Source organism: Nocardia sp. NBC_01377 (assembly GCF_045040005.1).
Taxonomy (GTDB): Bacteria; Actinomycetota; Actinomycetes; order Mycobacteriales; family Mycobacteriaceae; genus Nocardia; species Nocardia noduli.
In genome coordinates this window covers 4,491,752-4,549,422 of the sequence record NZ_CP109566.1, presented here as the reverse complement: position 1 = coordinate 4,549,422, position 57,671 = coordinate 4,491,752, and the positions used below count along the sequence as shown (strand labels likewise).

Here is a 57,671-nt window from a genome sequence, read left to right as displayed (position 1 = left end):
TCGCCGCGCCCACCGCCGTCGCCAGCCGCGACGCCGCCTGATCCCTGGCCTGCGCGTCGTGTTCGGCGGTCACGTCGCGAATGGTGCCGACGAAGATCCGCTGGTTGTTGGCGGGCTCGATCAGGACGCTCGTACTGACCGCCAGCCACAGATCCCGACCGTCGCGATGCCGGATGGGAATGACGAATCGCGAAGCCTCGGTGCCGAGATCGGGATAGCGCGGGCCCGACGGCACCGACCACGGATGCGGCAGCGGATAGGGCACACCGGCGGCGCCGTATCCGGTGAGCGCGCCGAACGCCGTATTGACCTCGATGACACTGCCGTTCGCATCCGCGACGAAGAAGCCGTCTTGCAACGACTCGACCAACGCGGTGCGGAAGGCGTCGCGCCCGGCGAGATCGTCGGCGCGGGAACGCTGTTGCTCGTAACGGCGGGTGCCGTCGAGATAGCCGCGGGTGGCGATATCGAGCGCGGCCAGGGTTTGCAGCAGGAATTCGAGCGCACCCTCGGCCAGCCGGGGATCGACGGTCCCGGAAACCCCTCCGCTTTCGGCGATCTCGGCGACCCGCGCGGCCTCCGCCGCGGTGACGAGACGGAAATGGTGTTCGGTCAGGTCGAGCAGGCTGATGTCCTCGACCAGCGCCCGCCTGCCGAGTTCGTACCCCTCGGACAGGGTGGCGTGGTTGGGTGAATCCAGGTGTCGCCGTAGCGCGTTCGTGTACGCGTCGAGGAAGGCCGCGAGCACCGTCGTCATGGCGCTTCGCTCACCGTCGTGCCCCGATGTCGGGCGGCCAGCACCAGGGCGTCGTCGGTGTCCTTGGCATGGCGGGACAGGATCTCGGAGGTGATATCCGCGGTGGATTTGGCGAGGTCGATACTCTCCGCCGATTCCGCGACGATGCCGTCGGTCGACATCAGCAGCAGATCCCCCGGACGCACGTGCACGGTCTGCGGTTGCAGGTTCTGCGGCAGCCGGTAACCGACGATCCCGCCGGTGAGCAGCACCGTCGCCCGCACCGTCAACCCGGCAGGGCTCGCGCTCAGCACCCGGGACTCGACATTGCCGACCCCGAGCCAGCGGATCGCGTCACCGATGCCGAACAGGGCCAGCGACACCGCGGCGCCCCTGGTGTCGGCCATCGCCCGATGACACAGCACCATCAGGACGTCGAGGGGTTCGGCCCGGTTCTCCGAAAGTACCTGTGCGGCACGGTCGGCCGCGTCCGCCGCGGCCGCGCCGTGTCCGAGACCGTCGAGCACCCCGAACAGGACACCGCCATCGCCCGCGTCCAGCACCACGCAGCGATCACCGGAGATGTGTTGCCCGGGAAGCGCGCGACCGGCCACCGCCCACTCGATCCGGCCGATGATCCCGTCGTCACGCACCGTTGGGCACCCACTTCCACATTTCTATCAACGTGCCGCGCCCCGGTGCCGAATCGACGATGAGTCGATCCATCAGGCGCTGCGCGCCCGGAAGTCCCAGTCCCAGACCGCGACCGGTGGAATAGCCGTCATCCAACGCGCGCGCGATATCCCGGATGCCTGGCCCCTGATCCTCGGCCTGGACGACCAGTGCCTGGCGCCCCTCTCGGTCGCCGACGAGCAGTCGGATCTCCCCGCTGCCCGCGTAACTGGTGATGTTGCGGGCGATTTCGGAGATCGCCGTGGAGATCATGGTCCGGTCGGTGAGGGAGAAGCCGAGCTGTGCCGCCAATTCCCGTCCGGCTTGACGTGCGGTCACGATGTCACCCGACACCTTCACCGCGATCACCATGTTCTCAGCGGCCACTGTCACGACCGTCTCGCTGGCGACGTCCCGAAGCCTTGCGATCCAGCCACGCAAGGCCCTCCTCGAGGTCGAGGGCGGTGTGCATGTCTTCGAATGTGAGCCCCAATTGCACCATGGCGAAAGCGACTTCGGGTTGCAGGCCGACGATCACCGTTTCGGCACCGCGGAGCTGCGTCATATGCGCGATGGTACGCAGCGATCTGGCCGCGAAGGAATCCATCACATCGATCGCGGTGACGTCGACGATGATGCCGTGCGCTCTGTATTTGCTGACCTGTTTCATCAGGTCGTCCTGGAGGCGCTCGGTGTCGGCATCGGTCAGCGCCGACTGAACCGACGCGATGAGATACGTGCCCTGCTTCAGTATGGGTACCGGCATCAGGGCTACCGATCAGCGCCCGTCCCGTTCGATAGGCCGGTCGGTCACGCGGGTGACCTCGTAGCCCAGCAAACGTTCGGCCTCTTCGATGCCACCCTGGAGGTCACCGACGGCATTCATCTTGGACAGGTCGAGCCCGATCGTCACCAGCGTCAGCGCGATCTCCGAGGACAGGCCGGTGATGATGACGTTGGCGCCCATCAGGCCGGAGGCGTCCACGGTCTGCACGAGGTGGTTGGCGACCGTGGAGTCGATGGTCGGCACACCGGTGATGTCGATGACGACGACCTTCGCGCGATTGGCGCGGATGGCCCGCAGCAACTGCTCGGTGAGCTGACGGGCGCGCTGGCTGTCCAGCACGCCGATGATCGGCAGGATCAGCAACTGCTCGCGCACCTGGAGAACAGGCGTGGAGAGTTCGCGGATGGCTTCCTGCTGCTGGCGGATGACGCGCTCGCGCTCCTGCACGAACGAGATCGCCACCGTACTCGCGATGCGGTTGGCGGCGGGCTCGTAGGCGTCGAGGACGGAGTTCAGCAACTCGAAATTCGACTGGTACTTCTCGAACAGCGAACGGGCGAGCACGTCGCGCAGCAGCAGCACGATGCCGAGGACCTCGTCGGTCTCGACCCCTCGCGGAATGATGCGCTCGGACAGATCCCGCGCGTAGGCCTGTAGCGCCTCGACGCTACCGGTCTCTAGCACCTCGACGTAGTTGTCGTAGACGGAGGTCGCCTCGGAGAAGATCTCCTCCGGGGTCATCGCGGTGAGCAGCTGCGCATCGGTGATACGACGTGCCCACTCCTCGCGCAGGGCGGTGCGATTCTGCCGCAAGTGCTCGACAAGCTGTGGCAACAGGTTGTCGACCGGTCCCGCGGGCAGCGAATCCGCCGAAAGGCTCATGGACACCTCGGACATGGAAATTCCAGCCCCTTTCGACGGGTGGGTCGGGATCATCGTGCTGTGCGGCTGCTAACCGACACCGAGCCTAGTCATACCCCGTGGCGAATGCCCACGAAACATCAGTGTTGGCGGCCCGGGGGCCGCGGGTTCGCGGCCCCCTTTGTCTCGCGTCCGAGCGGTCGAGACTCGCGACTTCGTCGCATGCGCTTCGACCGCTCGGACGCGAGACGGGCCGCGAACAGGGCGCTCGTAAGACTCGCGCCTGTGGTGGGTGCGTTTCGATCGGCTGGGCGCGGGAGGGGCCGTGAATGGGGCGTTTGTAAGACTTGCGGCTGTGGTGGGTGCGTTTCGATCGGCTGGGCGCGGGAGGGGCCGTGAATGGGGCGTTTGTAAGACTTGCGGCTGTGGTGGGTGCGTTTCGATCGGCTGGGCGCGGGAGGGGCCGTGAATGGGGCGTTTGTAAGACTTGCGGCTGTGGTGGGTGCGTTTCGACCGGTCGGACGCGAGACGGCCGCGAACGGGCGCTCGTAGGGCTCGCGCTGTTGAGGTGAGGTGGGTGTGAATGGTTGCCTGTGGGGCTCGGGCTGTTCGTTGGATCAGGGTGTATGGCGAAGTTCGGCTGGATGAGTGGAGGTGCAGTCGGGCGGGCAACTAGATGGCGAAGCCGTGTTCGAGGGCTGCCAGGGCTTGGTCGAGGTAGACCGTGAGGTCGGCGTCGGCGCGGGGGAGCCAGGCGTCGAAGGCGGCGCGGGCGGCGGCCAGGGTGGTGCGGCCGACGGCGAGGGGGATGAGGTCGTCCTCGGATTGGCCGAGGCGGTGGGCGGCGAAGGCGCTGACGGCGCGTTCCCAGGCGTCGTAGTGTGCTCCGGCGGTGGCGGTGAGGGCGGGGATGGTGCTGACCAACTGCATACGGGTGCGTAGTTCGGGGACGTCCTCGGCGCGGTATCTGTTCGCGTTGACGACGACTCGGCGGACGGCGGTCATCATCGGTTCGTCGGCGGGGACGGTGGTGAAGGCGGTGTGCAGGTTGGTGACCTCGTCGTCGAACCTGGCCCACAGGACCTCGGCCTTGGTGGGGAAGTAGCGGAAGAAGGTGCGCCCGCTGACACCGGCGGTGGCGGCGATCTGTTCGACGGTGGTGTTGTCGAAGCCCTGTTCGCTGAACAGCCGCATCGCGATCAGTTCCAGTTCGCGTTTGCTGGTGCCGCGTGGGCGGCCGCGGCCGGTGGTGGTGGTGCCCGATGTCGTCACGGGAAAAGTATGTCAGCTCGGCTGTCGACCGAGGTCTTGATTTTGTCAGTGACTGACGTTAATCTCCGACCATGGAAGTGGCGGATCTCACGTGGCCGGAGGCGGGCGAACGCGCCGACCCCGGTGTGATCCTCGCGATACCGCTCGGCGCGACCGAACAGCACGGCCCGCATCTGCCGCTGTCCACCGATACCGATATCGCGGTGGCGCTGTGCCGGGGACTGGCAGGGCGGCGATCCGATGTCCTGGTCGCACCGGCGCTGCCCTACGGATCCAGCGGCGAGCACGCGGGTTTCGCGGGCACCCTCTCGATCGGGCAGGCCGCGCTGGAACTGGTCCTGGTCGAGCTGTGCCGATCGGCCACCGACACCTACGACCGGATCCTGCTCGTCAGCGGACACGGCGGGAATCTGGAACCGCTGCGCCGCGCCGAGACGCTGCTGCGCACCGAATCCCGCGACGTGCGCGGTCACTTCCCCCGCTACGAGGGCGATCCGCACGCGGGTCGCGCCGAGACCGCGCTGATGCTGGCGCTGCGACCGGAGACGGTCCGCGCCGCGCGTGCCGAGCCGGGCGACACCCGCCCGCTGGCCGAGGTGCTGCCGCTGCTGCGCACCGGCGGCGTGCGCGCGGTCAGCCCGAACGGCGTGCTCGGCGACCCCACCGGCGCGACCGCCGACGCGGGCACCGTCCTGCTCGATCAGCTGATCACCGACTTGTACGAAACGACCCGGCACTGGTGGCCGGACTCCCGCTCCGAAAGACATCCCAGGAGGGTTGAATGTCAAGCAGCAGCCTTCTGAGCCGACAGCGGCCAGGCTGTGGCCTCGTTGTAGGGGGTTCCGGTTTTGAGGCAGCCGTGCAGGATTCCCACGAGTCGGTTGGCGAGTTGACGCAGGGCGGGGTAGTGGTTGACGCCGCGGGCTCGCTGCTTGTCGTAGTAGGCGCGGGCGTCCGGGGAACGCATCATCGCGGTCTGGGCCTGGGCGGTGAGGGCGTCGATCAGGCGGTCGTTGTGCACGAACCGCGCCAGGGCGACTTTCTTCTTGCCCGACGCGCGGGTGATCGGGGAGGTGCCCGCGTAGTTCTTGCGGGCCTTGGCGCTGGCGTAGCGGGTCGGGTCGTCACCGAATTCTGCGAGCACCCGGGCGCCGAGGATTGTCCCCAGTCCCGGCTGGGACAGGATGATCTCAGCGGCCGGGTGCTGCCCAAAATGGGCATCGACCTGCTCGGCGAGGGTCTTGATCTGGGTGTTCAGCACGCCCGGGACAGCCAGCAGCGAATGAACAGAGGCGGCATAGGCTTGTGTGACGATCTCGGGTTGTCCGAGGTGATCGGCGCGCAGCGCGGCCTGGATGATCGGGGCCTTGTCGGCGATGTTCTTGCGGCGTGCTCGTTTCATCGCGGCACTGATCTGGGCGATCGTCAGCCGGGCGGCCCGGGCCGGGGTGGGTGCTTTGCCCAGCAGTTCCAGGGTGTCGGCGGCGTCGAGGTCGTCGAACGCATCCAGCGCTGCGGGGAAGTAGTCGCGCAGGGTGTGTCGCAGCCGCTGGGTGTGGCGGGTTCGTTCCCAGATCATGCTCTTGTGGGTTCGGGCCACGACTTCGACCGCCTCGGCGCGGTCGGAGTCACCGGCGACCGGGCGCAGCTCGTGGGCGTGGGTGCGGACCATGTCCGCCAGCACGTGCGCGTCGGCGGCGTCGCTTTTCGCCCTCGACACCCCGAGCCGGTCACGAAACCTCGCCGCTTGCAACGGATTCACCGCCAGCACCGCGTATCCGGCGGCGACCAAGGCACTCACCCACGGGCCGCGATCGGTCTCGATCCCGATCAGCACCTCGACCTCATCGGCATCCTCGCCTACCAGGTCGCCGATGATCGCGTGCAGCTTCGCCATCCCGGCCACGCCCTCGGGCAGCCGGGCCTTGGCCAGGCGGCGGCCCGAATTGTCCATCACCTCCACATCGTGATGCGCCTCGGCCCAGTCATCACCAACGAACAACCTCAACGATTCTCCCGTACTCGATATCGATCACCACCTCTTCGGCAGCCCGCAGGAGAACTATCAGCGACCTAATCAAGCAATGCTCACGCCGCCGAAGCGGCAGGCACGACATCCCAGCAGCGATCAACTCTCCCGGCCCACCGGCAGGGGCACTGTCTTTCATCAGGACTCGATGTCCAGGAACCACGAGTGCTCACCTACCAGCCGGCTACCACCAAGGAGTTTGCCGGACGGCTTACTCCCAGAACTGATTAGGATCCACAGATGAATCCCTGGTTCGAAACCGTCGCCGAGGCGCAACGGCGCGCCAAGAAACGGCTGCCGAAATCGGTGTACGGCGCGCTGATCGCCGGCTCCGAGCGCGGCCAGACCATCGACGAGAATCAGCAGGCGTTCACCGAACTCGGTTTCGCGCCGCACTGCGCCGGATCGATCGGCGAGCGCGACCAGTCGACCAGCATTCTCGGACAGCCGCTGTCGATGCCGGTGATGATCTCGCCGACCGGCGTGCAGGCCGTGCACCCCGACGGTGAGGTGGCCGTGGCCCGTGCCGCCGCCGCCCGTGGCATCGCGATGGGACTCAGCTCCTTCGCCAGCAAGCCGATCGAGGAAGTCATCGCGGCGAATCCGTCGACCTTCTTCCAGCTGTACTGGTGCGGCAGCAAGGACGATCTGGTGCAGCGCATGGCCCGCGCCAAGGCGGCGGGTGCGGTCGGGCTGATCCTGACCCTGGACTGGTCCTTCTCGCACGGACGCGACTGGGGCAGCCCGGTCATCCCGGAGAAGCTGGACCTGCGCACCATGCTGAAGTTCGCACCGCAGACCCTGGCGCGGCCGCGCTGGCTGGCGACCTACGCGCGCTCGGGCCACATCCCCGACCTGACCGCCCCGAACATGGCGGTCGGTGACGGCGCGGCGCCCGGCTTCTTCGGCGCGTACGGTGAGTGGATGAGCACCCCGGCCCCGGATTGGGACGACGTGCGCTGGATCGTCGAGCAGTGGGGCGGGCCGGTCATGCTCAAGGGCGTCATCCGGGTCGACGACGCGCACCGCGCGGTCGACGCGGGCGTCTCGGCGATCTCGGTGTCCAACCACGGCGGCAACAATCTCGACGGCACCCCGGCGGCCATCCGCGCGCTGCCGGTGATCGCCGACGCGGTCGGATCGCAGATCGAGGTGGTGCTCGACGGTGGTATCCGCCGCGGCAGCGACGTGGTCAAGGCTGTCGCCCTCGGTGCGCGCGCGGTCATGATCGGCCGCGCCTACCTGTGGGGCCTCGCCGCCAACGGTCAGGCGGGCGTGGAGAACGTGCTCGATGTGCTGCGCGGCGGCGTGGACTCGGCCCTGCTCGGCCTGCGCAAGACCGCGGTGACGGATCTGGATCGCTCCGACATCGTCGTTCCCGACGGCTTCGAGCGCGCGCTCGGAGTGCCCGCCAACGGTGTGCGCGCGGTGCCCGCCCCGGCGCAAACCACCGCGACCGCGGCCGAATCGCCCGCGGTGGCCTCCGCCAGCTGATTCAGGCTTCCGGCTCGGCCGCCGGACGTCGATGGTGGCCGAGCAGCGCGTCGTAGATATCGGCGAGCGCGGTGAGCTGCTCGCGATCGAGTGCGTCGATCATGTGTCGGCGCACGCTGCTGACGTGCGCGGGCGCGGCGGTGTCGAGTACTTCGGCGCCGCGCGGGGTCAGGCGCGCCGCGGTGCGGCGGGCGTCGTCCGGGATGGGTTCCCGGACGACGAGCCCGCGCTTCTCCATCCGGGTGATCTGGTGCGAGAGCCTGCTCTGCGACCATTCCAATTTCTCGGCCAGATCCGCGAAGGTCAGCCGGTGGTCGGGGGTGTCGGCGAGATTGGCGAGTACCGAGTACTCCACGAAGGTCAGATTCGAGTCGCGTGCCGAATCGCGCCCGACCGCGGCGGCGACCAGGTCGCGCGTGCGCACGAAACCGATCCACGCCCGCGTCTCGACGTCGTCGAGCCATTGCGGTTCGCTCACGACACCGCTTCGCTGCGCTCACTCACGGCAGCCCTCCAAACTCTGACCTGTGCACCGAAATCGTCGCGGCCCGATTCGGTCACGACAACTGCCAGGTTGAGAGGTAGCACCACCGGGGTTGAACGTGCAACCTTTCCCAGGGGTTACTGCGATGTAGGGTTGCCTTACCCATGGGCGTCGCGGGTCGGTGGATAGGCTCGCTCTGCTTGTGACCAGCCAGGCTCCGGCCCGGCCCGCCCGAAGGAGAGCGATCCGTGACCGCGCCGGAATTCCGCTATTCAGATCTGCTGCCGATCGGCGCGGACGACACGCCCTACCGGCTGCTGACCACCGAGGGTGTGAGCACCGTCGAGGCAGGCGGACGCACCTTCCTGCAGGTGGAGCCCGATGTACTCCGAATGCTCACCGCCGAGGCGATGCACGACATCAGCCACTACCTGCGGCCCGCGCACCTTTCCCAGCTGCGCAAGATCATCGATGATCCGGAATCCTCCGGTAACGACCGCTTCGTCGCGCTCGACCTGCTGAAGAACGTCAACATCTCCGCGGGCGGCATCCTGCCCATGTGCCAGGACACCGGCACCGCCATCGTGATGGGCAAGAAGTCCGAGGGCGTACTGACCGGGGCCGACGACGCCGAATGGATCAGCCGCGGTGTGTTCGACGCCTACACGAAATTGAATCTGCGCTATTCGCAGCTCGCCCCGCTCACCATGTGGGACGAGAAGAACACCGGAACCAACCTGCCCGCGCAGATCGAGTTGTATTCGGCGCCGGGCGATCCCGCGCATCCGTCGTACAAATTCCTGTTCATGGCCAAGGGTGGCGGTTCGGCCAACAAATCCTTCCTGTACCAGGAAACCAAGGCGGTCCTGAATCCCGCCAGGATGCTCGAATTCCTGGACGAGAAGATCCGTTCGCTCGGCACCGCGGCCTGCCCGCCCTATCACCTCGCGGTCGTCATCGGCGGCACCAGCGCGGAATTCGCGCTCAAGACGGCCAAATACGCGTCGGCGCACTACCTGGACTCGCTGCCCACCGAGGGGTCGCTCGCGGCCCACGCGTTCCGTGACGTCGAGCTCGAGGAAGAAGTCTTCAAACTCACCCAATCCTTCGGGATCGGCGCGCAATTCGGCGGCAAGTACTTCTGCCACGATGTGCGCGTGGTGCGGTTGCCCCGGCACGGCGCGAGCTGCCCGGTGGCCATCGCGGTCTCCTGCTCGGCCGACCGTCAGGCGTTGGCCAAGATCACCGCGGAGGGCGTGTTCCTCGAACAGCTCGAGCGCGAGCCCGCGCAGTACCTGCCCGAGCAGACCGATTCCATCCTCGGCGGCGACGTGGTCCAGATCGACCTGAACCGGCCGATGTCGGAGATCCGCGACGAACTGTCGAAATACCCCGTCAAGACCAGGCTGTCGCTGACCGGTCCGCTGGTCGTCGCGCGCGATATCGCGCACGCCAAGATCAAGGAACGGCTCGACGCGGGTGAGCCGATGCCGGAATACCTGCGCGAGATGGCCGTCTACTACGCGGGCCCGGCCAAAACCCCCGACGGTTACGCCTCCGGTTCCTTCGGCCCGACCACCGCGGGCCGCATGGATTCCTACGTCGATCAGTTCCAGGCCGCGGGCGGCTCGCACGTCATGCTCGCCAAGGGAAATCGTTCGGCGCAGGTGACCACGGCGTGCAAGGAACACGGCGGGTTCTACCTGGGTTCCATCGGCGGCCCCGCGGCCCGCCTCGCCCTGGACTGCATCAAATCGGTCGAGGTGCTCGAATACCAGGAACTCGGTATGGAAGCCGTCTGGAAGATCGAGGTCGAGGATTTCCCCGCCTTCATCGTCGTCGATGACAAGGGCAACGATTTCTTCGCCGAAACCCAGAAGCCGATCGCCCTGCGGGTGCGGGAACGCTCCAAAGAGCGCGTCTGACCGCGACGGCGCGAGATCGAGCGCAATCATCGCAGGTCAGGGCCTATGTGTCGGTACCGCGACAGTCCGTCGTGAACGCCGAGACGCGGCTCACACGGTGGTAGTTGGTTAGTATTTCCACATGGTTCCGACTGGCGAGAGGTCGCACGGGCGGCTGGTTGCGACGCTGCTGGCCGTGCTGGCCCCCACCGTGCTGGCCGCGACCGTGGCAGGTCCGACGGCGCTCGCCGCGGCGGGAACCGAGGGGCTCGATCCGGCCTTGGCGCTGGCCTACACCCTTGCCGAGGACGCGGCACACGCCGAGGGCGTACCGCTCTGGATCAACTCCGGATACCGCACCGAGGCCGAACAGCGGGCACTGTGGGAAGACGGAATCGCCACATACGGAAGTCCCGAAGCGGCGCGTCGATGGGTGCTGCCGCCCGAGGAATCGAGTCACGTCGCCGGTCGGGCGATCGATGTCGGCCCGCAGGACGGCGCGGGGTGGCTGGAAGCCAACGGTAATCGCTGGGGTCTGTGTCGGACCTACGAGAACGAGTGGTGGCATTTCGAGCAGGCCACGGTGCCGGGCGCGGCATGTCCGCCGTTGCGGTCCGACGCGAGCGAACGCTGAGCCCCCTGCCCGGCGGAGGCGGCGGCCCGGAGCGCGGCCGTAAGTCCGTGCGGAGCCGACGCCGATACCCGTCGGTCGCGGCGGGTGCCGCGCCGACCACGACATCGGTGGCCGATTCGCGGCGCGCGGCAAGTACCGCGAACACGAACGGGAAACCTGTCCGTTCCCGCCGCATCCGACCGAGATCGTGCACGCGGACGAATTAGCGCGGATCGACTCCGAGGAAATCCGAAAGCAACAGGCGCGCAGGGTAAACCGCGGTGCGGCCGGTCGAGCTCGGCGCGCCGTCGAGCTCGACCGACGGCACCGGGCTGACCAAGAGACGGGACATCACCGGCCCGTCGCATCCGATCGCGATATCGGGCAGCATCACCGGTTCGTCGGCATGGCCGAGGAACTCCATCCGGCTGATCGGGCCGATATCGATATGTCCGGAATTCAGTGCATCGCTGAGGTTTTCGGGGGAATCCCGGACGACGTCCAGGTCGATCAGGCTGCCGGTGCGGGGCAGCCCCCACAGGATCGGCAGGTAGGTGAGGAATTCGATGCGGGGCCTGCGCTGCCGTGACGGTCCGTGAGGTGACGGTCGGAAGACCGGGGGGTGACCGGGGACGGAGCGCATAGGCCAACTCTCGGCGAGAAACCCGCACTGCGGAAACCCCTACGCGGCCCCTAGTGGTTCGGGGCGGGGACATGAAAAACCCACGCTCGGGCAGTGATTCGGTACGGGGCGGTACACCGCGCCCAGGGTCGACCGAAGGTCTGACACCTTGACCGACCGCGAACGCTCGTGCGTTAATTGGTCCGCACGAACGTTCGGTTAATCCAGGGTTGGGGTCTACGATGTGCGATCTCGTAGTCTGTGACGAGGAGAGGGTGGGCGCAATGGGCGATGGCGTCACGGCAGAAGCGCGGGCCGGTGTGGGGTCGAAACGGGCGCGTCTCCTCGCCGCCGTGGCCGCGTCGGTGGCCGCTCCGCGGATGTTTTCGGCCGGGGCTACCGCAGCGCAATCGATGCCTGTGCCCGCAACGGCCGAAAGCGTGTGAATCGACTGATGTCACCGCGGACTCGGCAAATTGTCGGAAAACTCGTCGGATAAAGGAAGACGGACCGACCGTAATAAAAGGAAAGGGGAGTATCGGCAATGTCGATACTCCCCTCGGTCGTGCGAGGATCGTCGCCACCCCCGTGTTTTTTACGTTGTCTATTCCTGTATGTGAAATGTGTTGTGCACCACAATAATTGGTGAAGTGGTCGAGTTGCCGAGGTCGCTGCCGGGGCTATGATCGAGACAGGTGGGGACAATGATGTCCGGGGCTAATATCCTGCCCGGGCGCGGCATTCGGTTGTTGCGCTGGATCGAACGAGGTGCGCTTTGAGTGCCGTTGAGAAGTGGTCACAGTCCGCCGAGGTATCAGAATATCTCCGCGATGTGGATTGGGTAAGTGCGGATGACATTTCACCGAAAATAATTTCAAACGGTCGGTTCTCCTCGAATGGAAATAGCTCGCAGTCTCCTGTGTGGACGGTTCGGTCGGCGCTGGCCCACCTGAGCCACGACGGCGCGGATCGATTGCGCGTCGCACAGTTGCTGGCCGTGGTGGATCAACCCACCGCGAGTCGCATTCTCGCGGAAGTGCTCGACGCCGATCCGGAGTGGGTGCGGGCGGTGATCCGGGAATTCACCGAGGTGGGCTTGGTGGCGTATTCGCGTTTTCGGCGGCGCGACATCCGTGAGGCGGTGGTGCGAGAGACGCCGTTGATGGCGCGCACCAGCATGCACCACCGCGTGGCGGGTGTGCTGCACGCGGGCGGTGCGCCCGCCACGCGGGTCGCCGATCACCTGGTGAGCGCGGGTACCGCACGTTTCCCGTGGTCGGTTTCGCTGCTGCGGGCCGCCGGGGGCGATGCCATCGCCGACGATCAGATCACCAGGGCCGTGGACTATCTGGAACTCGCGTCCAGATTGGCCGACGAGGACGAGCGGGCCATCATCTTGACGACCTTGGCTGTGGTGCGCTGGCGGCTGAGCCCATCGACCTCGAGCCGCAGCTTCGGCCGGTTGATCGGGGCGCTGCGCGGTGGGTTGATACCGCCGCAGTGCGTGCCGATGGTGGCGCGGTACCTGCTGTGGCACGGTCGCGCGGAAGAGGCCGCCGCGGCGCTCGATCAACTCGACGCGGCGGCGGACGGCGGCGATGCCACCGGGCCCGCGCGGCTCGCGGCGATGAACGAGTGGCTGGCGTGTAACTATCCGGGTGTACTCGAAGGCCGTACGGCAGCGCCGGAGCCGGACCGCACGACCGTTCGGACCAGGTCGGCGTCCGTGGTCCGCACGGAGCCGGATGTCGAGGCCGCGCGGCTGCTGATCGACGTATTGACCAACGGCGCGAGCGTCGGGGCAGGGGCAGCCGCGCAACGTATGCTGCGTGGCCATCGGCTCGACGATCAAACCTTCGGCGCGCTCTTGATCGCCTTGGACTGTTTGGCCTACAGCGATCAACTCGATGTGGCCGCCTCCTGGTGTGAAGCCCTGATGTTGGAGGCAGCGGCCCGACGGGCGCCGACCTGGCAGTCGATCTTCGCGATCTGGCGATCGGCGATGTCGGTGCGCGAGGGCAATCTGCACGCTGCCATAGATCGCGCCTCGGGTGCGGTGGGGCGTATCAACAGCGAAAACCTCGGTACCTACACCGGACTGGCGGTGGCCAGCCTCGTCGCCGCGACCACGGCGGCGGGCAGATTCCGGGAGGCTGCCGCCTACCTGGATCACGCGCTGCCCAACAGTGTGCTCGAATCCCGAATCGGCCTGCAATTCCTCCATGCCCGCGGCCATTACCACATGGCGGTCGGCGCCTACGATCAGGCGCTCGAGGATTTCTCCGGCTGCGGCGAGCGGATGCGCCGCTGGAATATGGACGTCCCCGGGCTGGTGGCCTGGCGCAATGATCTGGCCGAACTCTATCTGCGACTAGGGGAGCCGCGTGCCGCACGGCGCTGGGCCAGTGCCCATCTCGACCGGATCGGTGGCGTCGATCGACATCGCACCGCCGGGGTGTCCGTGCGACTGATAGCGGCGAGCAGTCCGGTGCTGGACCAGGTCGCGCTGTTACGGCAGTCGGTGTCGATCGCCAACAGCGGGGGAAATCAGCTCGAACTGGCGACCGCGCTCGCGGCACTGTCGGACGCCTACCACGCGATCGGCGAACGCGACCGGGCACGCGCGGCGAATCGGCGCGCTACCCGACTGGCGGAGCAGTGCGGTGCCGAACCGTTGCGGATCCGGCTGGCCGGGCCGCGCGGTGAGAACGCGCCTGCGCTGATGCCGTTGCCGCAGCCGCAGCGTGCCCTCGACGCCCTGAGCCCGGCCGAGTTGAAGGTCGCGGAACTGGCCGCCGCGGGTCGGCGCAATCGTGATATCGCCAAGGAACTGCACATCACGACCAGCACCGTCGAACAGCATCTCACGCGCGTCTACCGAAAATTGCGTGTCGCGCGCCGCTCCGATCTGGTCGTCGTGCTGGCCGCCCCCGACCTCTCCCCGGTACGCGAGGTCCGATGACCGCCGCGCGTACCCGTCGCGTCGCACGGGGCGTCGGCGGGATACGGTGATGAGCGACAAGTGGATTCGGCGCGCGTTGCCACGAACCGATCCGGCGGCGCGGGTGATCTGTTTTCCGCACGCGGGTGGGTCGGCGAACTACTTCACCCCGCTGGCGCGCAAACTACCGCGGGCGATCGAACTGCTGGCGGTACAGAATCCGGGCAGGCAGGAGCGCTACCGGGAACCGCGCCTGGAATCGATCGTCGAACTCGCCGAGGCGGTGTTGCCGAGCGTGTCGACATGGTTGGACAGGCCGACGATCCTGTTCGGGCACAGTATGGGCGCGGTGCAGGCCTTCGAGGTCGCGCGAGGTCTCCCCGGCGGCGCGCCGGTCGTGCTCTTCGCGTCGGCGCGGCGCGCACCTTCGGTGATCCGGGTCGAGACCGTCCATCAACGGTCGGATCGCGCGATCATCGCCGAGATGCGCGCTCTCGGCGGCACCGATACGCGAGTCTTCGACGACGAGGAGACGGCGGCGCTGTACCTGCCGGTCATCCGTAGCGATTACCGTGCGGTCGAAACCTACCGATGCCCGGCCGAGGTGACCGTCGACTATCCGATCACGGCCCTGGTCGGTGACCGGGATCCCCGAGTCACCCGCGCCGATGTCGAGGCATGGCGTACACATACCACGGCGGAGTTCACGACCCATGTGCTGCCGGGCGGCCACTTCTACCTCGGCGACGAACTCGACGCCGTCGCGGAATTGCTCGGCGCGCGACTGTCCGTCGGGACGGGCGAACCGGGTGATCACCGGGGGTAGTCGTTCGGATCGCTCAGCCGACCGGTGTCGTGGCGCCCGGCATACCGTCGAGGGTGAGGCCACCTTCGATGGTGTTGGGAACACGACGCCGGTCCGGCGAGCCGAGGGCGGCGGTGAGATCGGTGCCGTCGTGCTCGGCGAGCAGTTCGCCGCTGTCCCAGACCAGCAGCGTCGCGCTGACGGTGTTGTCGGCGGCCGAATGGGCGAGGTCGTAGTGCGCGCACCCGGGGACGTGGGAGTAGGTGATCCACAGGTCGTAGCCGGTCATGAACAGGTCTAGATCGAATTGCACACTGAGACCGAGCAATTCGCTGCGCCCGTTGTCATCGACACCGGCGAACGCCTCGTCCAGCGCCAGCAGGCGCGGTGCCTGCGGATCGGCCGAATCGAGCATCACGTGCGCCGCGGCGAACAGCGGCAGGTGCAGCGACACCGACTGCTCACCACCCGAGAGCGCGCTGTGCCGGGCCACGGTGAGTTTGTCCTCGCTGCCGTCGGCGGAGAGCAACGTGAACGAGAACACCCGCCAGGTGCGGTAGTCGAGTGTGGCGGCGAGGATCTCGGGATAGGAACGTTCCGGATGCGCGGCCCGCGCGGCCCGGATCTCGGCGGCGAAATGCGAGCGGATCGCCGCGAGGTCCTCGGCGCCGAGGGCGGACGCGTCGCGGTCGAGCAATTTGCACACGGCGCGCGCGGCATCGGACAGACTGTCCGCGAGCACCCAGTGCACGCCGATGGTGTTCCCCGAGGACATGCGGCGCTGTTTCATCTCCGCGCCCATCCGCCCGATGAGTTCGCGGGCGTCGGTGGTGCGTTCGTGGATCTGCTGGGCCAGGCCGGTGAGCAGCGCGTCCTCCAGGATGCGCCGCTCGGCGTCGGTGAGCAGCAGTTCCTGATCGTGGCGGGCCCGATCGATGCGGCCGGCGAAATCGGCGAGCGCCGAGACGCCGTGCTCGTCGTGGACCTGGACGACGGTGAGTCCGTCGGCGGCGTCCCAGTGCAGCCGGTAGTCGCGTCCGGACGTGGCGAGTGCGGCGTCGAATTCCTGCAACGCCGTGGTGACCGCGCCGCGGGTGGACTTGCGGGCCGCCTCGCCCGCCCGCACCGACGCGGTGGCGACGGTGAGATTGTCGAAGAGTTCGGCCACCTCGTCCGGCAGGAACCTCGGCTCGGCTTCCGGCCCGGCCTGCGAGATCCGGTACAGCAGTTGCTCGGAGGTCGACCATGCCGCGTCACTGCTCGGCCAGCGGCTGTCGTCGGGCGCACCGAGTAGCCGGAGCAGATCCGGCTGGGCGTAGGGCGCGAGCGCGCGCACGTCGGTGAGTACCTCGGTGAGCGCGGTGCCGAGGGATTCGTGCGCCGTGCGGTAGGCCGCCTCGGCGTCGCCGACCGCTTCGATCGCCTCGTTCGCGGCCTTGCGTGCGGCCTTCTGCTCGGCGCGGGCGGCCTCGATGCGCAGCCGCGCCGCCTCGAGTTCGCGGTCGATATCGGCCGCGCCCGCCCCGAGCGCCTCGCGCAGCGTCTCGAGTTTGCGCAACTGCTCCTGGTAACCGGCCTGCGCGGACTCGGCCTCCTCGGCGAACGCCTCGGCAACCTCGCGCGCCTCGTCGTGGCGGTCCGCGCCCTCCCGTTCACGTTCGCGTTCGCGCTCGTGGTCGGCGCGCACGCGCAGCAGACCGGTGCCGCTGTTCTCGAAATGCCGGATCGCGGCCGCGAGGGCGTCGATCTCGCGCGGTTCGCGCGGTGTGCGATGTTCGGCGGCGACGGCCCGCAGCTTCTTCTCGACGGCGGCCGCGTCGGCAACTGCCTGGTCCAAGTCGCGTTCGGCCTGCGCCGCCGCTTCGGAACGGGACCGCAGCATGCCCGCGGCCTCGGAGACCGCGCGCAGGGCGCTTGTGATGGCCGACGGTCGCGGCAGTTCCTTCGCGGCCGCGCCGAGGCGCGCGAGTTCGTCGTCGGCGCTCGCCTCGTCGGCTTCGGCCTGCCGCGCGTCGGCACTCGCGGCGTTCAGCGCCGCCGTCAACTCCGCGAGACGGATCTCGCGTCGACGACCGCGTGCCGTCGCGCCGATGAATTCGGCGTCGGGTTTGTGGTGACGGCCGATCCGCACACCCTGCCGGAAATCGCCCGTCGTGCCGATCGTGGTGTCCGTGCCGGGCCGGTCGGCGTCGGATCCCGCACCGGACACGGCCGGGGAGTCGTCCAGCGAGACGGAGGCGAGGACGTCGGCGACTTCCCGCTTCGGCACCGCCAGTCGGTCGGAGGCATCCTCGACGACGAGCACGTCGGCCAGGGTGCGCCCGGTCGGCCGCAGGGCGGGCGGCAGCGCGACGAGGAAATGCTCGGATCGATAGTCGCCGGGCCTCTCCGATTCGGCGCAGATCCACGCGTCGAGCAGACCGGCGGCCTGCAACGCGGCCTCGATCCCGGCGGCGGCGGCCGGGTCGACGTCGTCGGCGAAGCGGACCAGCTGCCACAGCGGTGCGCCGGGACGCCCGTCCCTGACATCGGTGCGCGCCGAACCGGGGGGCGGAGCGTCGTCGCGCTGCGCGGCCACCCGATCGCGTTCGGCACTCGACTCGCCGTGCCGCTCGTTCGCGGCCTCGTGCCGAGTCCTGGCATCGCTTCGCCGGGCCCGGATCTCGTCGAGCAGCGGTTCTGCCCGCTCGGCCAGCACCTCGGCGACACCCGCCGCATCCTCGGAACCGGCCGAGCGCAGCGCCGAATCCAGTTCCCGCAGCAGATCTTTCGCGATGGGGCAGTAGAGCTCGCGATTCCGCTCCCACCACGCGCGCAGCGTCGTCGCCGAATCCCCGCGCGCCACTTCCACGGCCGCCTCGGCCGCCGCGACCTCGGCTTCGGCCGCCTCGCGCAACCGCACCGCGCGTTCGGCCAGCCGTTCGGCCCTGGTCCGTTCGGCCGCCGCGGATTCCACGAGTCCGAGCGATTTCCTGACCGCGCGCACATCGGCGTCGCGTTCCTCGGCCCGAGCTCGGACGGTCGCGGTGAGGGTGTCGGCACGGGCCTCGGCCGACGGCGCGGTCCAGTCGATGCCCGCTTCCTCGGCGGCGGCACGTAATTCGTCCTCGCCCCGTGCCAGCGCGGCGGCCGCGTTCGTGACCGCGGCGCGGGCACGTTCGGCTTCCTGGGCGCGCTGGTCGAGCGTCTGCGCAGCCTTGAGCGCCTTGTCCCCGTGCACGCTCGCCGAGGTCTCGAGCCTGCGCACGGCGTCGGCGAGGTCGTCGAGTTGCTGTTTGCCCTCGTAGGCGCTGGAACGTTGCAGGGTCTCGCGGTCGGTCATGGCCTGTTCGTAGGCGCGGTCGGCGTCGTCGGCGCGGGCCTGCGCGCCGGTGCGGTCGGCGTCCCTGCGCTGCCGCAACGCGGTGGCGGCGAACAGGGCGGTACTCGCGTGGGTCACCGCGTCGAGCCTGGCCCGTACCCGGTCCAGATCGGTTCTGGCCTGCACCCCGAGATATTTGCGGTAGACGCCGACGAACGCCCGTGTCGCGCTGTCGGCGTGCACCAGCCCCTCCAGGGTGCGACCGACCTCCTCCATATCGCTGAACGAGCGGGCCGCGTCGAGGATCAGCTGTTCGTCGAGCGGTCGCAGGCCGTCGGTGAGCGCCTGCGACAGTCCGCGCGGGTCCAGATTCTTCGCCAGCTGCGGACGGCGCAGGGTCAGGATCAAATTGACGAGCTGGTCGTAACGCTGCGCGCCGAGACCGAACATGCGGGCGTCGATGGCGGCCCGGTATTCGACCGGGCGGTCGACGATGGCGTCGGTGCCGATCTGTTCGGCCAGCTGTTTGCGGGTGAAGGGCCGGTCGTCGGGACCGATCAGGGAGAAATCGACCCCGACCCGACCGTCGGCGACGAAATACCAGCGGGTCACCTTGTCCGAGGACCGCGTCGCGCGCATGCCGATGCCGATGGTGACCGTCTCCGGGTCGTGCCACGCGCCGCGCGCGAATTCCATCCAGACGTAGGAGTAGGCCGATTCCTGTTTGCGGTAGAGCAGATTCGATTTCATGGTGCGCTCTTCGCCCGCGAACGGATTGAGCCTGCGCGGTTCGATCCGCCCGTCCAGGACGAACGGGAACAGCACCTCCAGCGCCTTGGTCTTGCCCGACCCGTTGGGGCCGCGCAACACCAGCCTGCCGTCGGCGAAACAGAACTCCTGGTCCCGGTAGTCCCAGAGGTTGACGATGCCCGCGCGGGTCGGGATGAATCGCACTCCACCGTGGATGACAGACATGCTCAGATCCCTTCCGTGCCGGTGCCACCGACCGTGTCGGCGGCGGTGACGAACAGTTCCTCGGCCCTGCGGGTGCGCACGGTGACGACCGCGCCGCGATAGCGGGCCGACGCGGGCAGCACCAGCAGACCGTCGGCGGTGTCGCGGACCAGGCGCAGCCGTCGCAGCAATGCCACCACCTCGGAGGTGAGTCCCGGCGCGTCGGCCTGCCACTGGGCGGCGAAGGTGACACCGTAGCGGTCGGTCAGCGCCTGTACGGTCTCGCCCACCCAGACCGAGTCGACGAAGGGGTAGGTTTCGGTCTCGGTGTCCGGGAAGTCGTCCTCGGGGTGGTCGTCGTCGGGTGACGCGTCGAGCGGGGTATCGGCCAGCGGCGCGAAGACGGTGGATTCGGGAATGGCGTCGTCGAGTTGCCCGGCCAGTGTGTGGTCCGGCTCGGGGACGAACGGACGTCGCGGGACCGGATTGTCGATGTCGAGTACCCGGCCCGCGATCTCGCCGACGAGCAGCAGCGCGACCTGGGCCAGGGTTCCGGTACCGGGAAAGCGGATATCGGAAAGCCGCCCCGAGGTGTCGATCAGGACGACGCCCTCCGCCCTTCGCTCGGCCTTCAGCCCGGTGAACAGTTCCACCTCCGCGACGACGCGCTCCTGTGCGAGCAGCGTCCGCTCGTGCGGCGGCAGTTCGGCGGCGTAGACGACCGGACGTTCGACCAGGGTGCGCCGTACCCGGCGGGCCGCGTCGTCGGCGGGCCGCCCACTCGCGGGGCTGTCCTCGGTGAGCAGTCCGCGCACGCTGTGCAGATGTTGCAGGGCACGCGGCGGCCGGAACAGCGCGAAGACCACCGGCCGGTCGATGTCGTAGAGCGCCTCGCCGACCTCGGGATCCGAGGCCCAGCCGCCCGCGTCGCCGTCGGCCAGGGTGATCGCGCCTCGGGTGGCGAGCCAGCCGACCGCGTCGACGAAGGCGTCGCGGTCGCCCGCCCGGTCCGGGGCGAGTTCCAGACCGTCGATGCGCCCGGTGTAGGCGGCGACCTGCTCGGCCAGCTCCGACAGGGTGACCTGGTCGCCCGCGCGGCCGAGCGCGGCGAGCGCCAGGGCCAGATAGGCGTAGCGGCGGCGGTCGAAGATCCGGTCGTTGACGGTGCGGGCGGGCCGCCCCGGATCCAACCGGTCGGCGACGGGGAACAGGCGCGCCGTGGTCTCGGTGACCTCGAGTCGGTAGCCGAAGAGTTCGGCCAGATCCTCGCGCAGTTCGGTGGCCCACCGGCGGATCAGCGGGAGCGCGACGCGATCCGGATAGGTTCTGGTGATCAGGTGGTTGGCCAGGATCACCCGGGCGGCGCGCTGATAGTTGTCCAGGACCAGCGCATCGATGCGGCGTGCGTGAATCATGCGCGGCCCCCGGATAGTTCGCGAACGAGCGATGTCATTCCGTGCCCCCGTCCTGTCGATCCCCGTGCGCGGCGGGAGTCCGGGCCCGCCCCGGGCGCACCTCGAGTTTGCGGTTGTTCAGGTGCAGCAGTCCGCGCGCGGTGCGCACGACGGTGGAACCGGGATGTTCGGAGACGGTGAGGGTGACCCCACTCTCCGAGCCCGTCGTCCCGGCGACCCGCCCGCTCACCGGCACCCAGGCGGTCGAGGCCGCGTCGAGCAGCCGCAGCAGCACCTCGGTCTCGCCCTCGTCCAGTTCGCGATCGTAGAGATCGGCGGCGGCGAGGGATTTCGCGGCCTCGGCGCGGGCCCGCTGGGCGTCGAGTTGTGACTGCCGGAGTCGGCGGATGCTCGCGTCGTTGCGCTGGATCCTGGCTGGTGCGCCAGGGCTCGGCGTCCTGCCGGTTTCGGCGAGGGTGCGCGAGATCTCCAGCGGCGGTGCGTCCCACCAGGACCTGGTCGCCGGGACGATGTCGGCGTCGGGATGTTCCATCGCCAGGTGACGCGGGCGTCCGAGTCCGAAGACCGCGTCGAACAGCGCGTGCGCGCTGTCGGCGTTCGGCGCGGCGGTGAACCATCCGGCCAGGTGCCGCAGCGCCGATTCCCTGCTGACCCCGCCGCGGCGGGTCTCGGTCACGCGCCGCAGCAGCGAGAGCACCGCGGCGATGGCGCTCATGGTGGCCTCGCGCAGGCGGTCGGCCTCGGTCGATTCGGTGTCGCCCGGTTTCACCGATTCCGGCGCCACGAACCAGGTGCGCAGACCCTGCCATCGGGCCCGCCAATCCGCGCGCCGCTGCGCGAGACTCAGCAGCACCCGTTCGTCGCAGCTCGCGGCGCGTTCGACGAGTTCGTCGACGCCGGTCTCCTCGATCTCGCCGATCGCTTCCGCCAGTCGCGGCGCGAACCGGGCCAGATCGGTGCTGAACTCCCGCATATGCGCGAGCAGGGCGTCCTTGTGCGCGAGGAACGATTCGGGGGTGATCTCGGTGGTCCTGACCAGATCGCCGAGCGAGAGATAGAAATGCGCCGCCCGCGCCGCCATATCGGTGAGCGCCGCGTCGAGCCTGCGCAGCGTCCGATAGACCCGTTCGGCGTCGCCACCGCGATTGGCCTCGGCCAGGGCCCGCAGGTCCGCGAGCAGTTCGGGCAGCACCAGCCGCGACAGCGCGGCCTCGTCCACACGCGCCTCCAGCACCCCGGTCACCGCGCGAAACGCCTGGAATCCGGCCTGCGAGAACTGGTACACGTAATGCCGGTTGCGGTATTCGGCCAGGGTCGCGGCCCTGGTCCCGTCGTAACTGCGTTCCAGCACACCCCACTGGTGCAGTTGGTCGAGCAGCGGGCCGATGTCGACGGCGGTCAGCGGTGGACTCTCGTCGCCGCTCTCGCGGCGGATCCACTCCGCGACGTCGTCGGCGTGCAGCAGCACCACGTACGCTGCGCGGGCGCCGTCGAAGGCCCGGAGCACCCACAGGTACTCGGCGCGCTTCTCGGCCGTCGCGAACGAGAACAGCCGCAGCCGCTCGTCCCGCGTGGCGGTGTCGGCGCTGATCGGGCCTTCGGCGGAGTCGGTCACCGGGAACAGGGTAGTAGCGGGCGGGTCGCCGCCCGCGCGAAAGGTCCCTTGTTCGGCGTGGCCCGGGTCCGGTTGCGCGCCCTCTTCGCGCTGGATGCTCGAGAGTTGCCACGCCTCACGATATTTCACGCTGCCGTCCTCGACGCGGGCGACGTCACGGTGCGCGGCATCGGTTTGCGGCGGCCCCCGGCACGCGGGGGCCGCCGTCGGTGGACGATGAATTCGACTGTGTCGGTGTACGAACCGGTAGGTCGCTACTCCGTGGATATCGAACGAAGTTGATCCAGGTATGCCAGGGTGCCCGGATCTCCCGGATACCGTGCGATGATCTCGCGCGCCGTCTCGCCCGCGATCCACATCAGCGACGGCAGCGAGCGACGTTTGCCCGCGAATGCCCGGGTGCCCTCCGCCACGGCACGTTCCAGATCGCGGTCGCGGACCGCCACCACGGCCAGGGTGAGGTGCGCCTCGGAGATGCGCATCGGATTGCGTACGGAGCCGTCGGCATTGGTCGAGGTGCGAATGACCTCGCGGGCGTAGACCTCGGCCATCTTGTCCTCGCCCGCGACGCGGCAGCAGTCCATGGCGTAGAAATCGAATTTCTGCGGATCCACCACGAAATGGTTGTCCAGATCGATCGGATGAACCAGGCGTTCGAGTACCGCGCGTCCGGTGTCGAGCGCGCGCTCGACCTCGCGGCGATCACCGAGTCTGGCCCACGCCTTGGCGCGCTGCGCCGCCAGTTGCACCTCGACGCCGAGGTTGCCCGCACCGCGCGGTGCGGTGTCGACGGCCTCGATGGCGCCTCGGTAATTGCCCTGGGTCAGGGCGAACCAGGCCGCCATTTCCGCTGCCCAGCCGACGATTTCGGGGTGGTCCGCCTCTTCGCCGAGCGAGCGGGCGGCGCGCCTGGTCGCCTCGGCGGAGGTGCGCCTGCCCAGGTCGTAGTCCACGCAGCCCACGAGCAGGGCCACCCATCCGGCCAGCACCAGGATCTCGCGGTGCTGGGTGAGGGTGAGTCTGCCGTCGAGCAGCGAGGTGATCCGGCGCAGCCACGAGGTGCCCTCGGCGTGCAGCGCGTGCGGGTCCGCGACGGGATATTCGCAGCACAGTCGCTCGGCGGTGATGCGGATCGCGTCCAGTGTCGCCGCCGACACATCCGACATCCGCAATCTGCCGATGAACTCGACGGTGTCCATGCCTGTGGCCGAAAGCAGTTCGTCGTCTCGGCTCGGCCGGGCCTTGGGAAAGAAAGCGGCGGTTACCGTGTCGAAGGCGGCGGCGATGATGGGAGCGTAGAAATCGTCCGGGCGCGATTCGCCCGACTCCCAGCGTCGCCAGTTACGTAGCAGCGTACTGTCCGTCGGCAGATTATGAGATGCCTTGGCGCGCATCACGCGGACGGCATCTGCCTGTGACCACCCCCTCGCATCACGTTCGGAACGCATTCGGACAGCCCAGACGGGACGATCGTCACCTATGGCCACGCCTGTAGTATCGCACCAGTTAACGATCGGTGGACCGGATAGGGCAAGTGGATGTCACTGGGTTGACATCTGCATTTGCACGATTGCGTCCGACATCCTGTAAAGGGAGCGGACAGGTTGCCAGCCCTACGGCCGGACCCCGATTCGCAGGACTGTAGGCGGCGTCGCCGCCAGGCTCTACGGTTTGCTGCGGCAACGGGTTTCGGTGCCGTGCCGGGTAGTGCTCGACCGTGTGCTCCAACTCCGCCGTGCGCGGCGCCCGCGGTACACGGCTTCGTGTACGCCTCGTCGCCGGGCAGCGCGCAACCTCGGGGTGATCCGAAAAACAGAACAGCGACCCAATCCAACGGAGGTTCGGGTGGAAGCGTTGATCTATGGATACGTGCGCGACGATCTCGCCGAAGGCCACGGCGAGGAACTCGAGGATGCGATGAGCACGCTCGCCCGTGCGGAAGGGCTCTGTTTCGCCGCGACATTCCATGAATCGACTTCGGGAGACGGCACGGCGTTCGCGGAACTCACGGCCGAACTCCGCCGCGCCGACGCCCACCACGTCGTGGTGCCCTCACTGGATCACTTTGCCGGCCAGACGATTCCGCGCGACATCCTCATCGCGAAGCTGGCGCAGGACGCGGCGGCGCGGGTATGGACCGTCGACAACGCCGAACTCGTCCGCGCGGTGGTCGCCACCGGAACCGAGTGAATCAGGGGGAACGGCCGATCCCCGCGCCCACGCGGGGATCGCCGTGACCGGAACCGATTACAGCCCGAAACTGCCGGGACCGCGCCTGCGCAGGTACTTCTCGAATTCGGCCGCGATGGCGTCACCGTCGATCTTCGCGATCGCGTCGTTGATATCGACCGCCGCGTCACCGCGCTCCTCGAGCGAGCGCACGTATTCGCTGATCTCGTCGTCGCCGACGGTCATCTCGTTGACCGCGACCTCCCAGTCCTCGGACTGCGTGGGCAGCTCGCCGAGCGGCACCTCGATATCGAGCACATCCTCCACCCGGTGAAGCAGCGCGATGGTCGCCTTGGGATTGGGCGGTTGCGAGACGTAGTGCGGCACCGCCGCCCAGAACGACACCGCGGGCACCCCGGCCTTGACGCACTGATCCTGCAGGACGCCGGTGATCCCGGTCGGTCCCTCGTACCGGGTCTGCTCGAGGTTGAAGCGTTCGGCCGCTTCCTTGCTGTACGCCGATCCGGTGACGGGAACCGGGCGGGTATGAGGTGTGTCGGCCAGCAGCGCGCCCAGGATCACGACGGTCTGCACACCGAGTTGTTCGATGAATTCCAGCAGATCCGCGCAGAAACTGCGCCAGCGCATATTCGGTTCGATACCGCGCAGCAGCACGATGTCACGGTCGCTTCCCGGCGGCGAGCAGACCGAGAGCATGGTGGACGGCCACTGGATTTCCCTGGTCACACCGTCGACCTGGCGCACCGTCGGACGGTTGACCTGGTAGTCGTAGTAGTCCTCGGAATCGAGTTCGGCCAACGGTTCGGCGTCCCAGATCAGTTCCAGATGTTCGACGGCGCCGCTGGCGGCGTCGCCCGCGTCGTTCCAGCCTTCGAAGGCGGCGACCAGCACCGGATCCCGCAACGTCGGCAGTTCCGAATCGGGAGTTTCACTGGGGTTCACCCGGTCAGCCTAATGTCTGTGATGGATCGGCGCGCACACGACGCGATCGGTTTTCCCGTTCCCCCCGATACCCTCTTACTGAAAATTTTCCGGTCCGAAGCATTCCCGGTACTACAGACCCACCGCCCGCCGCGATGTGGCGTGGCCCACGCGGACGCCCTCGGCGATGACGTAGCTGCCTGGACTGTCGGGCCCGCCTACTAGGCTTGTAGCCATGTCTGCGCCCGATTCCTCCGCGTTCGATACCACGCTTCTCGACACGCTCGCCCGGCGTGTCGTCATCGGTGACGGCGCGATGGGCACCATGTTGCAGGACGCCGACCTCACCCTCGACGATTTCCGCGGGCTGGAGGGCTGTAACGAGATCCTCAACGACACCCGTCCCGACGTGCTGCGCGCCATCCATCGCGCGTATTTCGAAGCGGGCGCGGACGCCGTCGAGACCAATACCTTCGGCTGCAATCTGCCGAACCTGGCCGACTACGACATCGCCGACCGGATCCGCGATCTGTCCGAACGCGGGACCAGGCTCGCGCGCGAGGTCGCCGACGAGATGGGGCCCAGCGCCGACGGCACGCCCCGCTACGTCCTCGGTTCGATGGGCCCCGGCACCAAACTTCCCACCCTCGGCCACGCGCCCTACGCCGCGCTGCGCGACGCCTACACCGAATCGGCGCTCGGCATGCTCGACGGCGGGGCCGACGCCATCCTGATCGAAACCTGCCAGGACCTGCTCCAGGTGAAGGCGGCCGTCACCGGCAGCAGGCGGGCGATGCGGCGCCTGGGTCGCCGGATTCCGATCATCACCCACGTCACCGTGGAGACCACCGGCACGATGCTGGTCGGCAGTGAGATCGGCGCCGCCCTCACCGCGCTGGAACCGCTCGGCATCGACATGATCGGGCTGAACTGCGCGACCGGCCCGGCCGAGATGAGCGAGCACCTGCGGCATCTGTCCCGGCACGCGCAGGTGCCGGTGTCGGTGATGCCGAACGCGGGTCTGCCGGTACTCGGCGCCAAGGGCGCGGAATACCCGCTCACGCCGGAGGAACTGGCCGTCGCGCTGCGCGGTTTCGTCTCCGAATTCGGTCTCGCGCTGGTCGGCGGCTGCTGCGGTACGACGCCCGAACACATCCGGCAGGTGACAGCCGCGGTCCGCGAGGTCGAGCCCACCCTCGCCCCGCCGACCGAGCGCAGGCATCCCGAGCACGAGCCGAGCGTGTCGAGTATGTACACGGCGGTCCCCTTCCAACAGGACGCCTCGGTCCTGATGATCGGCGAGCGCACCAATGCCAACGGCTCCAAGGCATTCCGCGACGCCATGCTGGCCGAGGATTGGCAGAAATGCCTGGATATCGCCAAGGACCAGACCAGGGACGGCGCGCATATGCTCGATCTCTGCGTCGACTACGTCGGCCGTGACGGCACCAAGGACATGGAGGCGCTCGCGAGCCGCCTCGCCACATCCTCGACCCTCCCGATCATGCTCGACTCCACCGAGACCCCGGTGCTCGAGGCGGGGCTGGAACACCTCGGCGGTCGCTGCGCGGTCAACTCGGTGAACTACGAGGACGGCGACGGTCCGGATTCACGCTTCCAGCAGACGATGCGACTGGTCGCCGAACACGGCGCCGCCGTGGTCGCGCTGACGATCGACGAGGAGGGCCAGGCCCGCACCGCGGAGAAGAAGGTGGAGATCGCCGAACGATTGATCGCCGATATCACCGAGAACTGGGGCGTGCTCGAGAGCGACATCATCATCGACACCCTCACCTTCACCCTCGGCACCGGCCAGGAGGAGTCGCGCCGCGACGGCATCGAGACCATCGAGGCCATCCGCCTGCTCAAGAGCAGGCATCCGCGGGTGCAGACCACGCTCGGGCTGTCGAATATCTCCTTCGGCCTGAATCCGGCGGCGCGCCAGGTGCTCAATTCGGTCTTCATGAACGAATGCGTGCAGGCGGGCCTGGATTCGGCCATCGTGCACGCCTCGAAGATCCTGCCGATGGCGCGTATCCCGGAGGAACAGCGCGATACCGCGCTGGATCTGGTCTACGACCGCCGCGGTGAGGACTACGACCCGCTGCAGAAACTCATGGGCCTGTTCGAAGGGGTGTCGACCTCGTCCTCGCGTGCCTCGCGCGCCGAGGAATTGGCCGCGTTGCCGCTGTTCGACCGGTTGGAACGGCGCATCGTCGACGGGGAGAAGGCCGGGATGGACGCCGACCTCGACGAGGCCATGCAAGAGGTTCCGCCGCTGCGGATCATCAACGAGACGCTGCTGTCAGGGATGAAGACGGTCGGCGAACTGTTCGGCTCCGGTCAGATGCAACTGCCCTTCGTGCTGCAATCGGCCGAGGTCATGAAGACGGCGGTGGCCTATCTCGAACCGCATATGGAGGCCACCGACGATTCGGGTAAGGGGCGCATCGTCCTGGCCACCGTCAAGGGCGACGTGCACGACATCGGCAAGAACCTGGTCGACATCATCCTGTCCAACAACGGATACGAGGTGGTCAACCTCGGCATCAAACAGCCGATCGCGACCATCCTCGACGCCGCCGTGGACAAGAAGGCCGACGTGATCGGCATGTCCGGGCTGCTGGTGAAGTCGACGGTGGTCATGAAGGAGAACTTGCAGGAGCTCAATTCCAGGGGCGTGGCCGACCAGTTCCCGGTCCTGCTCGGCGGCGCCGCGCTGACTCGCGCCTATGTCGAGAACGATCTCACCGAGGTCTACGAGGGCGCGGTGCACTACGCGCGCGACGCCTTCGAGGGTCTGCGCCTGATGGACGAGATCATGACCGTCAAACGTGGCGGCGGCATCGATCCGAACAGCCCGCAGGCCGTCGCCGAACGGGAGAAGGCGGCCGAACGCAAGGCCCGCCACGAGCGGTCCAAGCGCATCGCGGAGAAGCGCAAGGCCGCCGAAGTGCCGGTCGTGGTGCCGGAGCGGTCCGATGTCGCGGCCGATCTGCCGGTCCCGGTTCCGCCGTTCTGGGGCACCCGGGTCGTGAAAGGACTCTCGCTCCAGGAATATTCGGGTCTGCTCGACGAGCGGGCGCTGTTCCTCGGACAGTGGGGCCTGCGCGGACAGCGCGGCGACGAAGGTCCCAGCTACGAGGAACTGGTGGAAACCGAGGGCAAGCCGCGGCTGCGGTACTGGCTCGACCGGCTGTCCACCGAGGGCGTGCTGCAACACGCCGCGGTCGTGTACGGGCATTTCCCGGCGGTGTCCGAGGGTGACGACGTCATCGTGCTGACCGAACCGGATCCCGGCGCGCCGCAGCGGTATCGGTTCGCCTTCCCCCGTCAGCAGCGCGACCGCTTCCTCTGCATCGCGGACTTCATCCGCTCCAGGGAACGGGCGGAGAAGGCCGGACAGGTGGACGTGCTGCCGTTCCAGTTGGTCACCATGGGGCAGCCGATCGCCGATTTCGCCAACGAACTCTTCGCCGCCGACAACTACCGCGATTACCTCGAGGTACACGGCATCGGCGTGCAGTTGACCGAGGCGCTGGCCGAGTACTGGCATCGCCGGGTCCGCGAGGAGTTGGTGCTGGAAGGACACGCGGTCGCCGAATCCGATCCCGCCGACGTGGCGGACTATTTCAAACTCGGCTATCGCGGCGCGCGCTATTCCTTCGGCTACGGCGCCTGCCCGGAACTGGAGGATCGCGCGAAGCTGGTGGATCTGCTCGACGCCAACCGGATCGGCGTCGTGCTGTCGGAGGAGTTGCAGTTGCACCCCGAACAGTCGACCGATGCCTTCGTGCTGCTGCATCCGGAGGCGAAGTACTTCAACGCCTGACACCGACGGGGCCGTGGGTGAACTCGATACACGCGCGGCCCGACTGTGATCGTGCTCACTGGCGTTCGGGCGCGTCTCGTCCCGCCTTCCTTCGTGGTTCGCGGCATGGTCGCGGGCGTGTAATGCCCTGGTGTCGAACGAATATCGCACCGGGATGGCTACCGGCCGGTACGGTGGGTGCGCGGACGGGCTCGCGCTGTTCGGGCGGCCGGTTCGCCTCTCGACAGGGGCATGGCTGGATGTCTGTCGGGTGGGTATGTCATTGTCGACACTGTTGCAACTGCATCCGGAGCAGTCGGCGGATGCTAACGCTGGAGTGTGTGGGTGCAAAGCATTACGGCGCGTAGGATTTTCGAAGGCCACAGGAGGTTCCTGACGCGCGGTAGTGCTGGATGGCTCGGCGTGGCGCAGGAGGGCACAACCACATGACGGCGGATCGGTTGATCGCTGGAAGGTATCGGCTCGCGGATCCGATCGGCAGCGGAGCCATGGGAGTGGTGTGGCGCGGCACCGACGTTCGGTTGCGCCGCACGGTGGCGGTCAAGCAATTGCTGCTCGCCTCCACCCTGTCGAATTCCCAGGCGCTCGAGGCGAAATTGCGGGCGATGCGCGAGGGCAGGATCGCGGCCAGGCTGCACCATCCCAACGCCATCACCGTCTTCGACGTGGCGGAGGAAGACGGCCAGCCCTGGCTGGTGATGGAGTACATGGACGCGCCGAGTCTGGCCGCCAAACTCTCCGGCAAGCGCACCCTTCCGCCGATCGAGGTCGCCCGTATCGGCGCGCAGGCCGCGGCCGCGCTGGCCGTCGCGCACGCCGCGGGCATCATGCACCGCGATGTGAAACCCGCCAATCTGCTCGTCGCCGACGACGGCACCGTGAAGATCACCGATTTCGGCATCTCGCGCGCCGTCGGCGACGTGACCGTGACCGCGACCGGATTCCTCGCGGGCACCCCCGCCTATCTCGCGCCCGAGGTGGCGCGCGGGGAGGATCCCGAACCGGCGTCCGACGTCTTCGCGCTCGGCTCGACGCTCTACGCCGCGGTGGAGGGTTCGCCGCCGTTCGGCGAGGGCGACAACCCGCTCGCGGTCCTGCACGCCGTCGCGCGTGGCGAGGTGGCGGCACCGCGCAACGCGGGACCACTCGGCCCGGTGCTGATGCGGCTGTTGGCCGGGACCGTCGAGGCGCGGCTGACCATGCAGGAGGCCAAGGAGGCGCTGGAAGCCGTCGCCGCGGGCCGAGTTCCGGAACTTTCCTCCGTGCCGGTGGTGACCGCCATCCTGCCCGCGCCGGGCGGAGACGCGGGCGCGACCGCCGTACTCGGCACCTCCGCGACCGGGGCATCGGGAAATGCCACCGACGCCACCGAATTCGTGCCGATGTCCAGTCCGACGCCACCGCCTCCGACCCGGCCGGGCGGTACTCTCGCCGGCCTCGGCGGCAGCTCGAATCCGCGCGGACCGGACAAACAACTGCTCGGTGTCGCCGCGGCCGTCGTGGTGGCGCTGCTCGTGGTCATCGCCCTGATCGTGACCGTGCAGAACGGCGGCGACGATTCGCCGACCGCGGCGCCGCCCACCGGTGGCGAGTCGACGAACGCTCCGGTCGCGCCGTCCTCCGGCGCGGGCGGCGGTTCGATCATGGAGCAACCGCCGCAGACAGCGCCAGGAGCCCCGCCCGCCGCGAGCGCGTCACCGTCCGCCCCGCTGTCGGCGTCCACGCCACCGCCGTCGAGCACGACCGCCCCGCCGCCGACCACGCCTGCCCCCACCACGCCGAGCGGTCCGCCGACGCCGGACAAGGTCGCGGCGTTCATCCAGGGGTACTACGGCATGTTGCCCGGCAACATCTCGGGAGCATGGGCGCAGTTGAGCCCGTCGTATCAATCCCAAACCGGCGGTTACAACGCCTATTCCTCCTTCTGGTCGTCGATCCGGTCGGTGCGGGTCAACAGCGTCACCCCGGACGGCGGCGAGGGCGCGACGGCCTCGCTCAGCTACGTCAAGACCGACGGCAGCACGTCGACGGAGAGCCGATGGTTCCGGGTGTCCTCCGAGGGTGGCCGCCTGCTGATTTCCGCGTCGAGCACCTGAGCAGGTGACGGCGCCCACATCCCGCGAGCCCGCCCGAGGGTCGCCGCCGGGTCGGTCGGCCGGTTAGGCTGGTCGGGGAACGGATCGCCGCTGGTATGAGCGTCTTCGCGATCGTTGCCAGGGTTCGGCTGCCGCCTGCCCGGATCGGGTATCGAAGGAGAAGCACACCGGTGACAGCGCGACTCGCCGCGGTTCTGTGGGATATGGACGGGACGCTGCTGGATTCGGAGAAGTTGTGGGATATCGGCGTCCGTGAGCTCGCGGTCGAACTCGGCGGCGTCATGAGCGATGAACTCCGCCACGCGCTCATCGGCGCGTCGGGTCCGAACGCGTTGCGCCTGCTCTTCACCGGCCTCGGCGTCGAACCTACCGCCGAGGCGATTCTCGCGGCGGGCCGCTTCCTCGAAGTCCGCGTCATCGAGTTGATGACCGGGCCGATCCCGTGGCGTCCAGGCGCCAAGGACGCGCTCTCGCTCGTGCGCACCTCCGGCCTGTCCTCGGCGCTGGTCACCAATACCAAGCGGTCGCTCACGGAATTCGGTCTCGACGCGCTCGGCCGCGACTACTTCGACGTCTCGGTCTGCGGTGACGAGGTCCCCGAGGGCAAACCGGAACCCGACGTGTACCTGCGCGCCGCCGAACTGCTCGGCGTCGATCCGAAAGAATGCGTCGCGGTGGAGGATTCGCCGACCGGCGCCATGGCGGCGCAGGCGGCGGGATGCGCGGTCATCGTGGTCCCGTGCGAGATCGCCGTGCCGCCCGCGCCGGGCCGGGTCTTCCGCGAGTCGCTGACCGGGCTGTCGCTCTCCGATCTGAAACACGCTCTGCACGCCGGGATCTGACCGCGTCGCCGCGGATCTTCGCGCTGGCGCGCACCGAGAGTTACTGTGCCGCAACATGAGTGGCGGCGGGTTTATCTGTGACTGTAGTCACCGGCTACTTTTCCCGAATCCCGGGCGTGTCGGCGCGGTCTCGGACAAAATAACGCTATGGCAACGACGGGGGTTCTCGACGAGATCATCGATGTCGCACGGTATCCCCTCACCGATTCGGAATCGGCGCGTCGACGCGAGGCCGTGGCGCTCGCGCGGGCGGAACTGGACGAATCCGGTTGCACGGTGTTGCGCGAATTCATCCGGCCCGCGCTGATCGAGGTCCTGCGTGAGCAGGGCGAGGCCATCGCGCCGCACGCCTACTACGAGGTCGAGCGGGTCAACGCCTACAACATCCCGCTGGATTCGGAACTGCCGCAGCGACATCCGGGCCGGATCGTGCTGGAACGAGGTAACGCGTTCGTTCCCCGCGACCGCATCCCCGCCGACGCCCTGATCCACCGGCTCTACACCAGTCCCGAATTCCAGCGCTTCGTCGCCGACTGCTTCGGTCTCGCCGAACTGTACGAATTCGCCGATCCGCTCGCCGGACTGTGCTTGAACGTGGTCGCGCCGGGAATGTCGCATCCCTGGCATTTCGACACCAACGAATTCACCGTCAGCATGCTCACCCGACCCGCCGAATCCGGCGGGGTCTTCGAGTACTGCCCGAATATCCGCTCACCGCACGCCGAGAACCTCGACGACGTGCGCGATGTCCTGACCGGTTCGGGGCAGCGGCTCATCCGGAGTCTCGACCTGCGTCCCGGCGATCTGCAACTGTTCCGCGGACGATTCTCCCTGCACCGTGTGTCCCCGGTAACCGGTGGTGACCAACGGCATTCGGCGATCTTCGCCTATACCGACCGGCCCGGTGTCATCGGCACCGTCGAACGCACCCGCCAATTGTTCGGCCGGGTGCTACCCGACCATCTAGCCGCGGCCGACGCTGTCCGCGGCGATCGGCTACTCGACTAGCCGATCATCGCGCTCGACCGAGAGGACCACACGCGTGCCAGTGCCGTTACATACGACCGGAAAAGCCTCCTTCGACCACATCTACGACCGAGACGATCCCCGCGAGTACTACGCCCGAATGTCCGAATTGAACTACCGGATACCGGAACTGGCAAAACCCTTCTTCGAACAGCAGATTCGCGAATATCGCGCGTCGGCGCGTGGCCGGGCACCGACCGTGCTCGACATCGGCTGCTCCTACGGCGTCAACGCGGCGCTGTTACGTCTCGGCGCGAGTATCGACCAACTGGCCGAACACTACCGTGACGCTTCGGAATCCGACCGCGACGCCTTGATCGCCGAGGACAGCGCCCGACTGGCGGGCGCGGCCGGGTACGCCGATCTCCGATTCCTCGGAATGGACGCCGCGCTGCCCGCACTGGCCTACGCGCGCGAAGCGGGATTCCTGCACGACACGGTGCACGCCGACCTCGAGGCCGCCGAACCGACCGACGAACAACGCGAGGTTCTCGCCTCGGCCGATATCGTCGTCTCCACCGGATGCATCGGCTACGTCACCGAGAAAACCCTCGCGCGGATCGCCACCGCGCATCCGCACCGCAGGCCGTGGATGGCGCATTTCGTCCTGCGGATGTTCGATTTCACGCCGATCGCCGAGGAACTCGCCGCGCTCGGCTACCGCACCGAACAGGTGCCCGGCCTGTTCGAACAACGTCGATTCGCCTCGGCGGACGAACGCGATCAGGTGCTCGACACGCTGGCGGACCGGGGAATCGACACCGCGGGAAGAGAATCGGAGGGCTGGCTCTACGCCGGTCTGCACATCTCACGCCCGCTCGTGGGCGCGCACGAGGACGCCTGAGCGGATCCGCACGGCGACAGGCCGCACGGCTGCGGCGGACGACACGCGCCGCACCCCTTCCCAAACTTCGGCCGTACGCCGAGGATCTGTAGTGGAATCGGTGTGCCGTGCACACGGCCGCCGACCCACCGCAGTCTCTCCGAACCCATCCCACGTCCCCGAGGAATCCGACTTGAGTGACCGCACTTTCGCCGCCGAAGACCAACTGCCCCGGGTACCCCTGCCCACCCTGGAGGACAGCGCCGAACGCTTCCTGCAGTGGTGCGCCCCGCTGCTGAACGACGACGAATTGGCCACCACCCGCGCGGCGGTCGACGACCTGCTGCGCGCGGACAGCCCCGCCCGCACCCTGCACGCGGAACTGCGGGAATACGACGCCACCCCCGGCGTCGGCAGCTGGCTCGACCGATTCTGGCCGTCCCGGTATCTGGGCAGGCGCGACCGGATCGCCCTGAACGCCAACTTCTTCTTCCTGTTCCGCGACGACACCGTGCTCGCGGCGTCCACCGGCGCGACCCAGCTGGAACGCGCCGCCGCCATCGTCTCGGCCGCCGTCGACTACAAACTCGCGCTCGACGAGGAATCCATCCCGCCGGTCACCCAGCGCGGCCAGCAGTTGTCGATGTGGCAGAACAAGTACCTGTTCTCCGAGACCCGGATTCCGGGGGAGGCGCAGGACAGCGTCCGGGTGCCCTACAGCGAGGACTCGCCCGGCCCGTCCACCGCGCGTCACATCGCGGTGTTGTTCCGCGGCAACGTCTTCCGCATGGATGTGATCGGCCCCGAGGGCGCGCCCTACGCGCTGGAGGATCTCGTCGACGGCCTGCGCGCGGTCCGCGAGGCGGGCGCGACACGCACCGACGCCGGGGTCGGGCACCTGACCACCAAGGCGCGGGCCGAATGGGCCGCGAGCCGGGCGGCGCTGCGGGCGGTGCCCGCCAACGTCGACGCGCTCGACACCCTCGAAACCGCGCTGTTCTGCCTCTGCCTGGAAGACCTCACCCCCACCGACACCCTGCACGCCTGCGATCAACTGCTGCACGGTGACAGCGCCAACCGCTGGTTCGACAAATCCGTCACATTCCTGGTGTTCGACGACGGCCGGGCGGGCATCAACATCGAACACTGCGGACTGGACGGCACCACCATCCTGTCCTTCGTCGACACCCTGCTCGAGACCTCGGCCGCCGACCACGCCGCGCACTCGGGCGCGCAGAAACAGGGCACGCCACCCATCGCGCCGATCGAGTTCGTACTCGACGACGCGTTGCGCGCCGATATCGCCGCCGCGGGAGCCGACTTCGCGCAGTACGCCGCAGACAACGCCACCACCACGGTGTCGTTCGAGAATTTCGGCACGGCGCGGGCCAAGCAGCTGAAGATCTCCCCCGACGCCTTCGCGCAACTGAGCTACCAGCTCGCGCACCGCCGCAGCAAGGGCATCACCGGCGCCACCTACGAATCGATCGCCACCAGGCAGTACCGCAACGGCCGCACCGAGGCCATGCGCGTGGTGACCCCCGAGATCATCGCCTTCGTCGACGCCGTGGAAAACCCCACGCTCGACACGGCGGCGAAACTCGAGGCCGCGAGGACAGCGGCCAACGCGCACGTCGAGCGCGCGCGGCAATGCCAGTCCGGTGACGCCCCGGAACAACATCTGTGGGAACTCCAGTGGATCCAGCGTCGCCGGGGCGAAGAACTCGGAGTGACCGAGCCCATCGCGCTCTACGACAGCCCCGGCTGGGTGATCATGCGCGACGACTACCTGAGTACCAGCTCGGCTCCCTCGGTCAATATCGAGTACTTCGGTTTCGGCTCGACCAGCCCGACATGCATCGGCATCGCCTACGTCCTGCTGCCGGACCGCTGGAACCTGTACCTGGCCACCCCGCAGTCCGTCGCCGACCAGATGCACGCCTTCGCCGGGCATCTGCGCACCGCCGTCGCCGATCTCGAGGCACTGCTGGGTTGATTGGCGGCCGGGGCCGCGTGTTCGCGGCCCCCTTTGTCTCGCGTCCGAGCGGTCGAGACTGGCGACTTCGTCGCATGCGCTTCGACCGCTCGGACGTGAGACGGGCCGCGAACGGGGCGCTCGTAAGGCTCGCGCCGTGGTGGGTGCGTTTCGAGGGGGCGGACGCGAGATGGGCCGCGAACGGGGCGCTCGTGAGACTTGCGGCCTGTGGCGGGTGCGTTCCGACTGGTCGGACGCGAGAGATGCGCCGCGAACGGGGTGCTGGTAAGGCTCGCGCCTGCGACGGTGTCTCGATCGGTCGGGTGTGAGACCGGTAGTGATCGGGACGCTCGTAGGACTTGCGAGACTTGCGTCTGTAGTGGGCGTGTTTCGACTGGTCGGGCGTGGGACGGACTGCGCGCGGGGCGCTCGTGAGACTTGTGCCTGCGGTGTGTGTGTTTCGACCGCGTGGGTGCGGGACGGGCGGCGAACGGGCCGCTCTCGAGACTCGCGCCTGTCGTGGGTGGGGCTCGACCGGTCGGGTGTCGGAGGGGCCGCGTGCCCGGGGCGCGGGTGACCGTGGCGCTCATGTGGCGTGTGGCGGGTGGTGCGGTGTGCGGGGAGTGTGCGGGGGTCTGAAAGAATGGTCACCCGTGAAGAACTTCGAAACCCTGTTCGCCGAGCTGCAGGACCGTGCCGTCACCCGCCCCGAGGGGTCAGGCACCGTGGCCGCACTGGACGCCGGCGTCCATACCCAGGGTAAGAAGGTGCTCGAAGAGGCCGGTGAAGTGTGGCTGGCCGCCGAGCACGAAAGCGACGAATCACTCGCCGAGGAGATCTCGCAACTGCTGTATTGGGTCCAGGTGCTGATGGTCGGCCGCGGACTGAAGCTCGAAGACGTGTACCGACATCTGTGACGGCCCCGGCCTACGCCGAGGCGAGACGCCGCTCACACCGTCACCCGAAAGGACACTCTTCCCATGCTGCGCGTCGCAGTCCCCAATAAAGGCTCGCTCTCCGAAGCCGCCACCTCCATCCTCACCGAAGCCGGCTACCGCAGGCGCACCGATTCGCGCGACCTCACCGTCCTCGACCCCTCCAACCAGGTCGAATTCTTCTTCCTCCGCCCCAAGGACATCGCCATCTACGTCGGCTCGGGCGAACTCGACCTCGGAATCACCGGCCGAGACCTCGCCCTCGACTCCGGCGCACCGGTCCAGGAACGGCTCTCACTCGGCTTCGGCCGCTCCACCTTCCGCTACGCCGCCCCCGCCGACACCGAATGGAAGGTCGAAGACCTCCACGGCAAACGGATCGCCACCTCCTACCCCAACCTCGTCCGCGCCGACCTGCGACGCCGAGGAATCCGAGCCGAGGTGATCCGCCTCGACGGCGCGGTCGAGATCTCCATCCAGCTCGGCGTCGCCGACGCCATCGCCGACGTCGTCGGCTCGGGACGCACCCTGCGCCAACACAACCTCGTCGCCTTCGGCGAGGTCCTGTGCGACTCCGAAGGCGTCCTCGTCGAACGCGAAGGCTCCGACCACCAGGACCGCGCCCGCAACCAACTCGTCGCCCGCATCCAAGGCGTCGTCTTCGCCCAGCAATACCTGATGCTGGACTACGACTGCCCGAGAAACCTGCTCGACGAAGCGGTACGGATCACGCCGGGACTGGAATCGCCCACGGTCTCGCCACTGGCCGACGACACCTGGGTGGCCGTCCGCGCGCTCGTACCGCGCAAACAGGGCAACGATGTGATGGACCAGCTCGCCGACCTGGGCGCGAAAGCGATCCTGGCCACCGACATCAGGTCCTGCCGAGCTTTCTGAGATTTGGCGGCCCGGGGGCCGCGAACGGGGCGCTCGTAAGACTCGCGTCGTGGGGGTGGGAGTGTGGGGATGGGGCGGCGACGGCAATCCGCTCGATGATTCGCCGGTCGCGGCGCCGCGAAGTTCGCGTCCCTTTCGGCATGCCGCTCGGGAGCCACCGACGATGGCCCCGTTGACCGGCAACGTACCGGGCGGGTGCCGGTCCGGGGGATCCGGTTCTTATCCGACGCTGTCGCCCGATATCGCGGCCTCGACTTTCGGAATCGATTCCCGCGCAAAATATTCCATCAAACAGGGCCGAACCTCCGACGGCGGTCGTGCGGTGCGCCTCCTCGGCTCTGTTACCCTGGCACTCGTGACTGCCGGGTCGGCTGTAAGCCGTACACAGACAGGGTTCCCGGCCGCGCGGTGAGCGTGGCGCGGGCCAGAGGCCCGCCCTCCGAACGCATCCCACGATCTCTCGGGACTGCGAAAGGAGGTGAAATCAACGTCCTCTCATGAGGTTTCGCTTGCCGTATGGCAGGCATTCCAGGACGGGCACGAGGTCGGTGCCGTCGTCGACGCGACCGTGGTATCGGTTGTTCCATTCGGCGCGTTCGTCGAGGTCGCGCCCGGAATTCATGGCTTGCTGCACAAGGATTCATGGGACCGGACCCCACAAGTCGGTGAGTCGATGCCGGTTCGCATCGCAGAATGGGGACCGCCGCGACTGAGCGTCGCTCCCGCCCGATAACACCTGATGTGGGGCCAGGTTCGGACTGGCCCCACACCAGCAATCGTATGCGGTCACAAAACCGAGCTACTCGGACAACCAACCCCGTCACCCACCAACACGGCGCTATACACGCCAACCCCCTTGGCATAACTCATCTAGGCGCCGGCGAACATGTCGACGCCGATGCCGAGGATCGACTCGGGGTCGTAACGACGTTTGCGGGCGACCAGCTCGGGCCAGCGGTCGCCGTACTCGGCCGCCCAGTCCGCCGTGGTGAAGTCTTGGGAGTCGGCGGGGTATCGGACGGCGCCGAGTGCTCGTGCCCGCTCGTACATCTGGCGGTTGCGGGTCAGCCAGTACTCGACGTAGGCGGGGTCGGGGCCCGGACGTAGCGAGGTCCGCAGCACGCTCAGCGTGTGGTAGAGATCGCTGCCGTCCGGGTCGGGTAGCCGGAACATCGGGTTGGACACTCGGGATCGGCGCACCGTTTTCAGGTCCATCACGCCGAGACCCATGATCTCGGGCGCCCATTCGGGAAATTCCGCGGCGATGAATTCCGCGGCGACCGAGTCGGGCAGCATCACGTCGAACCAGGGCTTGAGCAGCTGGTCGTAGCCGAGGTTCACGAGCGGATCGACCAGGGCGTCACTGCGGAGTAGATACGGCAACCAGTTGTAGTCCTCCTGGATCGCCAGCACACCGGGGATGGTCCCGCCGCGCAGATAGTGTCCGCCATCGGGTTCGGCACCGGGTTCGAAGTACTTCGCGACCGTCACCAGCCGCACCGGGCCGGTGGACCCAGGCAGCCATTCCGAGTGCACCTCGTCGAGCTCACCACGCAGGGTGAACAGGCGGGTGTCGGCGACATGATCGGCGGTGGAGAGGTAGTTGAATCGCCACTCCCGCACCCGTGTCGGCGCGGGGATCAGCGGGATGGTGGCGCGAACGATCACGCCGAACTGACCCAGACCGCCCAGCACCGCCTCGAACAGATCCCGGTTCAGGGTCGCGGAACAGGTGCGCAGGGTGCCGGTGCCGTCGACGACGTCGAGTTCTAGCACGTTGTCGGTTTGCAGCCCGAAATGGACGTTGGCGCCCGCGCCGCCGACCGAGAGTGTGCCACCCACGGTCAATTTGGTGATCGTGGGGATCACCGGTGGCGTGCGGCGACGCGCGTTGTACGTCGCGACGGCCAGTTCGCCCCAGAAGATGCCCGGATCCACGACGACGTGGTCGTCGGACATCTCGTGAATCGCTGTCAACGAACGGGTTTCGATCGCGAGCCCGTCGGTCAGGGACTGGCCGTGGGTGGCGTGGCCGTCACCGCGCGCGCTCACCGGGATCCGCCGCTGACAGCAGAACCGGATCATCTTCTGGATGTCCGTGGCCGAGCCGGGACGCAGGACGGCCGCGGGCATCCTGCTGACGATCTGGCCGCGGTCGGTGGACATACCGGCGCGAGCGCCGTTGTCCAGGAGAAGTTCGCCGTCCAGCTCCGGCACATCGTCGAACGGGGACTGCGCCGCGGCGGTGCCGTGGGTGATCCACTGGCCCGCCACGATGTCGAAGCCGATCACCGCGGCGGTGCCCGCGAGCATTCGACGTCGACTCATACCGCTACGGTCGGGATTCGGTTCGGTCGAGGAAATCTCGGACAATCCAGCTCTCCGTATCGCGAATGTTCTTGCCTAACAACATGTTACGGATATCACAGGCGACAGCCGGTACCGTCGCCACCCCTACCCCGACCCCTACCTCGGCTCGCCTCTCGATGGCGCGGTCGGACGCGGGTGCGGGACCTGTTCGAGTACCGGGCCGCTATCCGATGTATCGCGATCGGCTCGGCCGCTCATGGTGGATCGGAGGGGTTGCACCAGAGTTTCCCGGCGACGGGGTAACCGCTGCGATCAGTTGAGCTGGGGCGAAAGAAGCTGTCCGCGAGGGTCTCTGCTCGGTAACCGCGACGGCCGGTGCCCCGGACTCGCTGAAGCGTCCACCTCTCCGGTCCCCACTGACACCGCCACTGTCGCCAGCGACGCGAGGGTCGCGATGGAGGCTCCGGCCAGTGCCAGATAGCCGCCGGAGAGCGTGATCCGACTCCACGACAGGATCATTGTCGCGATGAAGGAGATCGTCACGACGGCGTCGATCGCGACCACGCCCACGATCCATACCCCCTCGCCGACCACGCGGCTGCCCCACGCCGTGACGATCGCGGCGACGAAGCACAGTGCTCCGATGAGGTACAGCAGCGGGGTCGACAGGCCGTCGTCGAGTTTCCAGAGGTCTGCCGCGAGCGCGAACGACGCTATGCCGGAAACGACGTTCGCCGCCGCGGCGACCTGGACGACACCGCGTTTCAACAATGGCGGCCTGCTCGCGCCGTTGCTCGGGCTCAGTTCCTTGGTGGACATACGAGGCTCCTGATCGGTAGGAGAAACGGAGGTTCGCGGCCGTGACCGTGGTGGGATTTCGAGCGATCGCCGTCCATGCGCTCACCGCGCTCGAAGGCTGGACTCGCCCTTGCGGTACCGGCGCGCTCACGGTGCGCGCCGTGCCCCGGAAACACCTCGGCGGGGCCGCGAATGAGTGATCCGCGGCCCCGCCTGAGGGATGCGGTTATGCCTGTGTCGGTGAAGGCGCGGGTTCGGCGATGGTTTCGGGGATCGGTGTCGAAACGGCCGGACCCATCGGAAGAGCAGCCAGGACTACGGGGATGCACGCGATGGCGCTGAACCAGAACACCGTTTGCAGTCCGTCGAGCCAGCCGGTGGTGACCGACGTGGTGATCGCGGCGAAGGCAGCGATGCCCAAGCCGCCGCCCATCTGGCGGGCGGTGGTGCTCATGCCGTAGCCGGAGGCGAACTTCTCCTCCGGCACCGAGGTCGCGGCGGCGCTGGACACCGCCGTCATCACCAGGCCGATGCCGAGGCCGAGGAGCAGGCCGACCGGGAACCACACCGTCCAGAAGCGCGGCGTCTCGTCGAGCAGGAGCGCGAAGAGAACCGCCGAGGCACCGAAGCAGAGGGTGCCCGCGATCGTCGCGAGGCGCGCGATGTCGGGGTGCTTGGACTTGCCGACGATGGCCGCGCCGACCGCCGCGGTGAATGCACCGGGAGTGTTGGCCAGACCGGTTTCCCAGACGGAGTAGTTCCAGACGAGCAGGGTCCAGAGCGGGGTCGCCAGGAGCCAGGCGAACATCACGATGCCGAACAGGAAGGATACGGCGCTCGCCGAGGCGAAGGTGCGATTGCGCCACAGGTCGACCTCGAAGGTCGGCACCGGCGTGCGCATCGAGCGCAGGATGCCCAGCGCGAGGAACACGAGCCCGCCGAGGGTGCAGCCGAGGAAGGCCGGACTGGTCCAACCCCATTGGCCGCCCTGGGTCAACCCCACCACCGCCGCGCCGACGCCGACCGCGACCAGGATGGCGCCGATCGGATCGGGCCGTACCGAGGAGGGAACCTTGATCTCGGGCAGCCAGGCGCGGCCCGCGATCAGGGCGAAGACACCGACGGGGACGTTGATGAGGAAGATGGCGGGCCAATCGAAGGCCGACACCAGGAAGCCGCCGACCGCGGGACCGAACGCCGCGGACACCGATGCGGCGCCTGCCCATGCCGCGACCGCCGCGACCCGCTTCTCCGGCGGATACGCGCCGAGAACCAGGCCGAGCGCGGCGGGAATCATGCCACCCGCCGCCATACCTTGCAGTGCGCGAGCGCCGATGAGGACTTCGATGGTCGGCGCCGCGGCGCACAACGCGGACGCGACGGTGAAGCCGAGCAGCGACCACAGGAACACTGTCTTGCGGCCGATCAGGTCGGCATAGCGGCCGACCGGGGTGAGCACCGCCGCGAAGAACACGGCGTAGCCGCTCACGACCCAGGACAGCGTGGAGAGTGACGTGTCCGAGAAGTCCTCGGCGATGCTGCGGAACGCGACGTTCACCACGGACATGTCGAGGAAGGCCACGAAGGTGGCCAGCGCGGTGATCAGCAGAACGCGACGGGGCTCCACCGCGGACGGCGCTGCGGTCGACGTCTTGTCAGTCATCGTTCACCTGTCCGATCGTCGCACCGCCCGCGCGGGTGCGCGGTGGAGGAGAAAACGTTCATGACGACCTCTCAGTCTAGTAATGAACCGAACGTTCGTACGCATCTATTTACGCACGGGCGCTCTGGACATGCAAGCGGTGCTGCCTCGACTGCCGTCAGGTGCTCCAACTGGCCGCACGATTGTTCGGCTATCGTGGGTGGTGGGTACGCGCGACAACGGGCGTATCGGACTTTTGTCGCGAGAGGAGTTCGGGTCGATGAGCGATATCCAGACCGCGCGTGGGCAGGACACCCGCCGTGCCATCCTGCGAGAGGCGGTCCGGGTCGGTGCGGTCGAGGGGCTGGACCGGCTCACGATCGGGCGCCTGGCAACCTCGCTCGGCGCCAGCAAGAGCGGCGTGTTCGGGCTCTTCGGTTCCAAGGAGGAATTGCAGCTGGCGGCGATCGAGGAGGCGAAGGCCGAGTTCATCGCCTCGGTGATCAGTCCCGCGCTGCGTCAGCCGTCCGGCCTCGTCCGGTTGCGCACCCTCTGTGAAGCCTGGATCGACCATCTCAACGAGGACATCGGTTCGGGCGGCGCGTGCTTCTTCCTGTCGGTCGGATCGGAATACGGCGCACGGCCGGGACGGGTACGCGACGCGATCGTGTCGGTCTGGCAGCAGTGGCACGAGTTTCACCGCCAGACCGTGATCGAGGCCAAGCAACTCGGCGAGATCTCGGCCGAGACCGACCCGGCCCAACTGGCGTTCGAACTGGCCGCGATCGAGCGGGCCGCCGCGTCCGACATGATCCTGCTGGGCGACCCGGCCGTCTTCGACCGCGCGCGCGTCACGATGCTGCGGTTGCTGGGCGAATGCGCCACCGGTGGGGACCGCGCGCCCGCCCTGATCGGCTAAACGGTGTTGGCCCGCTGCGGAATATGAGCCGCGAGCGCCTTGACGGCTTCGGCGGCGAGCACGGCGTGGCCCGACATGTTGAAGTGGATCCGGTCGTTGCTCATCACGTCGGGGCGATGTCCGACCGAGTGATGCCACAGGTCGATCAAGATCGCGTCGTGCTCGGCGGCGATTTTGCGCACCAGTTCGTTGAGCCGCGCCAAACTGCTCCGAAAGCGCACCATCGACTCGTCGGGAAAGGCATCGGCCAGGGTCATTGTCATCGTCTGCGCGCCGACGCTCTTGCCTGCCTCGAACAGTTCGGTGAGATTGGCCGCGATCGCCGCGTAGTCGGGGGTATCGACCATCAGGTCGTTGCCGCCGCACGAGATCATCACCAGATCCGGCTTGAACGCCACCATCAGGTCTTTCTGTCCCTCGACGACTTTACGTGAGGTTGCCCACGGGGTGCCGAGGTTCATGTAGTTGATCGGACCGACCGCCATCGCCAACGTGTCGGCCATTCGGGCGAACGAGGTGAGCCTGCGGTAGCCGCGGTAGGGCGCGCCGAGGCCGATGGCGGTGCTGTCGCCGATGACGGCGAGCCGCCGCCACGGGGCGCCGTCGAGCATCGCCGCGGCGCTGGCGTCATCGATGCAGTCGGGGTCGGTCTCTTCGGTCCAGGTCTGCGAGGTCATTTTCGGCCCTGTCTCCCCTTGGCGTCCGATTACGGTCATATGCGCACTGAACGAACGATCGTTCTTATTTACGCACGCAGATATGGAAGTCGTCAAGTCGGTCATGCCGTCGAGACGAACGCTACCCCGGTCGACGGCAGGTGGCCATCCGAACGGTTGTGCGGCGGGTAGGGGAGTAGCTAGGGGTTCCAGCGAGTGGTAGGTCCGTTGACGATGGTGATGTCGGCCGTCGGAGTAATCGACGGCGAACGCGCAAGTCGGAGTGCGATCCACGCGAAGTCGCGTCGGAATCGGCGAACCGCGAATCACATCGTTCATCGGAGGAGACGCGCAATGGCGACCGAAGAGGAGCTTCGGGCATACCTGAAGCGAGCCGCAATCGACTTGCATCGCACCCGGCAGCGTCTGCAGGAGGTGGAATACCGGTCGAGCGAGCCCATCGCTGTGATCGGCATGGGTTGCCGGTATCCCGGCGGTGTCGAATCCGCCGAGGATCTGTGGCAGATGGTCGCCGACGGTCGTGACGTCATCTCGGAGTTTCCCACCGACCGCGGTTGGGACGTGGACGGTCTCTATCACCCCGACCCCGACCACGAAGGGACGTCGTACTCTTCGCACGGCGGATTCCTGGGCGGCGCCGCCGATTTCGACGCGGCCTTCTTCGGTATCAGCCCGCGTGAAGCGCTGGCGATGGAACCGCAGCAGCGGCACATGCTCGAAGTCGCCTGGGAGGCGCTCGAGCGTGCGGGCATCGACCCGAATACTCTGCGCGGCACCGATACCGGTGTGTTCGCGGGCATCATCGAGGTCGAATACGGCCCGACCATCATGGACGACCGCAGTGGTCTGGCGGGCTGGTTGCTGATCGGCCGGACCTCCAGCGTCGCGTCGGGCCGGGTGGCCTACTCACTCGGCCTCGAGGGTCCCGCGGTCTCGCTGGACACCGCGTGCTCGTCGTCGCTGGTGGCGATCCATCAGGCCGCGAATTCGCTGCGGTCGGGCGAATGTTCGTTGGCACTGGCGGGCGGTGCGACGATCATGCCGACACCGGAGGCGTTCATCGCCTTCTCCCGTCAGCGTGTGATCTCGGCGGACGGGCGGGCCAAGGCGTTCGCGGCCGCCGCCGACGGCACCACCTGGTCCGAAGGTGTCGGACTGCTTGTCCTGGAACGACTCTCGGACGCGCAGAAGAACGGCCACCCCGTCCTGGCCGTGTTGCGCGGATCCGCGGTGAACCAGGACGGCGCGTCCAACGGTCTGACCGCGCCGAACGGCCCGTCGCAGCGGCGGGTCATCGAAGCCGCGCTGCGCAACGCCAAGATTCCCGCGTCCGGCGTCGACGTCGTCGAGGCGCACGGCACCGGTACCCCACTGGGTGACCCGATCGAGGCGAACGCGCTGCTGGCCACCTACGGCCAGGACCGCACGACGCCGCTGCTGCTCGGCTCGATCAAGTCGAATATCGGTCACAGCAGTGCCGCGGCCGGTGTGGCGGGCGCGATCAAGATGATCATGGCGATGCGGCACGGGACGGTGCCACCGACCCTGCACGTCGACGAGCCGTCGCACCAGGTCGACTGGGACGCGGGTGCGGTGGAACTGGTGACCGAGGCCACGCGGTGGCCCGAGGTCGACCGTCCGCGCCGGGCGGCGGTGTCCGCCTTCGGTATCAGCGGCACCAACTCCCACGTCATCTTCGAACAGGCGCCGGACCCCACCACCGAGGAGAGCGAGCCCGAGGCGGCCGGTGTCGCGCAGGTCGAGCCCGCGGCGACGGCATGGGTCGTCTCCGCGGCCACCGCGCCCGCGCTGTCCGATCAGATCGCCCGGTTGAGCACCTTCCTCGACGATCACCCCGAGTACTCGCCCGCCGACATCGGGTATTCGCTGGCCACCCGGCGCGCCAGGTTCGCCCATCGCGCGGTGGTGCTCGGCAGCACCCGCGAGGAACTGATCGCGGCGCTGAAGACGGCCGGTGCGGTCGTCGAAGACTCCGCGACGTCCGATTCCGGGGCCAACGTGGCGGTCGGTGTGGCGGGCAGCTCGGCCAAGACCGCGGTGATGTTCCCCGGCCAGGGCGCGCAACGCGTCGGCATGGGACGTGCGCTGTACGAACGGTATCCGGTGTACGCCGCCGCCTTCGACGAGGTGTGCGCGCGGCTCGACCCCGCACTGGGGCGTTCGCTGAGCGATGTCGTCTTCGCCGAGCCCGACACCGACGAGGCGGTGCTGCTCGACCGCACCGCCTTCACCCAAGCCGCGTTGTTCGCGGTCGAGGTGGCGCTGTTCCGGTTGGCCGAGAGTTTCGGTGTCCGAACGGATCTGGTGCTCGGACACTCGATCGGCGAGATCTCGGCCGCCCACGTCGCGGGTGTGCTGTCGCTGGATGACGCGGCCACCCTGGTCGCCGCGCGTGGCCGGCTCATGCAGGCGCTGCCCGAGGGTGGCGCGATGCTGTCGGTGCGCGCGGACGAGCAGACGGTGCTGCCGCTGCTGTCCGGCCGCGAGGCCGATGTGGCCATCGCCGCGATCAACAGCCCTTCGGCGCTGACGATCTCGGGTGTGGCCGCGGTCGTCGACGACATCGCGGCGGAGCTGCGCTCGCTCGGACACACGGTCAAGCCGCTGCGGGTCAGCCACGCGTTCCACTCGCCGCTCATGGAGCCGATGCTCGCCGAGTTCGGCGCGGTCGCCGCGTCGCTCACCTACCAGCGGCCGTCGATTTCGATCGTCTCCAATGTCACCGGCGCGGTCGCCGAGCCCGAGCAGCTGTGCACCCCGGAATACTGGGTGCGCCACGTCCGCGAGGCGGTCCGCTTCGCGGACGGCGTGCGCGCCGCGCATGATTTCGGCGCGACGGTGTTCCTCGAGGTAGGCCCCGGCGCGAGTTCGACCACCCTGGTCGACGAGGTGCTCAACGACGGTGTCGACGAGGCCGTCGCCGTGGCGACCTCGCTGCTGCGACCCAAGCAGGACGAGCCGATCGCGTTCTACGCGGGTCTGGCCGCCGCGCACGCTTCGGGCACCGCGGTCGACTGGACCCAGGGCATCGATGTGCGCGCGGTCGCTCAGGTAGACCTGCCGACCTACGCGTTCCAGCACCGGCGCTACTGGCTGGACAAGCCGACCGGGACCGGCGATGTCGCGGGCGTCGGCCTCGGCGTGGTCGATCACCCGCTGCTCGGCGCGAAGATCACGCAGGCGAGCGGCGGCGACGATGTGCTCCTGTCCGGCCTGTTGTCGACCAGGGCCCAGCCCTGGCTTGCCGATCACGTGGTCGGCGGTTCGATCCTGGTGCCTGGCACCGCGTTCGTGGAGATCGCCCTGCTGGCAGGCGGCCAGCTCGGCGTCCCCCGGATCGGTGAACTGGTGCTGCAGGCACCCCTGGTGTTGCCCGAGCGGGGTGGCGTCGAGGTGCAGGCTGTGGTCGGTGGTTCCGGCGACGATCGGCCCATCACCATCTACTCGCGGCCCCAGCAGCTCGACGACGAGGGCGAGCAGGCGGAGTGGACGGTGCACGCCGTCGGCTCGCTGGTCGTCGACGACGCCCCCGCGGTCGTGACGGCGGAGTCGGCCATCTGGCCCGTGCCCGGTGCCACCCCGGTCGAGATCGGTGATCCTTACGCCGAACTCGCCGACGCGGGCTATGGCTACGGTCCGGTGTTCCAGGGTCTGCGCGCGGTCTGGCAGCGCGGCGAGGAACTGTTCGCCCAGGTGGAACTGCCGGAGCAGGCGCGCGGCGCTGCGGGAGCCTTCGGGATCCACCCGGCGCTGCTCGACGCGGCGTTGCACGCGATGGCCGTCGCCGGTGGCGATACCGACGGCGACCAGATCAGATTGCCGTTCGCGTGGGAGGGCGTCACCCTGCACGCGGTCGGTGCCACGGCGGTGCGCGTTCGACTCGCCGCCACCGGCACGGATCGGATGTCGATCACCGCGGTCGACGCGGCGGGCGCACCGGTCGTCACGGTGGACGGACTGTCGCTGCGGGCGATGTCACGTGACGCGCTCGGCGGGTCCACGAAGTCGGCCGCCGCCGAGGGGCTGTACGCGCTCACCTGGGTGCCGCAGCCGGTTGTCGAAGTGGAACAGGGGAACTGGGAGCCCTACGCCGACGTCGAGAACGAGTACGAAGAGGTGGTCACCACCGCGAGCGCCAAGGCCGTGGTGCTGCGCTTCGGCGGCGACACCGCCGACGTGCCGGGCCCGGACGCGGTACGCGCCACGGTGACCACGGTGCTGCGGCGGGTACAGGACGTGCTCGCCGACGAGCGCAACACCGATGTCGGCCTCGTGGTTGTCACCAGCCACGCGGTCTCGATCGAAGGCGCCGAGGCGATCGGTGACTTGGCGGTGGCGCCGGTGTGGGGCTTGCTGCGCAGCGCGCAGGCCGAGCAGCCCGACCGTATCCAGCTCATCGACGTCGACGACGCGGACGACTACCGCGCCGCCGTCGCCGCGACGCTCGGCGGTTCCGAGGGGCAGGTCGCGTTCCGACGCGGCGTGCCGCACGTACCCCGCCTCGCCCGTCCCGGCGCGGACAGCGCGGCCGGATCCCCCCTGGTCGGTACCCGGCCATGGCTGCTGACCTCGCTCGGCAAGGGCACGCTGCACGGCGACAACATCGTGCTGGTCGAGAGTTCCGACAGCGAGCCCTTGCAGCCGGGTGAGGTGCGGGTGCGACTGCGGGCCTCCGGCATGAACTTCCGCGACGTACTGATCGTGCTCGGCATGTACCCGGACCCGGACGCGCCGATCGGCGGTGAAGGCGCGGGCATCATCGTCGACGTCGCCGACGATGTCACCGAATTCGCCGTCGGCGACAAGGTGATGGGCCTGTTCTCCGGACTCGGATCCACCGTCGTCTCCGATCAGCGCATGGTGGCCGCGATGCCCGAGGGGTGGACCTACGCGCAAGCGGCGGCCGTCCCCGCGGTCTTCGGCACCGCCTACTACTCACTGGTCGATCTGGCAGGCGTGCGGGCGGGGGAGTCGCTGCTCATCCACGCCGCCACCGGCGGTGTCGGCATGGCGGCGACCCAGCTGGCCAGGCACCTCGGGCTCGAGGTCTACGCGACGGCCAGCGAGCCGAAGTGGAAGACCCTGCGCGGGATCGGCTACGACGACGCCCATATCGGGAACTCGCGCACCCTCGACTTCGAACAGAAGTTCCTGGCCGCGACCGACGGGCGCGGCGTGGACGTGGTCCTCGATTCGCTGGCAGGCGATTTCGTCGACGCGTCCCTTCGGCTGCTGCCGCGCGGCGGTCGGTTCATCGAGATGGGCCAGACCGACGTGCGTGATCCGGAGAAGATCGCGCAGGAGTATCCCGGTGTCGCCTACCGCGGATTCGTGCTGATGGAAGCCGGACCCGACCGGCTGCACGAGATCCTCACCGAACTGGTGGCGCTGTTCGCGTCCGGTGCGCTGGAACCACTTCCGGTCACCACCTGGGACGTGCGCCGGGCGCCGGAGGCGTTCCGCTTCCTCAGCCAGGCCAGGCACGTCGGTAAGAACGTCCTGACGATTCCGGCCCTGCTCGATCCCGAGGGCACGGTGCTCGTCACCGGCGGTACGGGCGTGCTCGGCGGGGAGATCGCCCGTCACCTGGTGCAGGCCAGGGGTATGCGTCACCTGTTGCTGACCAGCCGCAGTGGTTCGGCGGCGGCCGGTGCGAGCGAGTTGCGCGAGGAACTGATCGCGCTCGGCGCCGACGTCGAGATCGCCGCCTGTGACGTCGCCGACCGCGACGCGCTGGCAGCGCTGCTGACCGACATCCCGCCGGCCCACCCGCTGACCGCGGTCGTGCACACGGCGGGCGTGACCGATGACGCGGTGTTCGGGGCACAGACCCCGAAGAGTGTGGAGACCGCGCTGCGGCCGAAGGTCGACGCCGCCTGGAACCTGCACGAGGCCACCCGGGACCTCGGGCTGGCGGAGTTCGTGCTCTACTCCTCGGTCGCCGGTGTGCTCGGCGGTCCGGGTCAGGCGAACTACGCTGCCGCCAACGTCTATCTCGACGCACTGGCCCAGCACCGGCAGCGACTCGGATTGCCCGCGACCTCGATCGCGTGGGGACTCTGGGCGCAGGCCAGCGGCATCACCGCCGCGCTGTCGGACATCGACCGGGCGCGCATGCGTCGGGACGGCATGATCGGCATCGACACCGCCGACGGTGTGGTCATGTTCGACAACGCCCTGTCGATGGGTGCGGCGCTCACGGTGGCCGCGCGGCTCGATCTCGCGGCGATCAGGGCCGCGGGCGCCGACGATCCGACACTGCTGCCGCCGCCGCTGCGCGGTCTGCTGCGGGCCGCGCCCCGGCGTGCCGGTGGTGGCGCGGGCGAGGCGGGCGAGTCCTCGTCGCTGGCGAAGAGCCTGCTCGCGATGAGTCCGGTGGATCAGGAGCGCACGATGCTCAATCTGATCAGGTCGCATGCCGCCGCGGTGCTCGGGCACGATTCGCCCGACGAGATCGGGCCCGGCCAGGCGTTCACCGACCTCGGCTTCGACTCCCTCGGCGCGGTGGAGTTCCGTAACCGGCTCAAGTCGGCTACCGGGCTCAAGCTGACCACGACGGTGGTGTTCGACTACCCGACGCCGGCCATCCTGGCTCGGTACATGTGCGAGGAGATCGTCCCGGCCGACGCGGCCGCGGCGCGCATCCTCGCCGAGATCGACACCATCGCTTCGGGTTTCACGGCAGCGGCACTGAGCAGTGCCGAGCGGACCGATATCGCCGACCGCCTCGACGAACTCCTGCGCGCCGTGCGGGGCAAGGAAGACGATGCCGTGATCTCCGAACTCGGCAGCGCCGCCGACGACGAACTGTTCGAGTTCTTCGACAACGACCCCGCGAGCCTGGGGTAGGTCGGCCGCCGCCGCGTCCCGGGCATCGCAGCGGGCGGCGGCGGCACAGTTCGTCATTTCATCCCTCACCCGGCGTCGTCGACGAGACGGCGCCGGGTCGTCAGAAAGGAAATACCGACCTCATGCGAATGCGACATCATGGTGCCGCCGGAGTGATGCGCACTGCACCGGGAGTGTGGCGCCGACGACTGACGGTGCCGGGAACTCTGCTGGTGTCCGCGTTGGCGGTCATCACCAACGTCGTGGCGGCACCGACCGCCGTGGCGAAGCCGGGGGTGCCGATCGCGAGCGACCGCTGTACCGCCGCACAGCGCACCGAGTCGCTGCGGGCCGACCAGCAGCGCGTGTTCGACCTGCTCGGTCCGCTGCGGACGCTGAACGGCCCGGAGGACCTGGTGCCGCTGGCGGCCGCGGGCACCTACGGTCCCGACTCGCACGGCTGGGTGCAGTACGAGCGGATGGGTGTGGCGTTGCTCAACCTGGACCAGTCGCTGCAGATCATCGCCAAGCAGATGCCCGGTTCGACACCGGGACCCGACACCGTGGTCAGCGGTAAACCCGCGGGGTTGTTCTACCGGTCACGACAGACCGGATTCAACCACCACGACGCGTACACCCCGCAGTTCCCCTACGACCTGGTCGGCTGGTTCTACGCCGGCGTCTACACCCCCGGTCAGACGCCGACCGAGGTGGGGCTGTGCATGTTCCGCGGCGACTGGGCCTTCCACGAGCGGGGCGTGCACACCTTCCCCGACTTCGACATGCACATGATGCCGCCGCAGGAGGACTACCTCGGCCAGAATCGGGGCGACACCCCACTGCCGGGTGGGTCGACACCGTCCGGGTTGGTCCATCCGCGCGGCTGGGACGTGCACATCTTCCTCGACCCGACGAACCCCACGACGCCGGTGGCCTCGGACCTGAGCCCGTTCGGCGACATTCCCGGTGTGGTCGGCGGCATGGACACCGCGTTCCCGTACCCGGTCTGGCCGGACGAGCTCGCGGCCGGTGCCGATCCGCATCCGGTCACACCCGGTATGACTTCCGGGCACAGTCACAATTGATCGGAGCGCCAATGACACAGCCGGACAACGTCACCGTACTGATCGTCGGCGCGGGCGGGTGTGGGTTGTCCACGTCGATCTTCCTCTCCGATCTCGGCGTGGATCACCTGCTGATCGAGCAACGTGGCGAGACGTCGCGGCTGCCGAAGGCCCATTATCTGAGCCAGCGGACGATGGAGTTGTATCGCCAGCACGGGGTCGCCGACGCGATCACCGCGGTCGGCGCGCCACTGGACAAGTTCGGCAAGGTGGTGTGGCAGACCTCGCTGACCGGCCGCGGCCCCTACGACGGCAAGGTGCTCTACGAACTCGACGCCTTCGGGGCGGGCTCGCTGAGCGAACGCTACGCGGGCGACAGCCCGGTCGATTCGACCAACCTGCCGCAGATCCGGCTGGAGCCGATCCTGCGTGACCTGGCGGAGCGGCGTGCGCCCGGTCGCGTCCGGTACGGGTGCGAACTGCTCGACTGGGTCGACGAGGGTTCGACGATCGTGGCCAGGCTGCGCGACGCCGACGGCGTGGAGTCGACGGTGCGGGCCAAGTACCTGATCGCCGCCGACGGCGGTCGCACCGTGGGCCCGAGGCTGAAGGTGAAGATGGAGGGGTGGCCGAAGTTCCACCAGGTCACGACGGCGCATTTCTCGGCCGATCTGTCGCGCTGGCAGCACGACGGCGCCCTGATCACTTTCTTCATCAACCCCGAACTCGCCGAGTTGTCCGGCGCGATGCTGGTGCAGATGGGCCCCACCTGGGGCAAGTTCTCCGAGGAATGGGGTCTGCACTTCACCGCGGCCGCCGACGATCCGGCCCGCACCCGCAAAGACGCGCTGCTGCAACGGATTCGCGATGTGCTCAAGGCGCCGGACCTGCCGATCACCCTGCACAAGGTGAGCAGCTGGACCGTCGACGCGGTGCTCGCGGCGAAGTACCGGGTGGGCAATGTGTTCCTGGCGGGCGACGCGGCGCACCGCATGCCACCGGCCGCGGGTCTCGGCCTGAACACCGCCATCCAGGACGGCCACAATCTGGCCTGGAAGATCGCGGCCGTGGAGTCGGGGCGGTCGCAGGCCTCCCTGCTCGACAGCTACGAATCCGAGCGGCGCCCGATCGGCCGGGACAATCTGGACTGGGCGCTGGGCATCCTGAAGAACACCGAGCTGATCACCGAGAACGCGCTCGGTTTCGGTCCCCAGGTGCCGCGGCTGGTGCGGCCCGCGTTCTTCCACGTGTACTTCGAGGATTCCCGTCGTGGCGCGACGACCAGGGCGCGCGCCGGTGAGGTGTTCCGCACCCACCGGGTCGACTGCCAGGCGCACGACATGGAACTCGGCCTTGCCTACGCCGAGGGGGCCCTCACCCCCGATGGCACCACGGCACCGCCGCGCGCGCCGATGGGCGATATCTACCACCCCACCACGCGGCCGGGGCACCGGTTGCCGCATGCGTGGTTGGACAAGGACGGCACCCGGCTGTCGACCTTGGACCTGGTTCCCCGCGACCGCCCGGTGCTGCTGGTCGGACCAGGGGGGCAGCCGTGGCTGGACGCCGCGCGTGAGCTCGGCGCCGACCCCGCCGACCTCGCCGACCCCACCGCCCCGTTCGTGGTCGCCGTGATCGGCGACGGCGGCGCCTATCGCGAGGACGGCGCCTGGTCGCGGGTCCGCGAGATCGCCGACGACGGGGCGATCCTGGTGCGCCCCGACCACCACGTGTGCTGGCGCAGCCTGAGCGGGAACGACAATCCGGCGGCCGCGTTGCGCGCCGCCTTCGCGAACATAGGAGCAAGTGGATGGCGATGACACGCCGACGCAACCGGGCCAACTGGCGAGTGCTGGCGATAGTTCCGCTGTTCGCGGGGTTCGTGGCGGTCACCGGTGGGTCTGCCGGGTCGGCGCCGGTCGGCGGTGGTTGCGGGGCAGACCACTGGGTGGCGACCTGGATGGCCGCGCCGTCGGATGCGGCGTCGCTTGCCGATTTCTCGTTCGATCCGATCACCTCGGTGGGTGACCAGACCTACCGCATGGTGATCACGCCGCATCGGGCGGGCGCGACCATGCGTGTGCGTCTGACCAACCGGCTCAGCCCCGCCGAGGTGACCTTCACCTCGGTGACGGTCGGCAAACAGGCCGGGGGACCGCGGGTCTCGTCCGACTCGCTGCGGACGGTGACCTTCGACGGTGCGTCGTCGGTGACAGTCCCGGCGGGCGGCGACGTGGTCAGTGACCCGGTCGCCCTGTCGTTCGGTTCGTTCGAACCGCTGGCGGTGAGCGTCTACGTTCCCGGCAGCTCGCGCGCGCCGACCGAACACCTGCAGGGCATGGCGACCAGCTACTACGGTTCGCCGGGCACCGGTGACCGGACGCACGACATCGGCGGTGGATCGCTGGACCGCACAACGACTTCGGTGCTGTACGTCTCCGGTGTCGACGTGCTCGCCCCGGCTTCGGTGTCGACGCTGGTGGCCTTCGGCGATTCGATCACCGAGGGTTTCGTCGGCAGCGGTTACTCCGAGGTGCCACAGTCACCGGCGGCCGTCGACCAGAATCTTCGTCCGACCGACTTCCTGCAACGTCGACTCGACGCCGCGGGGATCCCGGTCTCGGTGGTCAACTCGGGTATCTGGGGCAATCGGCTGCTCGACGACGCGTTCCGCACCCTGCCGCAACTCGGCCCACGTGGCCTGACCCGGATCCAGCCCGACGTGCTCGAGGTGGCCGGAGTCACCGACGCGATCGTCATGTTCGGCGCCAACGACTTCGCGATCCCCGAGTGGGCGACGACCGCGGAGATGATCGCCGGCTACACCGAGGCCGTGTACCGGTTGCGGGCCGCGGGCATCCGGGTGGTGCTCGGTACCAACCCGCCGCTGAAGTACTCGCTGCTGGCGGGCAATTTCGCACCGTTCGCCGATCAGCGCAGGGTCGAACTCAACGACTGGGTGCGCACACAGCAGATCGCTGACGGCGTCGTCGACTACGACGCGTTGCTGGCCGACCCGAACGCCGACGCGATCATCCTGTCGCAGTACCGGGGCTTGGACAACCACGTCGGCCCCGCGGGTTACGCCGCCATGGCCGACCTCATCGATATCGTCGCGCTGCGTGGCAGCGGCTGCGGCAACTAGGAGCGGTAGCCATGACGCCACACGACGACGAACTGGTCGAAGCGCTCCGTAGTTCGCTGCTGGAAGGCGATCAGCTACGCAGGCGCAACGATCAGCTCAGTGCCCAGCTGTCCGAGCCTATCGCCATCGTGGGCATGGCCTGCCGACTGCCCGGCGGGGCCGATTCGCCGGACCGGTGGTGGAGGCAGTTGCTCGACGGCGCGGACAGCATCGGCGACTTCCCCGATGACCGGGGCTGGGTCGACGAACCGGACGCGCCGCCGTATCCCCATCTCGGTGGATTCCTTTATGACGCCATGGATTTCGATCCGGCGTTCTTCGGGATCTCGCCGCGTGAGGCGCTCGCGATGGACCCCCAGCAGCGGTTGCTGCTCGAAGTCGGGTGGGAGGCGATCGAGAGCGCGGGTATCGATCCGGTCAGTCTGCGTGGCAGCGAGACCGGCGTGTACGCGGGCGTGATGTACCACGATTACGCCGATCGCCTGCACACCGTGCCCGAACAGGTGGAGGGTCATCTGCGCACGGGCAGTCTGGCCAGCGTCGTGTCCGGCCGGGTCGCCTTCGCGCTCGGTCTCACGGGTCCGGCGGTGACCATAGACACGGCGTGCTCGTCGTCGTTGGTGGCGTTGCATACCGCGGCGCTGGAGTTGCGGCGCGGTGGGTGCTCGATGGCCCTGGTCGGTGGTGTCACCGTGATGTCGACGCCGAAGGTGTTCGCCGAGTTCGCGATGCAGGGCGGATTGGCCACCGACGGCCGGTGCAAGTCGTATGCCGCGGCCGCCGACGGGACCGGCTGGTCCGAGGGCGCGGCGGTCGTGCTGGTCGAAAGGCTGTCCGACGCTCGCCGTCTCGGCCACGAGGTGCTCGCGGTGTTGCGCGGCAGCGCGGTCAACCAGGACGGCGCGTCGAACGGGTTGACCGCGCCGAGCAGGGCGGCGCAGGAACGGGTGATCGGCCGGGCACTGTCGGCCGCGCGGCTCACCGCCGACGACATCGACCTCGTCGAAGGGCATGGCACGGGGACCAGGCTCGGCGATCCGATCGAGGTGCAGGCACTGCTGGCCACCTACGGGCAGGGGCGGACCCGTCCACTGCTGCTCGGGTCGGCGAAATCGAATATCGGCCACACCCAGGCCGCCGCGGGCGTGGCCGGGGTGATCAAGGCCGTGTTGGCGATGCGTGGCGGTGTCGTCCCGCCCACGCTGCACGTCGATGACCGCACGCCGTACGCGGAGTGGGACAGCGGCGCGATCGAACTGGTCACCACGGCCAGGTCGTGGCCCGAGACCGGCAGGCCACGGCGCGCGGCGGTGTCGTCGTTCGGCATCAGCGGCACCAACGCGCACGTCATCCTCGAATCCGACACGGTCGGCGCCACAATCGGTGAACCGGTGCTCGTCGACCCGGCGGACGGCCCGCTGACACCGTGGGTCCTGTCCGGCAAGACCTCGGCGGCACTGCGCGCCAACGCCGCCCGGCTCGGCGAGGCACTCGCCGAGCACCCCGAACACGCGGCCGCCGATGTGGGTCTCAGCGCGGCGGTGAGCCGATCCCGGTTCAGCCACCGCGCCGTGATCCTGGGCCACGGCCGCGACGAACTGGAATCCGGGCTGGCGGCGCTGGCGACGGACACCGAGTCCAGCGCGGTCCACCTCGGCTCGGCGGACTCCTCGACCCGGGTGGCGATGCTGTTCCCCGGCCAGGGCGCGCAGCGGGTCGGTATGGGCGCGACGCTCGCCGCGCGCCATCCGGTCTTCGCGTCCGCCTTCGACGAGGTGTGCGCGTACCTGGACGGCACACTGGGTCGATCCCTGCGCGAGCTCGTCATCGACGGCGCGGGCGAACCGGGGCTGCTCGACCGCACCGGTTACGCCCAGGCCGCGCTGTTCGCGACCGAGGTGGCGCTGTTCCGGCTGATCGAATCATTCGGTGTGCGACCGGATTTCCTCGTCGGACACTCCATCGGCGAGGTGAGCGCGGCGTATCTGGCCGGGGTCTGGTCCCTGGCCGACGCCACCCGCCTCGTCGCGGCGCGCGGAACCCTGATGCAGTCGCTGCCCGAAGGTGGCGCCATGCTGTCGATCGCGAGCGACGAGCAGACCGTCGCGGCGCTGATCGCCGAGCGGTCCACGCGGGTCAGCATCGCCGCGATGAACGCGAGCCGATCGGTGGTGATCTCGGGTGCCGAGGCCGCCGTCGCCGAGATCGCCGCGCACTTCGACGCG

General features: G+C 68.4%; 42 protein-coding genes (2 of these 42 running past the window's edge). 23 read left to right on the top strand and 19 right to left on the bottom strand.

What is annotated here, in order from left to right; translation table 11 throughout:
- The 6 genes from OG225_RS20985 to mftR all read right to left on the bottom strand — a co-directional run.
- On the bottom strand, positions 1-757 hold the 5' portion of the coding sequence (locus tag OG225_RS20985) for a SpoIIE family protein phosphatase (protein ID WP_405176902.1). It extends 1,547 nt beyond the left edge of the window; the window shows 757 of its 2,304 coding nt (coding positions 1-757); its start codon is at positions 755-757; the stop codon falls past the left edge of the window.
- Positions 754-1,389 carry a SpoIIE family protein phosphatase gene (locus OG225_RS20980; RefSeq protein ID WP_109527095.1) on the bottom strand — a complete coding sequence of 212 codons (636 nt, stop codon included), beginning with the start codon at positions 1,387-1,389 and terminating at the stop codon, positions 754-756. The genes OG225_RS20985 and OG225_RS20980 overlap by 4 nt, the downstream gene beginning before the upstream one ends.
- Positions 1,382-1,780, bottom strand: a complete 399-nt coding sequence (locus OG225_RS20975) for an ATP-binding protein (RefSeq protein WP_109527390.1) — start codon at positions 1,778-1,780, stop codon at positions 1,382-1,384. The genes OG225_RS20980 and OG225_RS20975 overlap by 8 nt, the downstream gene beginning before the upstream one ends.
- Before the next feature lie 4 nt (positions 1,781-1,784).
- Complete coding sequence (locus OG225_RS20970) at positions 1,785-2,174, bottom strand: STAS domain-containing protein (RefSeq protein ID WP_109527096.1); 390 nt, start codon at positions 2,172-2,174, stop codon at positions 1,785-1,787.
- A 12-nt stretch (positions 2,175-2,186) separates the two neighbouring features.
- Positions 2,187-3,092: an STAS domain-containing protein gene (locus OG225_RS20965; RefSeq protein WP_109527097.1), complete on the bottom strand. Its 906-nt coding sequence runs from the start codon at positions 3,090-3,092 to the stop codon at positions 2,187-2,189.
- Between the two features lie 636 nt (positions 3,093-3,728).
- Positions 3,729-4,328, bottom strand: a complete 600-nt coding sequence (mftR, locus tag OG225_RS20960) for a mycofactocin system transcriptional regulator (protein ID WP_405176901.1) — start codon at positions 4,326-4,328, stop codon at positions 3,729-3,731.
- 71 nt (positions 4,329-4,399) lie between these two features.
- Between mftR and mftE the strand changes: the two genes are divergently transcribed.
- Entirely contained in the window at positions 4,400-5,131 is a 732-nt protein-coding gene (gene mftE / locus OG225_RS20955; protein ID WP_405176900.1) for a mycofactocin biosynthesis peptidyl-dipeptidase MftE, read from the top strand.
- On the opposite strand, the gene OG225_RS20950 is transcribed toward mftE, so the two are convergent.
- Positions 5,113-6,336 carry an IS110 family transposase gene (locus tag OG225_RS20950; RefSeq protein ID WP_405176899.1) on the bottom strand — a complete coding sequence of 408 codons (1,224 nt, stop codon included), beginning with the start codon at positions 6,334-6,336 and terminating at the stop codon, positions 5,113-5,115. The genes mftE and OG225_RS20950 overlap by 19 nt on opposite strands.
- Before the next feature lie 261 nt (positions 6,337-6,597).
- On the opposite strand from OG225_RS20950, the gene mftD reads away from it, so the two are divergent.
- Entirely contained in the window at positions 6,598-7,851 is a 1,254-nt protein-coding gene (gene mftD / locus OG225_RS20945) for a pre-mycofactocin synthase MftD (RefSeq protein WP_405176898.1), read from the top strand.
- A gap of 1 nt (position 7,852) precedes the next feature.
- Here mftD and OG225_RS20940 read toward each other — a convergent pair whose 3' ends face one another.
- On the bottom strand, positions 7,853-8,329 hold the full coding sequence (locus OG225_RS20940; RefSeq protein WP_405176897.1) for a MarR family winged helix-turn-helix transcriptional regulator: 477 nt from the start codon (positions 8,327-8,329) through the stop codon (positions 7,853-7,855).
- 254 nt (positions 8,330-8,583) lie between these two features.
- Here OG225_RS20940 and OG225_RS20935 point away from each other — a divergent pair, with 254 nt between their 5' ends.
- Complete coding sequence (locus OG225_RS20935) at positions 8,584-10,260, top strand: fumarate hydratase (protein ID WP_405176896.1); 1,677 nt, start codon at positions 8,584-8,586, stop codon at positions 10,258-10,260.
- A 121-nt stretch (positions 10,261-10,381) separates the two neighbouring features.
- Positions 10,382-10,873: a M15 family metallopeptidase gene (locus tag OG225_RS20930; protein ID WP_405176895.1), complete on the top strand. Its 492-nt coding sequence runs from the start codon at positions 10,382-10,384 to the stop codon at positions 10,871-10,873.
- 202 nt (positions 10,874-11,075) lie between these two features.
- On the opposite strand, the gene OG225_RS20925 is transcribed toward OG225_RS20930, so the two are convergent.
- Entirely contained in the window at positions 11,076-11,495 is a 420-nt protein-coding gene (locus tag OG225_RS20925; protein WP_405176894.1) for an MqnA/MqnD/SBP family protein, read from the bottom strand.
- 898 nt (positions 11,496-12,393) lie between these two features.
- On the opposite strand from OG225_RS20925, the gene OG225_RS20920 reads away from it, so the two are divergent.
- On the top strand, positions 12,394-14,436 hold the full coding sequence (locus OG225_RS20920; protein ID WP_405176893.1) for a LuxR C-terminal-related transcriptional regulator: 2,043 nt from the start codon (positions 12,394-12,396) through the stop codon (positions 14,434-14,436).
- A 49-nt stretch (positions 14,437-14,485) separates the two neighbouring features.
- Entirely contained in the window at positions 14,486-15,241 is a 756-nt protein-coding gene (locus OG225_RS20915; protein ID WP_405176892.1) for a thioesterase II family protein, read from the top strand.
- 13 nt (positions 15,242-15,254) lie between these two features.
- Here OG225_RS20915 and OG225_RS20910 read toward each other — a convergent pair whose 3' ends face one another.
- From OG225_RS20910 to OG225_RS20895, 4 genes are all read right to left on the bottom strand, one after another.
- Positions 15,255-19,496 (bottom strand): TIGR02680 family protein, encoded by a 4,242-nt coding sequence (locus OG225_RS20910; protein ID WP_405176891.1) that lies wholly within the window; start codon positions 19,494-19,496, stop codon positions 15,255-15,257.
- Between the two features lie 2 nt (positions 19,497-19,498).
- Positions 19,499-20,887 carry a TIGR02678 family protein gene (locus OG225_RS20905; RefSeq protein ID WP_405183316.1) on the bottom strand — a complete coding sequence of 463 codons (1,389 nt, stop codon included), beginning with the start codon at positions 20,885-20,887 and terminating at the stop codon, positions 19,499-19,501.
- Between the two features lie 37 nt (positions 20,888-20,924).
- Positions 20,925-22,448, bottom strand: a complete 1,524-nt coding sequence (locus tag OG225_RS20900; protein WP_405183315.1) for a TIGR02677 family protein — start codon at positions 22,446-22,448, stop codon at positions 20,925-20,927.
- Between the two features lie 311 nt (positions 22,449-22,759).
- The gene (locus OG225_RS20895) at positions 22,760-23,899 is read right to left on the bottom strand and encodes an XRE family transcriptional regulator (protein WP_405176890.1); all 1,140 of its coding nucleotides are present in this window, start codon (positions 23,897-23,899) and stop codon (positions 22,760-22,762) included.
- A 451-nt stretch (positions 23,900-24,350) separates the two neighbouring features.
- Here OG225_RS20895 and OG225_RS20890 point away from each other — a divergent pair, with 451 nt between their 5' ends.
- Positions 24,351-24,695, top strand: a complete 345-nt coding sequence (locus OG225_RS20890) for a hypothetical protein (RefSeq protein ID WP_216917275.1) — start codon at positions 24,351-24,353, stop codon at positions 24,693-24,695.
- A gap of 57 nt (positions 24,696-24,752) precedes the next feature.
- On the opposite strand, the gene OG225_RS20885 is transcribed toward OG225_RS20890, so the two are convergent.
- Positions 24,753-25,637, bottom strand: coding sequence for a PAC2 family protein (locus tag OG225_RS20885; RefSeq protein WP_216917276.1), 885 nt, complete (start codon positions 25,635-25,637; stop codon positions 24,753-24,755).
- 214 nt (positions 25,638-25,851) lie between these two features.
- Here OG225_RS20885 and metH point away from each other — a divergent pair, with 214 nt between their 5' ends.
- The 8 genes from metH (at position 25,852) to hisG (ending at position 38,042) form a co-directional block, all read left to right on the top strand.
- Complete coding sequence (gene metH, locus OG225_RS20880) at positions 25,852-29,448, top strand: methionine synthase (protein WP_405176889.1); 3,597 nt, start codon at positions 25,852-25,854, stop codon at positions 29,446-29,448.
- A gap of 425 nt (positions 29,449-29,873) precedes the next feature.
- A complete protein-coding gene (locus tag OG225_RS20875) occupies positions 29,874-31,544 on the top strand; it encodes a serine/threonine-protein kinase (RefSeq protein WP_405176888.1) in 1,671 nt (556 codons plus the stop codon).
- A gap of 170 nt (positions 31,545-31,714) precedes the next feature.
- Complete coding sequence (locus tag OG225_RS20870) at positions 31,715-32,386, top strand: HAD family hydrolase (RefSeq protein WP_405176887.1); 672 nt, start codon at positions 31,715-31,717, stop codon at positions 32,384-32,386.
- Positions 32,387-32,533: 147 nt separating this feature from the next.
- Positions 32,534-33,394: an arpA protein gene (locus OG225_RS20865; RefSeq protein ID WP_405176886.1), complete on the top strand. Its 861-nt coding sequence runs from the start codon at positions 32,534-32,536 to the stop codon at positions 33,392-33,394.
- A gap of 34 nt (positions 33,395-33,428) precedes the next feature.
- Positions 33,429-34,256, top strand: a complete 828-nt coding sequence (locus OG225_RS20860; RefSeq protein WP_405176885.1) for a class I SAM-dependent methyltransferase — start codon at positions 33,429-33,431, stop codon at positions 34,254-34,256.
- Positions 34,257-34,428: 172 nt separating this feature from the next.
- Positions 34,429-36,231 carry a choline/carnitine O-acyltransferase gene (locus OG225_RS20855; protein WP_405176884.1) on the top strand — a complete coding sequence of 601 codons (1,803 nt, stop codon included), beginning with the start codon at positions 34,429-34,431 and terminating at the stop codon, positions 36,229-36,231.
- Between the two features lie 632 nt (positions 36,232-36,863).
- Complete coding sequence (locus tag OG225_RS20850; RefSeq protein ID WP_109527117.1) at positions 36,864-37,127, top strand: phosphoribosyl-ATP diphosphatase; 264 nt, start codon at positions 36,864-36,866, stop codon at positions 37,125-37,127.
- Between the two features lie 63 nt (positions 37,128-37,190).
- Entirely contained in the window at positions 37,191-38,042 is an 852-nt protein-coding gene (gene hisG / locus OG225_RS20845; protein WP_405176883.1) for an ATP phosphoribosyltransferase, read from the top strand.
- Between the two features lie 484 nt (positions 38,043-38,526).
- On the opposite strand, the gene OG225_RS20840 is transcribed toward hisG, so the two are convergent.
- The gene (locus OG225_RS20840; RefSeq protein WP_405183521.1) at positions 38,527-38,664 is read right to left on the bottom strand and encodes a hypothetical protein; all 138 of its coding nucleotides are present in this window, start codon (positions 38,662-38,664) and stop codon (positions 38,527-38,529) included.
- On the opposite strand from OG225_RS20840, the gene OG225_RS20835 reads away from it, so the two are divergent.
- Positions 38,611-38,775: a hypothetical protein gene (locus OG225_RS20835; protein ID WP_405183314.1), complete on the top strand. Its 165-nt coding sequence runs from the start codon at positions 38,611-38,613 to the stop codon at positions 38,773-38,775. The genes OG225_RS20840 and OG225_RS20835 overlap by 54 nt on opposite strands.
- 137 nt (positions 38,776-38,912) lie before the next feature.
- Here OG225_RS20835 and OG225_RS20830 read toward each other — a convergent pair whose 3' ends face one another.
- Both OG225_RS20830 and OG225_RS20825 read right to left on the bottom strand, forming a co-directional pair.
- On the bottom strand, positions 38,913-40,370 hold the full coding sequence (locus OG225_RS20830; protein ID WP_405176882.1) for an FAD-binding protein: 1,458 nt from the start codon (positions 40,368-40,370) through the stop codon (positions 38,913-38,915).
- 294 nt (positions 40,371-40,664) lie between these two features.
- Positions 40,665-41,171 (bottom strand): hypothetical protein, encoded by a 507-nt coding sequence (locus tag OG225_RS20825; protein WP_405176881.1) that lies wholly within the window; start codon positions 41,169-41,171, stop codon positions 40,665-40,667.
- 41 nt (positions 41,172-41,212) lie between these two features.
- Between OG225_RS20825 and OG225_RS20820 the strand changes: the two genes are divergently transcribed.
- Complete coding sequence (locus tag OG225_RS20820) at positions 41,213-41,350, top strand: hypothetical protein (RefSeq protein ID WP_405176880.1); 138 nt, start codon at positions 41,213-41,215, stop codon at positions 41,348-41,350.
- A 26-nt stretch (positions 41,351-41,376) separates the two neighbouring features.
- Here OG225_RS20820 and OG225_RS20815 read toward each other — a convergent pair whose 3' ends face one another.
- Entirely contained in the window at positions 41,377-42,813 is a 1,437-nt protein-coding gene (locus OG225_RS20815) for a DHA2 family efflux MFS transporter permease subunit (protein ID WP_405176879.1), read from the bottom strand.
- Positions 42,814-43,072: 259 nt separating this feature from the next.
- Here OG225_RS20815 and OG225_RS20810 point away from each other — a divergent pair, with 259 nt between their 5' ends.
- Entirely contained in the window at positions 43,073-43,711 is a 639-nt protein-coding gene (locus tag OG225_RS20810; RefSeq protein WP_405176878.1) for a TetR/AcrR family transcriptional regulator, read from the top strand.
- On the opposite strand, the gene OG225_RS20805 is transcribed toward OG225_RS20810, so the two are convergent.
- Complete coding sequence (locus tag OG225_RS20805; RefSeq protein ID WP_405176877.1) at positions 43,708-44,427, bottom strand: SGNH/GDSL hydrolase family protein; 720 nt, start codon at positions 44,425-44,427, stop codon at positions 43,708-43,710. The genes OG225_RS20810 and OG225_RS20805 overlap by 4 nt on opposite strands.
- A 294-nt stretch (positions 44,428-44,721) precedes the next feature.
- On the opposite strand from OG225_RS20805, the gene OG225_RS20800 reads away from it, so the two are divergent.
- From OG225_RS20800 to OG225_RS20780, 5 genes are all read left to right on the top strand, one after another.
- Positions 44,722-51,258, top strand: a complete 6,537-nt coding sequence (locus OG225_RS20800; RefSeq protein WP_405176876.1) for an SDR family NAD(P)-dependent oxidoreductase — start codon at positions 44,722-44,724, stop codon at positions 51,256-51,258.
- A gap of 155 nt (positions 51,259-51,413) precedes the next feature.
- Positions 51,414-52,322, top strand: a complete 909-nt coding sequence (locus tag OG225_RS20795) for a hypothetical protein (RefSeq protein WP_405176875.1) — start codon at positions 51,414-51,416, stop codon at positions 52,320-52,322.
- Positions 52,323-52,333: 11 nt separating this feature from the next.
- On the top strand, positions 52,334-54,121 hold the full coding sequence (locus tag OG225_RS20790) for an FAD-dependent monooxygenase (protein WP_405176874.1): 1,788 nt from the start codon (positions 52,334-52,336) through the stop codon (positions 54,119-54,121).
- Entirely contained in the window at positions 54,112-55,446 is a 1,335-nt protein-coding gene (locus tag OG225_RS20785) for a GDSL-type esterase/lipase family protein (RefSeq protein WP_405176873.1), read from the top strand. The genes OG225_RS20790 and OG225_RS20785 overlap by 10 nt, the downstream gene beginning before the upstream one ends.
- Positions 55,447-55,457: 11 nt before the next feature.
- Positions 55,458-57,671, top strand: the start of a protein-coding gene (locus OG225_RS20780; protein ID WP_405176872.1) for an SDR family NAD(P)-dependent oxidoreductase. 4,182 nt of this gene lie beyond the right edge of the window; only the first 2,214 of its 6,396 coding nucleotides appear in the window; it begins with the start codon at positions 55,458-55,460; its stop codon lies off the right edge, out of view.

Coding starts and splice junctions, on each gene's coding strand:
- OG225_RS20975 (WP_109527390.1), bottom strand. CDS start 1,780: ATGGTGATCGCGGTGAAGGTGTCGGGTGACATCGTGACCGCACGTCAA.
- OG225_RS20970 (WP_109527096.1), bottom strand. CDS start 2,174: ATGCCGGTACCCATACTGAAGCAGGGCACGTATCTCATCGCGTCGGTT.
- OG225_RS20965 (WP_109527097.1), bottom strand. CDS start 3,092: ATGTCCGAGGTGTCCATGAGCCTTTCGGCGGATTCGCTGCCCGCGGGA.
- mftE (WP_405176900.1), top strand. CDS start 4,400: ATGGAAGTGGCGGATCTCACGTGGCCGGAGGCGGGCGAACGCGCCGAC.
- mftD (WP_405176898.1), top strand. CDS start 6,598: ATGAATCCCTGGTTCGAAACCGTCGCCGAGGCGCAACGGCGCGCCAAG.
- OG225_RS20930 (WP_405176895.1), top strand. CDS start 10,382: ATGGTTCCGACTGGCGAGAGGTCGCACGGGCGGCTGGTTGCGACGCTG.
- OG225_RS20925 (WP_405176894.1), bottom strand. CDS start 11,495: ATGCGCTCCGTCCCCGGTCACCCCCCGGTCTTCCGACCGTCACCTCAC.
- OG225_RS20915 (WP_405176892.1), top strand. CDS start 14,486: ATGAGCGACAAGTGGATTCGGCGCGCGTTGCCACGAACCGATCCGGCG.
- OG225_RS20910 (WP_405176891.1), bottom strand. CDS start 19,496: ATGTCTGTCATCCACGGTGGAGTGCGATTCATCCCGACCCGCGCGGGC.
- OG225_RS20895 (WP_405176890.1), bottom strand. CDS start 23,899: ATGCGCGCCAAGGCATCTCATAATCTGCCGACGGACAGTACGCTGCTA.
- metH (WP_405176889.1), top strand. CDS start 25,852: ATGTCTGCGCCCGATTCCTCCGCGTTCGATACCACGCTTCTCGACACG.
- OG225_RS20875 (WP_405176888.1), top strand. CDS start 29,874: ATGACGGCGGATCGGTTGATCGCTGGAAGGTATCGGCTCGCGGATCCG.
- OG225_RS20865 (WP_405176886.1), top strand. CDS start 32,534: ATGGCAACGACGGGGGTTCTCGACGAGATCATCGATGTCGCACGGTAT.
- hisG (WP_405176883.1), top strand. CDS start 37,191: ATGCTGCGCGTCGCAGTCCCCAATAAAGGCTCGCTCTCCGAAGCCGCC.
- OG225_RS20840 (WP_405183521.1), bottom strand. CDS start 38,664: ATGAATTCCGGGCGCGACCTCGACGAACGCGCCGAATGGAACAACCGA.
- OG225_RS20830 (WP_405176882.1), bottom strand. CDS start 40,370: ATGAGTCGACGTCGAATGCTCGCGGGCACCGCCGCGGTGATCGGCTTC.
- OG225_RS20825 (WP_405176881.1), bottom strand. CDS start 41,171: ATGTCCACCAAGGAACTGAGCCCGAGCAACGGCGCGAGCAGGCCGCCA.
- OG225_RS20815 (WP_405176879.1), bottom strand. CDS start 42,813: ATGACTGACAAGACGTCGACCGCAGCGCCGTCCGCGGTGGAGCCCCGT.
- OG225_RS20810 (WP_405176878.1), top strand. CDS start 43,073: ATGAGCGATATCCAGACCGCGCGTGGGCAGGACACCCGCCGTGCCATC.
- OG225_RS20805 (WP_405176877.1), bottom strand. CDS start 44,427: ATGACCGTAATCGGACGCCAAGGGGAGACAGGGCCGAAAATGACCTCG.
- OG225_RS20800 (WP_405176876.1), top strand. CDS start 44,722: ATGGCGACCGAAGAGGAGCTTCGGGCATACCTGAAGCGAGCCGCAATC.
- OG225_RS20795 (WP_405176875.1), top strand. CDS start 51,414: ATGCGCACTGCACCGGGAGTGTGGCGCCGACGACTGACGGTGCCGGGA.
- OG225_RS20790 (WP_405176874.1), top strand. CDS start 52,334: ATGACACAGCCGGACAACGTCACCGTACTGATCGTCGGCGCGGGCGGG.
- OG225_RS20785 (WP_405176873.1), top strand. CDS start 54,112: ATGGCGATGACACGCCGACGCAACCGGGCCAACTGGCGAGTGCTGGCG.